This is a genomic window from Rickettsia peacockii str. Rustic, assembly GCF_000021525.1.
GTDB classification, from domain to species: Bacteria; Pseudomonadota; Alphaproteobacteria; order Rickettsiales; family Rickettsiaceae; genus Rickettsia; species Rickettsia rickettsii.
The window spans coordinates 1,095,473-1,153,143 of sequence record NC_012730.1 but is presented as its reverse complement, the minus strand read 5'-3'; the positions used below and the strand labels follow the sequence as shown (position 1 = coordinate 1,153,143).

Genomic DNA, 57,671 nt, shown 5'->3' with positions numbered 1-57,671 from the left:
AACTGCTAACAGCTATTTATCAACTAGCTGGAACTTAGATGCATCGAGTGTATTACCGTCTTTGACCGTAGAAATTAAGGACGGTAATCTTACTACTGATTTATTATCACCGGCAGGAATGCTTAATTTAAGAAATAAATTAATAAATGATTATAGTTTAGATAAAGCTACCTTACAAGTTTCCGGTACATTGTCGACATTATTACAAAATGATTTAATATTGAAAAATGTTAAATTTTATGTAGCAAATAATAATAATTTATTACAATTTAATAATATTGAAGCAGAATTATTAGGTGGTAACCTTCAAGGTAACGGCAATATTTTATTAGAACCTTATGCTATAAATTTCGTATATGCTTTAAATACAATAGATTTAAACAAAGTTTCAGCTCTTATGCCTAAAATATTTACTGCAAGTGGCGGAAAAATAAGTATAAGCGGTAGTTTAGGAACTAACGGTAACACTCTTCAAAGCCAGCTATATAACCTTACTACAAAATCACAATTTGCTATAAACAATATAGATGTTAATAATTTTGCAATTGATGCTTTTATAGAAAAAATTGATACAGCTGATTATAAGGTACAAAATTTAGATAAAGATATAAATAGTGCTATAACCACAGGACAAGAAAATATTAGAGGTATAAGCGGTGATATTGAACTACAAAAAGGTATTGCCCTTTTAAAGAAAGTAAAATTTGCAACACAATATAGTAGCGGTGCGGCCTCTTTTGCAGTTAATATATATAATTTTGATATGGATGCATCTAGTATTTTATCATTTTACGTGCCGGCAAGGCTTGTTAAGTTAAATACCTCAAATACAAGTTCTGATAAAGATATCTTGGCACATCTTAATATAAAAATGCAAGGGAGTATTTTTGCTCCTAAGAAAACTTTTGATAGTAGTGAGCTAAAAAAATTACTTATACCCCAAACAACTGAAGACACAATTAATACAGATAACCATTAAAAATAAAAATAAATGACTAATACTAAAACTTTAGAAGCAAATATTAGCTTTGAAGAAGCTTTAAAAGAGCTTGAGGAAATTGTTAAAAAAATAGATAACGGACAAGAGAGTCTAGAGACGGCAGTTAATAGCTTTGAAAGAGGTATTTTACTTAAGAATCATTGTGAGAAAAAACTAAAAGAAGCTCGGTTAAAAATTGAAAAAATTACTAAACTTGCTGATTCTACAGTGGTCTTAGAAGAGATGGAAGTGTAGTGTTGACATAAAGCATACATTGTACTAATATCATAAGATGACAAAGAAATGTAATTATAGCTTTTCTGCTGAAAAAAATTATAAGTTAATAAGTGAGCGCAAGGTAAGGTTTGAAGAAATAATATCAGTTATAGAAAGTAATTGTTTATTGGATATAATAGAGCATCCAAATGCTAATAAATATTCAGAGCAAAAAATGTATATAGTTAAATTTAATGAATACGCCTATTTAGTGCCTTTTATTAGTGAAGTTGATGGAACAGTTTTTTTAAAGACTATTATTCCACGTCACAAAGCTACTCAGGAATATCTAAAAATAGGAAAAGTAATGAGAAATAAAGAGAATATATCAAATATTAATACTAGATGCTGAAGAAAACGCATTGCTGGAGTCTTTTGAAAATGATGAATGGCAAAGAATTAAAAATTTTGAACAAGAGAAACATATATCACAAGTGGCAGCAGCTAATTATTTAAAAAAAGATACTCGAATAAATATTCGTATTTCTAGTAGTGATTTAATGAGAATAAAACAAAAAGCTGCTTATGAGGGATTACCTTATCAAACTCTTATTTCTAGTATATTACATAAATATTCAGCAGGGCATGGTTAATAATACCTATGTAATCATATAATTGACTTTATCTATACCGTTCCTAATATTGTTTTATTCATCATAATAAATATTGTTTTGATGAGTTTTTGTGCGGGATGTTTATATTTAACAAAATACATTATTCCTAATAATTTTCAAAAAGAAGAGCTTGGAAGTCTTGGCGGGTTTTTATCGGGTGTAGTCGGTAGTATGTATGAGGTATCAACCGGTTTTGTATTAATTTATTTACTCGGTAATTTTAATAAAGCACAAGAAGGGGTGGCAGCAGAATCTATAGTGTTGATGAGGCTTGCAGATAGTGTAGGTTGGCTTCCTCATGAAATGAGGCCTACAATTTATCTAGATATTAAAAATTATACCAAAGGTGTAATGCGGCGTGAATGGCAATTAATGAAAGACGGCAAGCAAATCGGTCATGAAGCTCTTAGTTTCCTCCAAGATATTAATAAGAGACTACAAGCTTATAAAGCACGCGAGCAAATGCAGCTATTGACTAAGCAGGTAAATCATTGAGGAGATAAAAGAGCTTTATACAGTAAGGTATAACAGGATTAAAATGTCCTATTTTTCCTTAAATATTCAATATTGGATAGTTGTATGTATAATGACTGCTATTAATTTAATTTTTGTCTGTATGCTTGGCACCAAACTTTATTTACATAAGATTTCGGTTGGTTTAGTTTGTATCACTTCATCATCAGTGCTTTTGTTATTATTTATATTAGACAAACCTTTTCGAGGTCCTTTTGCCGTAAATCAATATGACCTTATTAAGGCTGTACATTATATTGAGAGATTAAATTAGTGATATCTGTAACAACATAACGCCATAATTTATCCGTGCCTTTAGTAATACCTATACGAGCAGTAGTAGAGTAGGGTAGCTTTAAGCCGATATCACCGACAAAAAATGCGTTGTTATTTATGAGATCGCATTTATTATGAGAAATATTAATTCCTAAATATTTGCATAATTTACCCGGACCGTTGAGGTATAGATTTTCAGGCGAAATAACATGTACGCCTCTTATTAAGGTCGCAGCAGGGAAGCCTTTAGCTTCGGTTACGAAATTTAAACAATAATACATTCCGTAAATTAAATAGACATAGCTAAAGCCTGCAGGACCAAACATTATATCCGTTCTTTTTGTCCGCCCTCTTGCTGCATGGCAAGCAGGATCATTCTGCCCTATATAGCTTTCAGTTTCAGTAATGATAGCTGTTTTACCTTGGAAATAAAGAGTTTTACCGATTAACTCAGTGCTTACTACATTAGTATCTCTTGCAAAAAATTCACGAGGTAAAGGGATTAATTTATTCATGTTTTTGAAAAAAAATATTTAAATTCTTATTCCATTTTGTAGGAGTGAAGTTAGTAATTTCATATTCAGCTATATTATTTATATAAAAAGGATCTTCTCTTAATATATCTTTAAGCTGACTTAGTTTTTCTATATTAGCTAAAATAATACCGCCAATTCTTGGATGTATAGGACCTAATAAAATGTCCTTTATCATAACATGTATCTAAACATTTTCTATGTTTCGTAATAAATTTTTCAACAGAAGAAAGATCTAAGCCTAAGGTATATTTAAGTTTTACAATAAACATAATTTATATTTTTTTATTAAGTGGTTTAGAATTTTTTATAGAGATTGGAACTGTATCATATCCGCCGTCGCAAAACGGTTGACATTTGATGATTCTTTTAAAGGTAAACCACAAGCCTTTTATGCTGCCGTGCATTGATATAGCTTCTTTGGCATATTCAGAACAAGTGAGGTGAAACCGGCAATTATTGCCAAGTAGTGGAGAAATGAAATATTGATAAAATCTAAGTAATAATAATAAGATTCTAGTCATTTTGAAACTTGTCTATTATTTTCCCCATTTTTTCTTGAGTTAGATCTTCATAATAATCGTCATTAATCTGTACGACCGGAGCGTTAACGCATGCTCCCAAACATTCTATCTCGCTTAAAGTAAATTTTTGATCTTCAGTAGTTTCTTTGAGTGTTACACCTAATTTCTTTTCGCAAATTTTCATTATATCATCACTACCACGCAGCCAGCAAGGAGTAGTAGTACATACTTGGATATGATATTTACCAACTCGCTTTAAGTTAAACATAGTATAAAATGTTGCAACCTCATAAGCCCGTATATAAGGCATTGCTAACATATTTGCGACATATTCGATAGCAGGAACAGGTAGCCAGCCGCCGTTTTGACGTTGTGCTAGATCAAGCAGCGGAAGTATTGCACTTCTTTTTCCATGCGGTGGATATTTTTTTATAATCTCTTCTGCTAGATTTAAATTTTTCTTATCAAATGTAAAATTTGTAATTTTTGTATTCATATATTTTTAGTACGGTATAGTTTTATGTCATTTCTGCGCAAGCAGGAATCCGTAGAACTATTTAATTAAATCTTTCCATTCAGGATTAGTTTTTTCTATCAGTTCTATTTTCCAACTACGTTGCCATTTTTTCAAGTTTTTTTCTTGTAAGTGCTTCTTGAATATCAGTAAATTCTTCTGTATAAACAAGCTTTATAATATTATATTTTGAGGTAAAACCTTTTATTATTTTTTGTTTATGTTCATAAGCACGACTTATTATATTATGAGTAATACCAATATATAAAGTACCATGCTTATTAGAGCATAATATATATACCCAATATATTTTTTGTTTTTTAGTTTTATTTTATGGATTCCTGTTTTCGCAGGAATGACAGAGCAACGCAAGTACAAGCCCACGGCATGACAAATATATTACCTATCTATCTCACCAAATACTATATCAAGCGTTGCAATAATAGTAATAACATCTGCCATTAAATGACCTTTAGACATAAAATCTAGTCCTTGCAAATGAGCAAAGCCGGGTGCTTTAATACGACATCTATAAGGTCTATTACCTCCTTGCGAGTATAAATATACACCAAATTCGCCTTTAGGGGCTTCTACGGCTTTATAGGTCTCGCCGGCTGGGACGTCATATCCTTCCGTATAGAGCTTAAAATGATGAATCATTGCTTCCATAGATTCTTTCATTTTGGCTCTTGTCGGTGGTGTTAATTTAGGATCATCGGTTTTAATTGCACCTTTCGGCATTTTTTCTATACATTGCTTGATTATCTTGATTGATTCGTACATTTCAAGCATACGAACGAAATATCTGTCGTAACAATCACCGTTTTTGCCGATTGGTACTTTAAAGTCCATTTCATCGTAAACGTCATAAGGGTTTGACTTGCGTAAATCCCAAGCTATACCCGAACCTCTAAGCATTGGTCCTGAAAACCCCCAGTCCATTGCCTCTTTTTGAGACACAACGCCGATATCTACTAAACGTTGTTTCCATAATCTATTTTCATTTAGTAGACTTTCAATATCGTGAAGTTTAGGAGGAAACTGTTCTATAAACTTATCTATATCCTCAAGTAAACCTTCGGGTAAATCTGCTGCAACCCCGCCCGGTCTAAAGTAGTTTGAATGCATACGAGAGCCGGAAACATGCTCGTAAAATTCCATGATCTTTTCTCGCTCTTCAAAGAGCCATAATAAAGGAGTAGTAGCACCGATATCTAAAGCTTGGCTGCCAATATTCAAAGTATGGTTCAAAATTCTTGTTAGCTCTGAGAATAGTACCCTGATAAACTGAGCTCTTCGTGGGACTTCGCATTCTAATAACGACTCAACAGCTAAAGCAAATGCATGTTCCTGACACATCGGTGAAACATAATCAAGACGATCAAAATATGGTATAGCCTGCAAATATGTTTTATGCTCAATAAGCTTTTCCGTACCACGATGAAGTAACCCAATATGAGGGTCGGCATTATTTACTACTTCCCCGTCCATCTCAAGGATTAACCTTAAAACTCCGTGAGTTGCCGGATGCTGTGGACCAAGGTTTAGAGTTATAGTTTTGGTGTTGTTAGTCATAGTATTTTTCCTACTGTCACCTAGTTCGCTTGACCACGGGGTCCAGTCTTTTGTATTTTTTCTGGATCCCGCGATCAAGTCACAGGATGACATTCATTTTATTTCTGGATTCCTGCTTTCGCAGGAATGACATTAGTTGCCTTCTCATCACCTGGCAATACATAACTCGGGCTATGCCAGTGCGAGCTAAAATCAAACTCACGATATTCTATGTCTAAATCGACCGGTTCATAAGCTACTTTCTTTAGCTTCTCATCATATTTAACTTGTGTATAGCCTGTTAACGGGAAATCTTTACGTAATGGATGCCCCTCAAATTCGTAATCGGTTAGTATGCGTCTTTTATCGTCATTACCCTCGAAATTTACCCCGTACATATCATAAACTTCACGCTCATACCAACAAGCGGCACTAAATATATTCATTGCTGAAGGTATAGTTTCTTTTTCAGATATATATACTTTTATTATAAGACGCTTATTTAATTTTAAGCTTAATAAATTATATACTACTTCAAACCTTTTATAGTCAATTGATTTGGACTCGCCTACATTGTCGCTCGTCGTTCTCCTATTAGTTATAGGCTTCGCGCCTTGCTCCTTGTGGCCAAGCCCAACTGAATTGACTACGTTATTCTGAGGAAAATCAGCCCCAAATAAATCAGTAAGTAGAGTGAAGCGTAATTCTTCCGATTCTTTTAAAGCTTTTAAAAACGGCAATAAAAAATTCGGCTCGATTTTATAAGCTAGGTAATCTTTAACCGTGATCGGAGTTATTAAAATGCTAGATTTAGCTGCAAGTCTTTCAATGAGTTTGTCTAGCGTCATACTTAAAACCTGTAGTGCGTTTAATTTTTTTCTGTAACTGCATCAGCCCGTAAATTAATGCTTCGGCGGTAGGAGGGCAGCCAGGGACATATACGTCAACCGGTACGATTCTATCACAGCCACGCACTACCGAATAGGAAAAGTGGTAATAGCCGCCGCCATTGGCACAACTACCCATTGAAAGCACCCATTTAGGTTCAGCCATCTGATCATATACTTTACGTAGAGCTGGTGCCATTTTGTTAGTAAGCGTTCCTGCAACTATCATAAGGTCGGACTGTCTTGGACTTGGTCTAAATAACATACCGAAGCGATCCATATCATATCTACTTGCTGCTGCCTGCATCATCTCAACAGCACAACAAGCAAGCCCAAAAGTCATAGGCCATAAGGAATTAGCTCTCGCCCAGCCTATAACATCATCAACTTTAGTGAGTAAGAATCCTCTATTAGAAAGCTCATTACTTAATAATTCGTCTTCTTGATAAAAATTATTTTTCATATTACTACCAGTCTAAAGCTCCTTTCTTCCATTCATATATGAACCCGATAATAAGTACGAATAAGAAAAACATCATTGAGAAAAAGCCTATTTTACCTATCGTATTAAGACTAATAGCCCAAGGCACTAAAAATGCAATTTCAAGATCAAAGATAATAAATAAAATAGCAACTAAGTAAAAACATATGTCAAATTTTGATCTTGCATCGCTAAAAGGCTCAAAACCGCACTCATAAGGTTCTAGCTTATCTTTATTATATTTTTTTGTCGATAATAGGTTAGGTAGAATCATTATTAAACCGGAAACCAATACCGCAATACCGAAAAATATGGCAATCGGTAGATATTCTTGTAAAAGTTCTGAGTTTTGTAGCATATGTTTTTTATTATATTGTTCCGTCATTGCGAGAAGAATTGCACAGTAATGCGACGAAGCAATCTCAGGATATTTGATGAGATTGCCACGCAGCCTACGGCTGTTTGCAATGACGTAGATTTAATGACACTTAACTCTATATTTACCTCAAATAGCATCAATTATCAATGACAATATCAGGTTTAACTAGTAGCTTCATTAAAACTAGTACCCAAATACCGCTTGATATCCACCATATTTGCCAAATATTATATGAAATCATGCCGATAATATAGTAATTTATAAAACATGCATAGGAAATTGCCTTGAAATTTTTATTTTCGAGATTACTAATTTGTTTGAGATATTTATAAACTAAGCATAAAAATAATATTAAACCTATTATACCGAGTTCAAGAGTAATTTGTAATATATTATTATGAGGATGAAGCGGCAAAGGATGCCATTTTTCTCCGTTGTAATCGATCATTTCACTATCACCAGCTTCGATATATTTAGAAGAAGCTAAGCCATAGCCTAAAATCGGCTTTTCAATGATTTTGTTTGCGACGAAATGCCAAATAAATAAACGATGAGCAGCGGAAGGTTGTGTAGCTAAATATTTTTCAGATAAATCTTGTGGTTCTATTTGTTTAGCTATCACAGGAAATAGTAACGAGCCGGTAATTAAACTTATTGCGATTAATTTGAAAAATATCGGCTTCATAAATCTTGTTAAAATAAATATTACTCCTCCTATACCGAAGCCTAAAAAACTTGCTAAACTATCGGAAATACTTAGTACATAAAGTACTAATATATATAGCATTAAGGTATGTCGTTTTTTACCGTTAGAAAGTAAAATTATAATCGCTACCCAAGCGGTAATTGAAAGTAAAGCACAACCACGATCTAGCATATATAAGCCAAAACTAGTTTTGAATATTCTTGTTAAAAATCCATTAGAAGAATATTCGATGAAGAATAATAATATTGCTGTGAGAATTCCGAATATTAAGGCTTTTTTAAGCTGTAAGCGATTTTGAAAAGGAGCAGAATTACTAACTGCAAAGCCAAGAAATAAGAGTATAAAAACTTGAGTAAAAGTAGCTAAGCTATTAATAAGATGAATTGCGAATAAACAAGATATAAAGCACCAAGCGGTGAATAACATTGTCATCCCGTGAGCTTGTAGTGGGATCCAGTCTTTTTTTATTTTTTGGATACCGTGGTCAAGCCACGGTATGACATTGTTACTGGATTGCCACGCTCCTTTCAGTCGCTCGCAATGACGATTAATACCTCGCAGGAATGATATAAGCAAAAAAATTGTAACAGTAGCTGCAGCGGATAAGCCCGCCAGCATCCCAAGGCTTGGAATTAAAAATATTAAACTTGAAATTAAATATTGCATCTAAAAACAATCTTTAGCAAAAATTTCGTAGATTGGGTGTTCAAACGTTGAAAGTGAAATGCTTGAAGAAATCATCCATCCTTGAAAGAGTAAATTAGGATCTTCGTCTATTTTATATTCCGTTATGGTCATCAACAAATAATTATCTTCATTATATGGATCAAGGTTTTTTATACATTTGTGCAATTTGATTTTTATATTACCGAAATATTTTTCTTCCCCGACTTTAAAATCTATCTCTTCAGAAGTAGCAGTAATGTTATTTAGAGCAATAATTTTGCCATTTGTATAATTTTTAAACTCAGAACTATCATTAATATTATCGTTTGGATTTAAAATAGGATGATTTTCATCAAGAAGGATAAATACGTCATTTTCAATATCTTCGGTTGTAGTAACCGACTCTAAATTTTCTGCGAATATAGGAAAATTAATGCATATAGTAATGATAAAAATAATTTTTAGTAATTTCATAGATAAATATATTATTTTTCAAAATTATATACTATAGGGGATTAATGGCAATGATAATTTATGATAAGGTTTTAAGGTCATTGCAAGCGATTTCAAGGAGCGTGGCAATCTTAGGAATCTTGCCTGAGATTGCTTAGTCAAAACTTACAATTTTTCCTCGCAATGACGATGTAGGTACAATATGCTCCACTCTAAAGAACTCTTAAATTCTATTTTACGACAGGATTTTCATAGTTTTATAATTAATTTAATACTATTAATCCTGGAGCGGAGTATTATCCAAGTAAGCATATAAGAATAATTACCGATTATTTAAATGCCGTGCAAAGCGGTGATATTAATCGTTTAATAATTAATATACCGCCAAGGAGCTTACTACAATCTATTGGTGTTAGCGTTGCTTGGCCTGCTTATTTATTGGGGGTTAATCCTACCAAAAGGATTATGGTTGCCAGCTATTCTCAAATACTTAGCATTAAACACTCACTAGATTGTCAGTGCATTTTAAATTCTGATTGGTATAAAGAACTTCAAGTACTATCCTTAGTAAACCCCATAATCAAAAAAGTAAGTTTTTAACGACAGCTAATGGCTTTAGATTTGCAACATCGGTTGGAGGATCGGCAACAGGTGAGGGCGGTGATATCTTAATTATCGATGATCCTCATAACCCCACGCAAATTCATTCTTATAAAATACGTAAGAAAGTTTATAGATTGGTTTGAGCAAACTTTTGTTAGCAGATTAAATAATCGTAATAAGGGAGCGATAGTTTTAGTTATGCAGCGTCTGCATACGGATGATTTATCCGGTTATCTACTTAATAATAGCAATTCATGGCATCATTTAAAAATTCCGGCGATTAGCATTCAAGATTACTCCTTTAAATTAATGAATAAAGAATATCAATATCTTAGTGGTAAAGTTATTAGACAGCTATTAAAGAACCTCCTGATTGTTTAATGAAATTAGAGCAGGAAATAGGTAGCTATAATGATAATGCTCAATATTTACAAGAACCGATAGCACAAAGGTCATCGTTACTGAATATGGAAGATATTAGATTTTATGAAAATCTACCTTCAAGATTTGATTATTTTGTGCACAGCTGGGATACGGCAATTAAGAGTTCCGAAGATTCCGATTATAGTGTTTGTAATATATGGGGGATGCAGAAATATCATCTAGTATCATTAGTACGGAAAAAAATTAATTATCCTGAGCTTAAGAATTTGATGGAAAAATTAGCTAGAGAATATCAGCCAAAATTTATATTAATCGAAGATAAAGCAAGTGGTCAACAATTGATTCAAGATATAGGATTTTTAGGTGGTAATATTAGAGTGATAGGGATTAAGCCAAGCTTTGATAAAGTTACAAGATTCGCCTCGGTAGTTCCTTTATTTCAATCAGCTAGTGTTCTAATACCTAAACAAAAGCATAATTTTAAAGGAATTACTGAATTTTCCCCATATTAAAAATGACGATATAGTAGATTCAGTTAGCCAGTTCTTGAATTGTATGAAGGATAAATCGTTTAAATATCCTGCAAGGATTAGGAGTTTAATATAAAAATAGTTGCTTTTTTGTATGGATGTTGGTAGTATTTATGTCATTCCCGCGAAAGCGGGAATCCAGTAAAAATACAATTATCCGTTTATGGATTCCTGCTTTCGCAGGAATGACATAGGATTGTGGTATGACACTTATTAGGCTGGGTAGCAAAGTGGTAATGCCGTGGACTGCAAATCCTCTATTCGTCGGTTCGATTCCGACCCTGGCCTCCATTATAGAAATTAAAACATCTTATGGAATTTATTGTGCAATTCCTAGAAATGCTTTTAGCCGAGAGAGCATTGTCAAAAAATTCTATACTTAGCTATAAGCGTGACTTATTCGATTTTCAAAATTATCTTGCTAAACACAAATTATCCGAATTAAATATTACTACTGAGAATATTAGAGACTGGATTGAGTATCTAGCAAGTGATGATTTGCAAGCACGCTCAATCAACAGAAAAATCTCAACTATAAAAAGTTATTATGAATTTTTAATTAGCGAAAACCATACCGCGTTTAATCCGGTTCTTAACGTAGATTTGCCCAAATATCAAAATAAACTTCCCGAAATATTATCTATAGCTCAAATTAAATCGTTACTTGAACATTGCTCTCAAGATAATTCTCCTGAAGGTATCAGGCTTAATGCTATGATTCATTTGCTTTATGCTAGCGGTCTTAGAGTCTCGGAGCTTGTTAGTCTTAAGCTTGCTGATATTCTGACTAATAAAACGTCTACAGGAGAAGTAAGAAAAATATTTTCGGTACTTGGTAAAGGTAATAAGGAAAGAGTCATAGTAATAAATGAACAGGCAGTTATCAGTATTGCTAAATATCTTGCAATTAGAGGTGTTTTTGTGAATAAAGCTAAACCAAGAAATCTAATTTATTTATTTCCTTCATCAGCTTTAGCGGGTTATATGACTAGGCAAAATTTTGCTATTCTGTTAAAATCTGCTGCCCTTTATGCAGGACTTAACCATGAGTATATTTCTCCGCATATATTACGTCACAGTTTTGCAAGTCATTTGCTTGAGGGCGGAGCAGACTTAAGAGTAATTCAAGAGCTGCTTGGTCACGCTGATATATCTACTACCCAAATATATACTCATCTTCAAACTAATCATCTCAAAAAAGCATTGTTGCATCATCCTCTCAATAAAAATTAATTTATCTTAATCTTCTATAAAGTACTTGTTAATATTTCTTAACTAAATATAATACTCCTTATTAAATGTAAGGAATAAATTATATGAAGCTAAAAGACATTATGAGCTCTTGTATTAGTAAACCTAGAGAAATTGAAAAAGAATATCCTGGATTAGCTCAAAAGCAAGAATCAGGATGCAATGTTTATGCCGGGTTAGGATGCAACAAAAATCAAGAAGTAAAATTTAGCAACTATTATGAGTTACTTAAAAAAAATTCAACAAGGTGAAATAACTGTAGAAGTTCTAGAAAATTTAAGGAAATTAAAAATAGATGATAAAAAATCTTTTCTAGCAGATGCAGCAGAGGTGATATCTAACAATATGTTACATGAGCTTAATGCAACAATAATGAAACATGCTTTAGATTTAGTTGATTCTAAAGATACAGCTTTTTTACTTCGTAGAACAAAAGAGGATAGTATATTGCGAGATCTAATATATTTAGAAGCAAAAGAAAACAGGTTTACTGTAGGAATTGATAAAAAAGGAACTTTGAAAATTAACTTTCCTAGTGGGATACTTGAGCTTTACAAGCTATTAATTGATAATTTCTATTTGAAAAAATTTGAGGAGGAGGCATTGCAGAAAAAATTATATCAAGAATTGTTCACTGATCTCAACATTCCTTTTGAAGAACTAATTGAAAAAAAGGAATTGCAGAAAAAATTATATCAAGAATTATTACCTGATTTCAACATTCCTTTTGAAGAACTAAATTTTTTTGAACATTTTATTGAATGCTTAAAAGACTTGTATATTCAAAATAGTTTAGCACGAAGCATAATGAGTTTATTTGTAAGTAGAGATATTAAAGAACATTGTATGTGAAGAATTACTTGAATTAGATACATTTAAAAAATTATTTGAGGCAAAAATGTCATTATATGGAACTTCTGCTGATTCTAAATTATTAGTGGTTGATTATGTATTAAATGATGTACAAGGTGTTTATATTAGCAATTTAGCATCTTCAAATATTTTAGATTTAGTAATGCATAGTCAATCGCATAATGAAACAATAGAATCAATAGAAATTTTGGGTAATAGCTCAGAACCAGTATGACTGGCTAGATACTGTTTTAAAGTTTTGATTATAAATATAGTAAAAACATCTAGAAATTAATTTAATCTATCATTATTATTTAAATAATTATAAGTGAGATTAATACTAAATATGGCTACAAAAAATAAAAAAGAAACAGTGAATACTGAAACAAAAAATTTAGCAAATTTAGTTATCCAAGAAATAGGTAACAAAAATTTTGATTTTGTTGTTTTGCAAAAGATGCAGCAGACTTTTAGTACTGCAAGTAAGCAAAAACAAAGAGAAGCTTTTATAAGTTTGTTAGATAAAAAACTTAATAAAGAGCAATTACATAAACTCAATCAAGCAATAATGGAAAATGCAAATGAATTAATGCCGGATAACGATCCTAATTTCGTTTGTCGTATTCCTAATAATAAAGTTTTTCAAGAAATATTATTATTGGAAGCCAAACGCTCAGGTATGAAAGCAAAATTTAATGATAAAGGAGAATTACAATCTCTTGATGTAAAAGATATAACACAGGAAATATTAGATCACTATCGTATTTTACAAGAAAAATTTTATCCCAAAAGAGATTCTAAAGATTTGATAGATAGTAGAATAGCTCAAAGTATTAATTTTTTATTATATGCTCCACTTTTCCGAGAATCAGATATATATACAAAATTAGGTTTAAAATCCGCTGAGATAGAGCGAGAAATACAAGATCCTAACGGTAAGTATGCTAAACAATTAGTAGATGCTAAAATAGGAACTAATATAAATTTTAATACCAAAGAAAATTTAGAAAATAAAGCACATGAAGGAAAAGAAACTAAGATATCTTCAATAATTGAAAAAGCAATAACAAAACTCAAGAAAGACAAAAAAGTAAATATTGAAGATAAGAGACAAGGAGAAATAAAAAGGCATTTATCTAAATCTTTAGAAGGAGCTTCTGATTATATATTAACATTCAAAAAAAATGATTTAGTAGATGTAATATATCAAGGATTAGATAAAGGACAAACTTGGTGGTCAAAGATTGTTAATTATATAGGTATAAAATCATATTCTATTTCTAAAGAAAATCTTGAGAAAATAGGCACAATAATAAATAGTGAAATGAAAAATTCTCATACTCCTTTAAAGATAGAAGTACAAGAACAGTTAAAACAAATCTCAAAAGAGTTAAATAGATTCAATAATCTGGCATTGCCGTTAGAGGCTAAAAAGGTTCAGGCAAAATCTAAAAAACCGCCTGTTCCTCCAAAACCTGAACACCTCAACAAAAGAAATCATGGATTGTGATGATTTTGTTGTGTGACTTGAAAATACAGTTGTCATCCCGTGATTTATTCACGGGATCTAGCTTAAAATACTAATATTATTAGTATTTTTATTGTTTTTATGGACCCTGTGGTCAAGCTACGGGGTGACACAGTGGATTTTATTGGTCTACACAAGCAAGCCTTTTGCGGGAATGACATTAATCCCTACAATAATTTATAATTTATTACTTCCCATAATATTATAACCGCAATCTACATAATGGATTTCACCGGTAACACCTTTAGATAATTCACTAAATAAATATACTGCTGCTCCTCCTACATCTTCTTGGGTAGTATTACGTTTTAACGGTGCGGTTGCAGCGTGAGATTTAAGCATAGTACTAAAATCACCTATTGCACTAGATGCTAAAGTTTTGATAGGTCCTGCCGAAATAGCATTTACCCTAATATTATTTTCTCCCATATCGTTTGCTAGATATTTTATACTAGCCTCAAGTGCAGCTTTGGCTACTCCCATAACGTTATAATTAGGTATAACTTTTTCAGCGCCGTAGTAAGTTAATGTCACAATGCTTCCGCCGTTATGCATTAAGGCTTCTGCGGACCTTGAGAGTTCTAAAAGAGAGTAACATGATATATGTAAAGAATTATGAAAATTTTCTAAGCTAGTATCAACATAACGTCCTTTTAATTCATTTTTATCGGCAAAAGCCATACCGTGAAGTAAGAAATCGAAGCTACCCCATTTCTCTTTTATATCATCAAATAAATTACTAATTGATTTTGGCTTCGTAACATCAAGTTCGCTAACAAAATTACAACCTATTTCCTCAGCGAGTGGTTTAACTCGTTTTTCTAGTACTCCCGATTGATAAGTAAACCATAGCTCTGCTCCGTGTTTTTTAGCAAGCTGTGCAATCGTCCACGATATTGACATATTATTTGCAATACCTGTAATTAAGCCTTTTTTTCCTTGTAGTAATCCTGTAGTCATTTATTTACTCATTATATTAAAACTTGCTGAAATGATAGCATGATGTATTATTTTGTAAACGAATAATCGATAAAAATGTATAAACCTAAAATCATATGTTTACTGCTAGGGATATTAAGCGGTTTAGTTTTTGCTCCGACTTTCTTTATACCGGCATTATTAACGTTATCTTACTTATGTTATATAGTTCAAAAATCCGAAAATTGGCAAGAAGCCACAAAATTTGGTTATTTATTCGGTTTTGGGCATTTTTTAAGTGGAATATATTGGATAAGTATCGGTGTTAGCGTTTATATTGCAGATTTTTGGTGGGCAATTCCTTTTGCGTTATTTGGACTACCTATAGTTTTAGCTTGCTTTATATCGGCAAGCTGTACGCTTAGTTTTTTTGCTAAAAATAATAAATATTACCAATTTATATTCTGTTTATGTTGGGTATTATTTGAGTGGGTACGTTCATGGATTTTTACCGGTCTTCCTTGGAATTTGATTGGTTATGCTTTTTCGTTTTCAGATATTTTAATACAGCCTTTAAGTATAATAGGGATATATGGGCTTAGTTTTATAGTTATATATATTTCTACATCAGCTTATCCTTTATTTAGCAAGCAATTTACTCAGTTAAAAATATTACTAGCTAGTTCAGTCCTAGTATTAACCATCATTGTCATTTATGGAGCAGTAAGGCTAAGTAATAACCATACAAATTTCACTGATATAAAAGTACGATTAGTGCAACCTTCAATACCTCAAACCGAAAAATGGAATGAAGAAGAATTTTGGCATAATTTAATGCTACATATTAATTTATCGGAAAATTTGGAACCTACCGATTTAATTATTTGGTCTGAGGCAGCATTAGTAGTACCTGATGATATACCGCAAGTTAAATCAAAATTATTAAAAATGCTAAATTCTACAAATGCTATTTTGATAACAGGAGGAATTTCGGATAATAAAAAACAAGGTGATGAGTTTGAACTTTACTCAGCTATGTATGCTCTTGATAAAAATAATCATAAATTATTTGAATACCATAAATCACATTTAGTACCTTTCGGTGAGTATATGCCCCTTAAAAAGATACTACCGTTTAAAAAATTAACTCATGGTTTAATTGATTATAAAGAAGGAAACGGAGGGCTTGTTTATCTTGAAAAATATAATCTTAAAATTAAACCTTTAATTTGTTATGAATCTATTTTTCCTGATTTTGTACGGACGAATAATGAAATAGCCGATGTAATAATTAATATTACAAATGATGCATGGTATGGGAAATCCAGCGGTCCATATCAGCATTTTCATATTAGTAGAAGTAGAGCCGTAGAGAACGGTTTACCTATGATTAGAGTAGCGAATAACGGTATTTCAGCTATAGTAGATCCTTTTGGCAGAACAATAAAAAAACTAAATCTAAATGAAATAAATGATACTCAAGGTTTAATTCCTAAAAAACTAATCTCTCCCACTATATTCTCGCAATTCGGTAATTTTACTATTTTATTACTCATCGTTTTTATACTTTTAATTAATTATTTATTAGCCTTGATTCTTGATAACAAAGGGTTTTAGTATTATTATATTAAATTTTTAATAAAGTTGCTTGATTAAATATAAAGTAATATATACTGCATTTAAAGTTGAATAGCCTTTATTAATAATTAATTTTTAATTAAAGCTTATTGTTAAAATGAATGATTCAATCAAACATCCAGACAAACTCGCAAGTGAACATTTAAAAGAACGACGTCTTGCTGTAGGTATTATCCAAAAAGAATTAGGGCAAGCTTTTTCGATATTAGTGCTCTCCAAGTTAAAAAATATGAAGAAGGTTTAAGTAATATACCTATAAGTAGGTTATATGTTTTTGCAAAGGTTTTAAATACGCCTTTAAAATATTTCTTTAATAGTTCTGAAGAAGAAAAGTTAAAAGCTGACAATGAAAATACTCCTAATAATAAAATTGAATATCTATTCAAAGAAATAGAAAGTGATTTCTTAAATAATATTGCTGAAGCAGAAGGGCAATATGAACATGACGTCTCTTTTGATTATAAAGAATTATCAAGGACTATGGAAAGAGCACTTTTATCGTTAACTAGAGCATTTACTACAAATATTAGAAAAATAATCATTGAACGTGTCAGATCAGTATCGATACCTTGTGAATAATATTTAAATTTTCATTGACTTAGCATTACCAAAGTATTAATTTTTGTTAAGGTTTAGTAAATTCTGAACCGTCAACAATTATTAAATATATTGGAGGAAGGTTATGAGTAAAAGTAAGGCTATTGAAAATAACGGTATTAGTAATACCAATAGTCCAAATTGTAAATATATGGCCCCAAGACCGGAAGGAGTAAAACCTACCTGTGTAGTAATTACTTATTCTGTAAGCAAGGATATTAAGGCTGTTCATGAAGTATTGGATGAGCGAGGTGCAAGTGTTCATTACATAATTGATAAGGATGGGATTCAAAAAGAATATCATAATGATTTAACAGATCAAGCTTTTTATGCAGGCAAGAGTAGTTGGAAAGGAGAAGTAGGTGTTAATAATTTACTGTAAGATCAAATCTTGACTTCTACAATTTTATCTAGTCTAATTAAGTCTAACGCTTGATAATGCTTAAGATTATTCATATCTAAAATATGCTCTAATTTCGTGTTTAATTTCTGCTCTAATGTAGAAATATTTATACCTTTGCTAAGGCGTAAACCCATCATTATCATTTCTTCAATAATCTCTTGATGTGTTAACTTAGTATTAGTTTGAATACCAACATTTTTTGTTTTAACTGCATCTAACCATTTTTCAGGTTTATGCCACATCATAATTGCCGATACCGAACTTGAGGATTCAATGATTCTACTATGAGCTCCGGGGCCTATACCTAAATAGCTATTATAATTCCAATAAGTTAAATTATGCAAACATTCATACCCTATCATAGCATAATTGGATATTTCATATTACCCTCCTTAAATAATTTATAACACGGCGTACCTTTTTCGATAGTCAATTGATAAAGAGAAATATGTGAGGTAGCGAGCTGCATAGCTTGTTTTAATTCTTCTTGCCAGTCTTTTAATGTCTGACCGCTACGTGCATATATTAAATCAAATGACACTCGTAGAAAAATCGTATTTGCCGCCTCAATTGTTTTAATGGCCTGCATACAATCATGAGTTCTACCTAATTTTTTTAAATCGTCCTCTTTTAAGGATTGCACTCCTATTGAAACACGATTAATTCCGGCAGCTTTGAATGCTTTAAATTTTTCAGTTTCAAATGATGTGGGATTAGTTTCTAGAGTTATCTCGGTTTGATTATCAATAATTGCTAGATTACTGATTTTATTTATTATTCCTTCAACTATTACAGGATTCATTAAAGAGGGAGTACCGCCCCAAACAAAAATAGATTTTATATATTTATTTTGAATAATATCCTTAAAATATTCAATTTCAGTTTCATAAGATTTAAGCCACTGATTATGATCTATAGTACTTGCTACATGAGAATTAAAATCACAATACGGACATTTGGACAAACAAAAAGGCCAATGAATATAAATACTTAAATCATTAGCCATAACTCTCATATTTTGTATTTTTGCTAGTGCTAACTTAGGTTTTGTGGACATTGCTAAAAAGATTTAATTTTGGTTATTTTTTGCTACAAATTATAAGATTTTTTTGAAATATGAATAACTATTTCTACAAAAATCTTATTAATTTTCGCTAAAAAAGACCTCAAAATAGCAAATCAATTAGCAATGTCCACAAAACCTAGCATCTTCTTTGATGTTATTCAAGGTGTATGATAAAACACAATTCTAATTCAAAGAAAACTTTAAATAAAGCTTTTAATTTAATAGATTTTATTAAAATAATGAAAAAAAATTACCCACTATTTTATAATTTTTTGTGTTCAAGCTATGGGAAGTAATAATGAACAAATATATAACCCAAAAGACACTAAATTTCTAGAAGAAACTGAAGCTCTAAAATGGGCAAAAGAGCGTACTGATAAAACAGCAAAGGCTTGCCAATCTATGCCTACTTATAAGGTAGTTAAGAAAGAAATAGAATCTGTTTGCTATGATCAAAGAAAAACTCCTTTTGGGGCTATACGTAAAGGTTACGTGTATAATTTTTGGATGGATTATAAAAACCCGCAAGGGTTATGGCGTAGGACATTGGTTGAGAATTACTCGAAAGATAAACCAAATTGGGAAGTTCTAATCGATTTTGATAAATTATCCAAAAAACTCGGTAAAAAAGTAATGTATCGAGGTGGGAGTGATTGTTTTCAAAATCCTAATCGTTTCTTAATTACCATGTCATTTGGCGGTAAGGATGAGATGTTTTTTAGAGCATGGGATTTAGAGAAAAAGATTTTGTAAAAAATGGTTTTGAGCCAAAAACAAGTAGCGGGAAATTACTAGAAGGTAAATTTACTGTCCCTACTTGGGTTGATCAAGATACTATTATATTTATCCAGTTTTGCATCAAGAGGAAGTGACTGACTCTTTATATCCTAGCTTGCTCTACATATGGAAGCGAGGAGAACCTATAGAGAAAGCCAAAAAACTATTTGAAATACCAAAGAATTATATACGTGTATCAGCCAGTAAGCTTTTACCGATAATATTTCTTCATCTTTAATATTTATATCTGCAAATAAGGCTTTTTATAATTACGATAATTATATTTTAGATACTAAAGATGAGAACTTAAAATTACAAAAAATAAATATGCCATCAGATGCAATACCTGAAGGTTCTTTTAAAGAATATGTATTTTGGCTACTGCGTTCCGATTGTCAATTTAAAGATAGTAATATAAAGCAGGTTCACTTATTGCCATACACTACGCTGATCTTCTAAAAGAAGATAGCGATAAAGCTAGCTTAAAAATATGATTTACCCCAACAGAGAGGGAAGTATTGTATTTTGTAGGAATGACTAAATATACGGTATTTTTAACTAGCTATGAGAATGTTATTTTCAAAAGTAGTAACATTTACATTAGAAAATCATGAATGGACAAAACCGGTAACTTTACTGTCTTATGAAAATACAATTTTTGGTATGTTGTCTGATGATTAGGAAGAAGATGCATTAATTACTATAGAAAATTCTATAGTTCCTCCCACTATCTATTTATGGGATAAAACTCATGAATTAAAAGTTATTAGAAAGCCTTTATATCCGTTTGATAGCAAAAATTATGTTGTAGATCAAAAGGAAGCTACAAGCTCGGATGGAGTTAAAATACCATATTTTATTGTCTATAAAAAAGGTACAAATATTGTAAGAATCCAACATTACTTGAAGCATACAGCGGTTTTCAAGTAATCAACTCTCCATATTTCTCTCGCATAGAAAATGAAGTATGGGTTAAACATGGCGGGGTTAGTGTTCTTGCTAATATTAGAGGTGGCGGAGAGTTTGGTCCTGAGTGGCATAAGGCGACTCAAGGAATAGAACGTCAAACCGGCTTGAATGATTTTATTGCAGTAGCAGAGGATTTAATAAAGCAAAATATTACTAGCCCTGAGTATTTAGGAATTAAAGGAGGAAGTAACGGCGGATTGCTAGTAAGTGTTGCAATGACACAGCGTCCTGATTTATTTGGAGCTATAGCATGTGAAGTGCCGATACTTGATACGATACGATATAAAGAATTCGGAGCAGGACATTCATGGGGTACAGAATATGGTGCTCCAAAGTAGAAGATTTAGTACATATCAAAAAATATGCACCGCTAGAGAATTTATCTTTAACGCAAAAATACCAAGCTGTGTTAATTACAGATTCAGTATTAGAGCAGCGTGTACACCCATGACATGGAAGAATTTTTGAGTATGTGCTTGAGAAAAACCCAAATACTAAAACTTACTTTCTAGGAAGTGTAGATAGTGGGCATGGTAGTGGTAGTGATTTAAAAGATAGTGCCAATTATTTGATCAATATTTATACATTTTTTGCAAATGCTTTGAAATTAAAAATTAATTAAATTTAATACTAGGTCAATATGTGTTACTTATTATACTACTGGATAGTTTAAAAAAAACCGTCGATGTCATTCCTGCGAAGACACATGGGTGTCCACTTAAGGAAAAGGTCACCCTGTGGCTTGACCACAGGATCCATATAATTTTAGTATTTTTAACTGGATCCCGCAATCAAGTCGGCATTGTTGCATGGATCGGAAAACCTACTCAATGTCATTCCCGCGTAGGCGGGAATCCAGAAAAATAACTTCAATATTGCTACAGAAGTTACATACTTGATAAAATAACCATACAAACACTTGTTTTTATATGCTTGACTGGATTTCCGCTTCGCAGGAATGACATAATGTAGATATAATATAAATTCAAGAAAACAATTTTCCAATTCCGCTACGTAATAGATTTTTAGGATTCATTTTACTGGCTTTTTTCATTATCTCGCTTATTTGTTTATATTGCTTTAGCAAAATATTTACCTTTTGTACCGTAGTTCCTGCTCCAACAGCTATACGTTTCCTACGAGAAGCATTAATTATATCGGGATTTTTACGTTCTTTTGGCGTCATAGATAAAATAATTGCTTCTTGATGTTCAATTATTTTACTATTTAATTTTGATTGATCTATTTGATCCATAATTTTACCGCTACCCGGTAACATACTAAGTATACTTCCAAAACCTCCCATTTTTTTTATACTTCTCATTTGCTGAAGATAATCATTTAAATCAAACTTACCCTTTTTTAATTTAGCTGCCGTTTTTTCGGCTTCTTCTCTATCAACAATACTAGCTGCTTTTTCAACAAAAGAGATAATATCACCCATATCCAGTATTCGAGAAGCTAAACGTTCAGCATCGAATTCTTCTAAATCAATTAGGTTTTCACCGCTACTTAAAAATTTAATCGGCTTTTTAGTAATATATTTTACACTGAGTGCTGCACCACCCTTGGAATCGCCATCAATTCTAGATAAAATTAATCCTGAAATTGCTAACTTTTCATTAAAACTACTTGCCGTAACTACTGCATCCTGCCCTGTCATACTGTCGATTACTAACAAAGTTTCTGTAGGCTCCACTATCTTTTTTATTGCAAGCGCTTCCTCCATCATCGCTTTATCAATTTGTGTACGACCTGCCGTATCATAAATTACGACATCATAAGCAGAAATTTTAGCCTCGGCAATAGCTCTTTTGACAATATCGAGGGGTTTCTCACCTTGCACAATAGGTAATGAATTAATTTGTACTGAGTTTGCAAGTATAGCGAGTTGCTCTTGTGCGGCCGGTCTGTAAGTATCCAAAGAAACAAGTAAAACTTTCTTATTTTGATTGCTAAGCCGTAAAGCAAGCTTACTACTCGCCGTAGTTTTACCACTCCCTTGCAGCCCTACCATTAGGAAATTTACGGGCGGCTTTGAATTTAAATTTAGCTTTGTCTCACTTTTACTTGAAGCTAAGAGATTGATCATCTCTTCATGGATAATTTTAATTATCATCTGTCCAGGTGAAACAGACTTAATAACCTCCTGCCCTAAAGCTTTCTGTTTAACTTCCGCTATAAAATCTTTTATCACCGGTAATGCAACATCTGACTCTAAAAGAGCCACTCTTATATCCCGCATAGCAGCATCTATTTGGGCTTCCGTCAAAATGCCTGAGCTAACTAGCTTATCAAAAATCTTCGTTAAATTTTGTGTTAAAGTTTTAAACATGCAAATAATTTAATTTATAAAGTTCCTAAAACCTAATATATACTACGAGTAAATTAACAATAGTCAAAATAAAACATAAATTAAATTTATATTCTAGAGGGAAGCCGCTTTCTATCTTGAATATCTATTAACTATTTTTAAAAAAAAGAGTATCTCAATATATTTTGTTGTTTTATGGATAACATAGAAAGGAACGTAGTGATATCGTGTTAATTACTAGAAAACTCATTCACCACTAATATATAACTTGTTTTTAAGTCCAAATCATAATCAATGGTATTATATATTAACTTTTTTATGTCGGTAAATTTTTGCAGTAAATATGAAGGGTGTCTATTTGATAGTTTATTAAAAATCTTATTTTCCAAATCTAGAAGTTCAATATTAACGTTGGCAGATTTTTTAAGGATTCTATTCATTAATAATAATAAATTATCAATAAAATCTAGCCATAATTCTCGGTCTTTAGTAGTAAAGCGATTAATAAAATCTAACGTTTTGTTATCTGCTATCGACTGAATAAACTCGGAATATAATTCGTTTTTAGTATGATGGATAGATGATCTAACATTAATTTTAAAACATCTTGATCTAATTGTAGAAATAATACTTGCAGCTCTTGAAGTAATTAAAAAAATGTAACTATTCTTTGGTGCATCTTCAAGAATTTTTAAGCATGAATTCGCTGCATTCAAATTCATAAGCTCTGCCGCATAAATTATTGCAACTTTATAACCTGAAATTGCAGAAGTTTTACTTAAGAAGTCTTGTAATTTTCTTATTTGTTCAATAGAAATATTTTTAGCATTAGATGTAGCTGAAGTTTCCCTAGCGATGAAATGATAATCAGGATTGTTGTCAAGAGGAATGCTATTCTTAAAAAGCTTAATATATATAAACTCTTCTAAATCTTTTAAAGCTTGCTCTATATTTTCGGCTTCGATAAGCCAACTATTGTATAGCGTATTATGTTTTAAGTTAAACTCTAGGCGTTCAATTATCAATGGTTGTAATATCATTATGAATTGTACTTAAGAAGTATTCTATATCATTCCGGCTTTTGCAGAGCATTATTGCATGAGCTGGTTTTTCTAGTGTCACCCCGCAAGCATGTAACGGGGTTCGGAAATTATTAGTACTGTAAATACGTTACTTCTTTTAATTACAAGCTTCTTTCATTTTTCTTCCGGCTCTAAAAGTAGGTTGATTGTAAGCATCTATTTTCATTTTTGCTCCGGTTTTTGGGTTACGACCCTCACGTGCTTTTCTATGATGTATTTCAAATGAACCGAAACCTGTTATATTAATATTATGGTGGCTCTTTATAGCACTAATTACACTATCAAGAACTAAATTAAGTGCTTTCTCGGCTTCAGCTTTTGTTAATGTTTTATGTGAAGCATGTTTATGATTATGACCATGGTCGGTCATAAATGCTATAAATTCGGTTTTATTCATTTTTTTTGGTTCTTTTGTGTTATGTGTACTCATAATAAAATCAATTCTCCTTTGATAGGTTAATATGTATTGATGTTTTTTTATAAAACAATATATACAACTGGCAATAATATACATCAATATATTTTTTATGTGAGTTAATTATAACAAACTACCCACATACTGCAAATGCCAGTTATTTACAAAATTTAAAATATATACGTTATTATATTAATTTATAGAAAAATGTAGCCATTTTACATCAGTTATACTGTTAAAACTATCTTAATCAAGTAATTAAAGTGAAAATTTATCGTTAAAACCATAACTTATTGTCAGTAGTAAATTACAAAAACTAATTTTCTACTCTATAAAAAATTATAAGTTTTTTAATAAAAAACAATATATACTTAATTTACATAAAAAGTGGAAACCGTCTTTCACCTTTTATATAGAATATTTCTAACCGAATAGCAGATTATGTAATAATTCACTATGCACATTAATTTAGAATAAAATTTTTAATCCAATGTTATTGTCTAAAATTTGTATTAAACGCCCTGTCTTTGCTACAGTTTTGAATTTGGTTATCGTAACTCTTGGAGCAATGTTTTTTACCAAACTACAAATTAGAGGTACTCCGGATATTTCAGTTCCTATTATAAATGTCGAAGCTCATTATGCAGGTGCCGATGCCTTATATATGGAGCAAGAAATAACGACACGTATAGAAAAAGCTTTAAAAACGGTTAAAAATTTAGATTATATAACTTCTCAAAGTTCTACCGGCGAAAAAGTAGTATTACTTTATCGTTTCTATTATCTACCGATATTGAAGTAGCACTAAACGATGTCCGCGCCAAAATATCGGATATCACTTATATGTTCCCGCAAGATATGAAAGCCCCGTCAGTTACAAAACTTGATGCCGATAGTTTCCCAAGCCTCTTCATAAGCATTGAAAGTGATCAATATAGCGATTTAGAATTAACAAAGATCGTCGAAGATAATCTACAAACACCGTTAGATAAACTTGAAAGCGTAGGACAGTCACAAATTTACAGCGGTCGGGAATATATAATGAGAATAGAACCCGATTCTAAAAAATTATATCAACATAAAATTTCTTTATTGGAGATTGAATCCGCAATAAAAGAGCAAAACAAAGATTATCCCGCAGGTACGATTAAAACAAAAAGCAATAATTTTATAGTAACTCTTGCAGGTTCTTTATCTACACCGGAAGAATTCGGTAATATTATTCTAAAAGTACAAAATGGAGGTATCATAAAATTACGAGATATAGCAAAAATATCTTTAACTTCTCCCGATGAGGACATAATTTTTAGATATAACGGCAAAAGCTCTATTGCCCTTGGTCTTATAAAAGAATCAAAAGCTAACGTCATAGATTTATCACATGAAGTAACTAAAGCACTAGAAAGAATTAAAGAATCCATGCCCAAAGGAATAAGCATGGGTATCGCATATGATGCAGCAACACCTGTAAAAGCATCAATTTATGCAGTATTTCAAACAATTTTTGAAGCTTTAATATTAGTAGTTTTAGTCACTTATTTATTTCTTGCTTCTGCTAAAATTACCTTAATTCCGTTTGTAACGATTCCGGTATCGTTGATCGGTACTTTTAGTGTAATGTATGCTTTTGGATTTTCTATTAATATATTTACGCTCCTTGCTATGATACTTGCTATAGGTTTAGTGGTCGATGATGCGATAGTTATGCTTGAAAACATTTTTAGATATAATGAAATGGGGCATAAACCCATGGAAGCGGCTATGCTTGCTTCTAAAGAAATCGGCTTTGCAATCATTGCTATGACTATTACGCTTGCTGCCGTATTTTTACCCGTGGGTTTTATAGAGGGTTTTATCGGGAAATTATTTATTGAATTTGCTTGGACTTTAGCATTTTGTGTTTTGTTCTCAGGATTTGTTGCTTTAACTTTAACTCCTATGATGTCAAGTCGTATGGTTAAAAAACATAATACGGACTTACCGAAATTCTTAGTAAAGTTTAACGACATTCTACAATTTATTCAAAATAAATATATTTACTATCTAAAGCTAACTTTTGACAATCAAAAGAAATTTGTCATCATTATTGCATCATCATTTATAGTGCTGATTATTAGTTTTAAATTTACTCAAAAAATTTTCGTACCCCAAGAAGATGATGGATTCTTACAAGTTTCTCTTAAAGGTCCTGAAGGTTCTAATTTAGAATCTTCTACTAAAGTAGTGAAAGAAGCCGAAAAAATCCTTGCTAATTATAAAGATATATTAGGTTATCTGATGGTAATAGGTGCAGGCGGTAGCGATAACGTTTTTGGATTCATTCCTCTAAAAAATTGGGGTGAGCGTTCTTGTTCCCAAGAAACTATTAAGAATATGTTAAATAAGCAGTTTTCTGAAATACCGGGCATGTCGATTTACGCTATGGATCCACGTTCAATGGTTAGCGGGAATGCAAGTAGCCCTATCGAATTTACTATTCAAACGAACCTTGAATATGATGATCTAGATAAAATATCACAACAATTTATTGATATAATGAAAACAAATCCTATTTTCTTAAACGTCAATAGAAATTTACAATCGGCAATGCCGACTATAAGTATAGAAGTCAACCGTGATAAGGCTTATTTATACGGAATGGATTTGGCAAATATAGGCAAAACGGTACAATATTTACTTGCAGGTCAACAAATCGGGCATTTTAGAATGAGTAATGATTTATATGACGTTATATTACAATTTAATCAAAAAGATCGAAAAGATATTAGCGATTTTAGTAAAATTTTAATCAGAGCAAAAAATAATAATATGTTACCGCTTGAATCGATAGCCAATATTACGGAAAAAATATCAGTAAAATCATATAGTCATTATAATAATTCAAAATTCGTTACTATTTCTTCCGATCTTGCTCCTGACAGGAAAATTGATGATGCAATTAATGAAATCAATAAAATAGCCGCTAAGTTACTTGATCCTAGTAATACTATAATTGAATATATAGGAGAAATTAAACAAATGAGAGAGGCAGACAGTAATATGCTTATAACATTTGTGTTTGCTCTTATATTTATCTATTTAGTGCTTGCAGCTCAATTTGAAAGCTTTACTGACCCTTTATTAATATTACTCGCCGTACCTTTCTCAATAACCGGTGGTGTACTTGCTCTCTGGCTTGCCGGTAATAGCCTTAATATGTATAGTAATATCGGACTTATTACTTTAATTGGATTAATTACTAAGAATTCTATTATGATGGTAGAATTTGCTAATCAGCTAAGAGCAAAAGGAGTAAAGGTTCAAGAAGCTATAATAGAATCCTCAAAACTTCGCTTGCGTCCAATTCTTATGACTACTCTTGCTGCCGTAGTCGGAGCTTTACCTCTAGTTTTTGCAGACGGGGCCAGTGCTGCTGCTCGTAATTCTATAGGCTTTGTAATAGTTGGAGGATTAAACATCGGTACTATATTTACAATTTTTGTTATACCTGTAATATATCACACTTTTAAGAAGGATTAATAAATTATAGAATTATAAAATTTAGTAGACATATAGCTCAAAATGAGGAATGATTATTTTACGTTAGTTTTGTTGCATGGCTCGGAAAACGCATATAGTGTCATCCCGAGGCCTCGCCACGGGATCCAAAAATGTAACCCATAATACTAGTGTAATTTTAGTATTTTAACTGGAGACCCCGCTATCAAGTTGTGGGATGACAGAGGTATGAGCCACACAACAAGGTCTTTTACGTTTAACTAAAAGGAGCTTAAATATGTTAATAAATACTTCTAATAATCCACTTATTACTACTGTACATTTATTATCTTCTATAGGTGCTATAAATTGGGGCTTAGTCGGATTATTTAATTTTAATTTAGTCACACTTTTATTTGGCTCATTTCCAATTATTGTTACAATACTTTATATAATTATAGGCTTTTGTGGTGTATATTCTTTCCTTTGTTTAGGTAAGCTATTTTGTAAACCCGGAATAGAAAAGGTGAAGTAACTCTACCTTTGCGTCATTGCGAACAGCCGTAGGCTGCGTGGCAATCTCATGAAATCATAACAAACTCCTGAGATTGCTTCGTCAATTGCTATGCAATTTCCTCGCAATGACTACCTAACAACCTCACTTGTGCTATAGCAGTTATTGCTGCTGTTTCAGCACGTAATATATTACTTCCTAAAATTATAGATTTTGTATTCTTATATGAGGCAAGAAGTTCCAGCTCATCATTAGTAAAGCCTCCCTCCGGTCCTACAATAATAGTTATATCACTATTACTAAGTGATGATGAAATTCGTAATATAGAATTTTCTTCTTTTTCATGTTCATTAGCATATAACATCAAATTCTTATTCTTTTTTAGGTAATCTTGTATTGTGATAGCTTTTTCAATTATCGGGGGAGTAAGACGTTCTGATTGCTCTGTTGCCTCAATAACACATTTCGTTAAACGTTCGATATTTACCGATCTAAATTGACACCACCTAGTAATTAACGGAATAATTTTAGTTATACCGAGTTGCGTAGCCATATTTATTGCAAGCATTAATTTATCTTGCTTTATTATAGCAACAGCAAGAGTTAACGTAGATTCTGTATAAGGCTTTTTTAACTGTTCTTTAAGTCTAACCGATAGGTTATTTTTACCTATATCGTTAATTTGTGCTAGAAATTCTCCATCCGTACTGTTAAAGAGACGTAAGCCATCATTTACTTTAAGACGTAGCACCGTTTTGACATAATGAACATGATGATCACTTGCTAATTCTATCTTGCTATTTTCAGCTAAACGACTATTAATATAAATACGGTTATATTTCATATTATTTAGTACTATGGACGATAAAAAAGATAATAGACATCTTTCCAAACCAGCTTATAGAGAGGAATGTACAGGAGACACGGAACGCAGCACTACAGCGTATATGGACATACGTGAGGATGTGATGAGTACCGGATCGACGTCTAAATTACCTCTAGAAGCGAAGTTTGTAAAGATATCTAATAATATATCAGAAAAAGAAAATTTACCAAAAGAAAAAGAAATTGGCGGTGTTAAAGGTCTAGAACCGACAAGATACGGGGACTGGCAGCATAAAGGTAAAGTCACAGATTTCTAATGCCTTGCCTTCAACACACTAAAATTTTACCCTATAAACCGCAAGAATTGTTTGATTTGGTCTGGGATGTAAAATCTTATCCTAAATTCTTGCCTTGGTGTTCTGCTTCTAGAATTATTTCAGAAAATAATCAAGAGGTTATTGCTGAATTAGTAATTCAGTTAAAAGGCTTTTCAGAAAAATATAACTCACGAGTTACAAGCGAAATAACAGATGATGGAATATATTTGATTAATACGGTAGCTATTTCAGGACCTTTTGAATATTTAAAAAGTACTTGGCAATTTGTTCCATGCACGGCAGGAACTGCATTAAAATTCTTTATTGATTTTAAAATGAAATCCGTAATACTGGATAAATTAATCGGCACTTATTTTACCAAAGCAACCGAAAAAATGATTATAGCTTTCGAAAGGAGAGCTAAAGAGGTTATTAAATAAAAAAGAGTAAGGTGTAGAAGTCAAGATTTGATCTTACAGACACTATAAATTTTGCACCTGATTGTCAGTTACATTTTGACTGTCAGAGACGTATTCAAGATACAAGATTTCATTATTCTTTTCAACAGCTAATTTTTTACTATCCTTAAAAGTTTGCATAGGAGTTTTTCCATAACAATATTTTCCTGAATGTGGTCGCTCATTATTGAAATGCTCTAACCAAATATCAAGATCTAATTGTAAATCATCAAGATCTGTATAAATCTTTTTCCGCATAGCTGTATCAAAGAATTCTTGTTTCATGGTTTTATTAAAACGCTCACACATACCATTTGTTTGGGGAGAATATGCCTTAGTTGTAGTATGCTCTATACCTTCGATACTTAGAAACAACTCAAAAGCATGATGCTCTATATTCCCCTTATATTCTGACCCACGATCTGTAAGAATACGAAGTATTGGTATCCCTTGGGTCTCGTACCATGGTAACACGCGGTCATTAAGCATATCAGCAGCAGTTAAAGCTGTTTTATCAGTATATAGTTTAGCATCAGCTACCCTAGTATAGCTATCAATAAATACCTGAGAATAAACCTTACCTATACCTTTGAAATTACCTACATAATACGTATCCTGACATCCTAGATAACCTGGATGCTGCGTCTCAGTTTCTCCATGAGCTTCTCTTTCATTACGACGCTCCTCTAGCACTTGTAATTGAGATTCAGTAAGAACAATACCATCCTGAGCCATCTTTGCTTCTAATGCTTTAAGCCTTTTACTGATATTGTTTAAATCATTACGTAACCAAATTGATCGCACTCCTCCAGGCGATACAAGTATACCGCTCTTCTTAAGCTCATTTGATACTCTTAGCTGACCATATGCTGGATATTCTATTGCCATATCCATTACTGCTTTCTCTATCGCTGGATCAACTCTATTCGCTATTATTGGCTTTCTTCGACTAATTTCATATAATGCCTCTTCGCCACCAGTTTCATACAGTGCTTTAAATCTGTAATAACTATCTCTACTATAGCCCATCGCTTTACATGCTGATGATATGCTACCAAGACTCTTAGCTAGTTCTAGTAACCCTATTTTTGGCTTTATTATTTTTTGATTTAAGTTCATTTTTCATCTCCATTTAATAATTAATTTATTTTACTAAATGTAAGATATAATCTCAACTATTACACTTAATCAAAATGAGGAGGCGGTAGATGCTTATGCTACTGCTGAAAATATATATTGGAATAATTATAAAGAAAATATGAAAAATGTGTATGAAATAAGTAATATGTATTTTGCAGCCGCTAAAGCTAGTTGTACTTTACCTAAGAAATTTTGGTATGAAAAATTCCGTAATAATCAGATAGAACAATTCGGTGCTGATCATCCGAATAGTATTAAAATTTTAAACCTTAAATGTGATGGTGCAAATTAGCTAGAATTTTTTCTGATTAGTGCAATAAAAAAACCGGACGCGGTAAGAATAATTCCAAGCCAAATAAAGCTTATCGTTGGCTTGTAATATATTTTAGCATGGATTATATCGCCGTCTATATTACTTAAAACTGCGTAAAGATCATATAATAAGTAAGAGTATATATCACTTTCTTGCGATAAACTCTTTTCAACTATATAAAGTCTATTTTCCGGCTTTAATATAGTTATATTACGGCTATTATCCTCAAGCCAAAATTCAGCGATTTGTCTATAATAATTTTTACCTTGAGCAAACTTAATATTTTGCAATGTTACTTTAAATTCGTTAAATGTTTTACTTGTTCCTACTCTGCCGGTAAAATCCATTTCACTTTGTAATAATGTATTCATAGTAATACTAAAACTAATTAGTGCAAAACCAAAATGCCCAAGGATCATACTAGCGTTACTTGCTTTAAGTCTATTTCTACAATAATTAGTTTTAACCAAAAGATAATGAATATTATGAAGCATAAGAAATATAGATGCGATTATAGTTAAAATCGATATAACACTAAATGTTACTTTTAATGATATTAAATAAGTAATTATTAGAGATAATATTAGAATTATAATATGTTTTTTAATAGAGCTTCTGGTAGTAAATAATCCTATGGTACCAAGAATAGGGATAACGAATATAATAAAATTATTAACAAAAAATGTTTCACTAATAATAATAGATTTATCGTCGAATAAAGAGTAAATTGGCGGATAAAGTGTGGCAGCTATTAGCACAATAAGGCTAAGAAGGAGGAATATATTACCGAGGAGTATGGAGTTTCCACAATTCGTCGCGAAGCCACGAAAGTGGCTGTGGCAATCTCGGTTAGTTTCCTGAGATTGCTTCGTCAATGCTAATGCATTTCCTCGCAATGATGTGGTAGTATACCACCCAATACTACCAATCCCCATAATCAAAAATATCCCAAGCAAGTATATTCCTCTCTCAGGTGAGAATGCAAAAGAGTGAATTGAGGTAATAAAACCGGAACGTACTAAAAAAGCACTAAATATTACTAATAAAAAAGTAATGATGGATAAAATTACTGTCCAGTTTTGCATACGTCTGGTTTTTGTTGTTACAATTATAGAATGATGGAGCATAATTCCGGATAACCAAGGAAATAGTGAAATATTTTCTACCGGATCAAAAAACCAAAATCCGCCCCAGCCGAGTTCTCTATATGCCCACCAAGAACCAAGGCTAATTCCTATGGTAGTAAATAAGATACCGATATTGGAAAATGTTTTGAGAAATCTTATGTCATTAATGGATTCCCGCTTTCGCGGGAATGACATAAGTGGGTATGAGAATGACATAGAGGCACAAACAATAGTAAACGGTACTACATAGCTAACATAGCCTAAATAAAGCAGAGGAGGATGGATGCTCAAAGCAATATCTTGTAGCATCGGGTTTAAGCCTAACCCTTCTTTAGGAACGAAAGAAAACACGTTAAAAGGATTGGAGGTAAAGTAAATAAAGCTGCTAAAAAATAATTGTATGGCTGATAGAATAATAATAGATAAAAATTTAAGACGGTTATCTTCAAGTAAAAATATATAACAGCAACTAACGATTTGTAATAAACAAAACCATAATAACATTGAGCCTTCGTGGCTCGACCAACTACCGGCTATTTTATATATTAAAGGTTTTAAAGTACTGGAATTTAAGAAAACATTTTGTAGTGAAAAGTCAGAGATAATAAAAGCATAGACTAGGGTAAAAAAGGCAAGTATAGTACATGAGGCAGCTATGTAGAAGGGGCAAGTAATGAGGTAGTTGTCATTCCCGCGAAAGCGGCAATCCAGTCTATAAAATAGAGATTTTTTATGGATTCCCGCTTTCGCAGGAATGACATAAAAGACAAAAGACAAACCGATAACCGACAAGTACATCGTTGTTAGTAGTAAAAAATTACCGATTTCACTCACTGCTTATTGTTGCCTCGGTAGTAGGTAATACGGTAATTTTTACGCTATCAATCTTATTGGCAATTTTCTTTAAAATAATTACCTTTAAATTAAATATTTCAATTACTTCCCCTTGATTTGGAATTCTAGCAATTTTATGGATTATTAATCCTGCTATAGTGTTTGCATCTTCATCCGATAAATTCCAATCAAGCTCTCGGTTAATATCTCTAATAGTCGTAGTTCCTTTTATAATGAACTCGGTATTAGACTTCTTAATAATTTCATTATTAAGTCTATCATGTTCATCAGTAATGGGTCCTACGATTTCTTCTATAACATCTTCAAGAGTAATAATACCTAGTAGAGTACCATACTCATCTACAACACAAGCAAAATGATTATTACGTTCTCTAAATGCATGTAGCTGGTCTACTACAAGTGCATTCTCAGGGATAAACCAAGGTGGGGTTAGAAGTTTATTAATATCAACTTTTTTTGCATCATTATTATTTTCGTATAATGTTTTAAGCAAATCTTTTAGATTGAGAATCCCTATTATATTATCTCTATTATCTTGCCACAAAGGTATACGTGTATGAGTACCCGATAATAAAGTTTTAATTATCACTTCATGAGGTAGGTCGATATTAAGGGCTATAATACTACTTCTGTGAGTCATAATTTCCGATACCGTCATATTACGTATATCTAATATCCCGCCGAGCATATTACGATCAGATTTATAAACTCCGCCTTCTTGATGGTAATGCTCAATCACGCCTCTTACTTCTTCCGTTCCTGATATTTGAGGATTTAAATTAATACGAAATATGAAGCAAAATATTTTTGTAATGTAATCAAGAGCAATATTAATAGGTTTGAAAAGCTTTAAAAATATTACGATAGTTGAAGCCATTTTTAATGCTAATTGTTCAGGTTTAGCAACGGCTATTGCTTTCGGTACTACTTCGGCAAAAACAATAATTATAAAAGCCATAACGCCGGAAGCAACAATGGGTCCATTATCTCCAAGAAAGCTAATAAAGAGAGTAGTAGCAATAGTGGTACAAACAGTATTGATTAAACTATTACCTATTAATAAAGTTCCTATGACCTTTTCTTTTTTCTTAAGAACCTCTAAAATTGTTTTAGCACGCTTATTACCGGCGATTTTAAGCTTATGAATCTTCCCTGGGGAAGAAGCGGTAATAGCAGTTTCGGTAGCGGCAAATAAAGCAGATAAGGCGATCATTATTATAATAACGATCACAAGTACGGTAGTCATTCTTTGTTAAAATATAAATTAACTATAAATAATTATATTAGTAATTATAGATTTTGCCTAATGTTTTTTTGTTATCAACGACTCCTTTCAGTATCTTTTGTTTTTCGGCTGTTAATAAGATTGTGAAATTTGTTATTTGTAGATGATGTCTTGCGTGATTCGTGTCCAATCGCTATTGCTTGTTGCTGTATTAATAATGTATTAGCTTGAGCTTTCCTTAAATTTATACCTTGGTCTTTAGATTCTTCAGTAGTTAGAATGTTTTGCCCTTTAGAGAGTTTGATCGCACTATCGCATACGAAAACTCCGCAATCATATACATTTTCTTGTTGCTTGGTATTTAGGTCTGTTATTTTTGCATCGGGATAAATTTCGGTAATATATTCTGTTACTTTTGGTCGAGATTCCAATGGCTCACCATAGGGATCATTATACATAAAGTTTATATTACCTTTATAATCTTTACTAGCCATTAAGAGTAACCAATGTTTATGTCCTGTATTTAGTGGTATAATTGTAGGCTTATTATCTAGTATTAAATCCTCTACTGTAACACGAAGAGTATCTTTTAGTATTTCCGGCTCTTCTAAAGAGGCATGATGAAATATAGAGAACATATTCTTATCTATATTTGCTTCCAATATATTTTTTATATCATCTTCAGTGTATAAATAAGTAGGTTGTTTTATATTTCCTGTATTATAAACACCAACTTGATCTTCAGTATTTATAACCAGTGATGATTTTTTTTCAGGTATCTGCTGTTTTGGCTCTATTACTGGTTTGGCTAATTGTTGTTCTGCTTTTAGAGATTCCTTATACATTTCCTGTGGAATTCCTAATTTTTCCCATGGTTTTTGATTATTAGCGGGAGCTTGCTGTTGCGGTGGATTTATAGAAGATGCAACAGTGGTTAGTGGTTCTTCTGTTATTGTCGGCTTTGCTTCCGTAGTTGGAGTTGTTGATTCGTGAGTTTTAGGTTCTTCTTTTTTGCCGAATATTGCTTCTTTAAAACTAGTTATTATATCTTTAAAATAGTTAAAAATTCTTTTAAAAAAACCTTGCGGTTGTGGTTGGTTTGCTTTTGGAGGTTCATATGATATTGTTTGTTCTACTTGTATATCCTTAGGTCTATCATTCATAACTTTCTTTGTATTAATAAAATTAAAGTTAATAGGATTTACCTCAGTTTTACCTAAATCTTTTTGAAATTGCCTAGATATTTGTGATATATATTTTTTTAAGTTTTCAGCAGCATTATTTGCATCTTTTAAGATTTCATTAATTTCGAGTTTCAATCCGTAAATTTGATCTTCAGAGGTAATACCGAATTTAGCAGTGATAAGATTTGTTGCTTCGTCTGCAGAAAGAGGCCAAGTTTCTATAATCACTCTACCGCCTTGATTTTTAGCGTTTTTTATTATTTTATCTAGCTTTTCTTTATCAGGTATTGTACCGGAAAGTAATTGATCAATTTTACGATCAGATACAAGATTGTTAAAAACAGATGTTACTAAACTTATATCCGTAATTGTAGTGGCTTTATCTTTTGGTACTATACCATCGGCTATAGATAAATTTTGATCTGCTTCATTTGTAAAAAAAACATGATCAACTTTTTTCATAATTTGCTTCCAATAAGCTTCTAGTTCAGAATTTTGGGGTAATGAATTATATTGATCAAAAGTAATAGTAGTTTTTATATTTAAATTTTGTAAATTAATTAAATCTTGTACCTTAAAAATGGGTTGTATATTATTGTTATTAAGTTGAATATTAAAAATCGGTGTTTTGCCCTTTTTGTGGGATTCTTGTAAGATCTCCGAAAAAATACGTTCTTTATCGGGTATATGTAATGCTTTATTAACTTCTAGCCGGATAATAGGCAGTTTATTTTGAGTTTCCTGCTTGTTTATTTTCTCTAATATCCGATCTGCATCTCCAAGTAACAGAGTAAATATAATAGGCTCAGCCATTACTAACCTTTATTAAAAGAATATTGGGTTCTGTGAAAATTTCTAATTGATTTGCTATTTTAAGATATTTTTTAGCAAAAATTATAAGGTTTTTGAAGGAATAGTTATTCATATTTCAAAAAAATCTTATAATTTGCAGCAAAAAAGAGCCAAAATTAAATCTTTTTAGAAATCTTCACAGAATCTACATATAATTATTAGAATTTTTGAGCTTTAAATCAAGCTATATTTAATAATCTGTGCTTTAGCTTATATAATTTATCCATTTTATGTGCTAATTCATGGTTATGTGTTACCATAATAATTGCGGTATTATGTTCTTTTGCTACTTTTAAAAATAAATTAAATACTTCATTTGTAGTTTTGGGATCTAAATTACCTGTCGGTTCATCTGCTAAAATAATTTTCGGCTTATTAATTAAGCTCCGAGCTATAGCGACCCGTTGTTGTTCTCCTCCCGATAATTCTCCAGGCATATTATAGAGTTTTTTCCCAAGCCCTAAATCATCTAATATCTTTGTTGCATCTTCTATTGCTTCTTTTTGGTCAAGACCACTAATAAGCCTTGGCATAATAACATTTTCAAGAGCGGTAAAATCTTTAAGTAAGTGATGTTGTTGATAGATAAAACCTAAATAATGAAGACGAATTAGATGATATTTTTGATACTTGCTATTTGGTATGATGACTTGACCTTTTGTAGGTTTATCAAGCAAGCCGGCAATATGTAGTAAAGTTGATTTGCCGCTACCTGAAGAACCTATTATAGCGATTAATTCACCTTCATTAACCGTTAGATTAAGATCATCTAGTACTCTAACAATAGTTTTGCCTTGGCTGTAATGTTTTGAGATATTTTTTAAAATGAGGACTGTATTATTCATATCTTAGGGCATCCACGGGATTTAATTTTGAGGCTCTATAAGAAGGATAAATTGTCGCAAGAAAACACAAGATTATAGATAAAGAGGTAATTAAAATAATATCCTCAGCTCTTACTTTTGAAGGTAAACTATAAAGAAAATAAATAGCTGCCTCGAAAATTTTAGTACCGGTTATACGCTCCAAATAATTCTTGATAGTTTGAATATTATAAGAAAAGGTAACACCAAGGATTACACCTAGTGTTGTGCCAAGTAATCCTATAAACATTCCGTTATAGATAAAAATAAGCATTATTTGCTTAGTGCTTGCTCCCATAGTTCTAAGAATTGCAATATCTGAAGTTTTATCTTTAACAAGCATAAATAAGCTTGAAATAATATTAAATGCGGCAACCGTAATAATTAAAGATAGAATAGTAAACATAGCCGTACGCTCAACAGCAAGAGCACTTAAAAATTGTGAATTTAAGGTTTGCCAATTAAATACATATAGGGTTGGACCTAAGAGTGATTGTATTTTATGTGAATATGTGAGAGCTTTATCGGGATCTAGACTATTAATTTCGATTAAATTAATATCGTTGCCGAGAGATAAGAAATTTTGTGCTGCGGTAAGCGGCATTAATATCGTTGTCAAATCATAATCATACATACCGCTATTGAAAATTGCTATAACTTTAAATTCTTTTGATCTTGGCATACTGCCAAAGGTGGTAGAAACTGAATTCGGTGAAATTAATCTAATCTTATCCCCAACGGTTACGCCTAAATTGCTTGCTAATTGTTCTCCGAGTGCTATTACGTTTTTGCCGTGAAAATTATCAAAACTACCAAAATTTACATTTTTAAAAATTTCATTTCTTACACTTAGATCCTTTAATTTCATACCTTTAACAAGCACACCGCTATTATTACTTTTACCAAGAGCCAAAGCTTGACCGTGAGCAATGAATGTTACATGTTTTACATAATCTTGTTTTAGGAGTTTGGCTTTAATCTCTTCATAGTGATCAATACTACCACCTTGCCGATTTATCACTATATCCCCATTTAAGCCGATAATATTTTTAGTAAGCTCTATATGAAAACCGTTCATAACGGACATGACTACTATCAATGTTGCAACGCCGATCATGACGCCCACTAAAGAAAAGGCAGAAATAATAGAAACAAACTTTTCGTTTTTCTTAGCTCTAAAATATCTGAAAGCTATCTTGAAGATAAAATTGTTATTGATCATTTGTTTATTTTTTCTTACATCCGTTTCTAGGTTATTTCTGTGTGAATCAGCTTTTTTGTCATTGTGAACAGCCGTAGGCTGCGTGGTAATCTTATGAAATAATAACAAATTCCTGAGATTGTTTCGTCAACACTTACAGTTTTTCCTCGCAATGACGACACAATTGATGACATAAAGACATCTACACGTTACTAGAAATCTCAAAGACTTTATCATACTTAAATAATTTAGGTAATGTTACTAACCCAAATAGTGTAACACTGGATATAGTAATGCCAAGAGGAGTAAAAGTACCGTTAAAAATCCTACTAATTGCAGCCCAAATGCCGTTAAAATCAATCTAGCCACAGTGAAAATAGCCGTCATACGAGCTTTACCGTCCGGAATAGCTTCTAAAAGCAATGGCCATAATATGTTAATCGGATATATCACGCCAAGAGATAATAATAAAGTAACTATTGTTATGGTTAAAGGATTATTAATATTATATACAACTAATATGCTATTGCCTAGTAGGAATAGTATTATAAATATAACTCCAAAATAGAAGCAATTTTTAATACCGAATTTTTTAAAGCAATAACCGCTTGAAAAGCTCATAATTGAGAATAGAGCTGCCATTGCTCCTTGATAAAGTCCGAAATATTCTAAAGTTACACCTAAATCTTGCATATATAAAATAGGAGCAATCCCAATAAATATCCAATATCCTTGTGCAAGAAATATCATTGTAAGTATATAATATATAGCTTTTGGCGATTTGAAGATAGGTATATATTCTTTTAAAGAAATACGTATTTTTGTATTAACTTCTCTTTTTGGAATAAATAATATACCAAGAATTAGGCTGATCAAACCTACTATAAGCAACAAAACAAAATTGCCACGCCAGCCCCAAAATAAATTGACGTAGCTACCTATAACCGGTGCTATTGCCATAGAAAGGGCAATAGTGCCGTTTAAAATGCCCATGAATCTTTGCTGTTCTTGTACCGAATAAATATCGGCAAGAACAATATATACTAGTACTGCAACCGATGATATCCCGCATCCTTGCAAAAATCTTCCAAATAATATCGCTGCATAATTATTTGCAAATACACAAAATAAACTACCAAGATTAAAAATCAGTAAACCGAGTATAATAATCGGTCTGCGTCCGTACCTATCTCCTAAATTACCGACTATAAGCGAAGTAATACAATAAGCAGTTAGATTAACACCAAGTAGTAACTCTGTCATAAAAGTTGAAAGGTTGAATGTATCTTGTATTTCAGGAAGACTTGGAATGAATAAATCTATTTCCGCTCCAGCGAGTATTTCAATGATGATTACGGTAATAATTAATTGTTAGTTTGAGGTTATTTTAGCAAAGTATTATTGAAGCCGAAAGCCTTGCGCGATGTCATCCCTGCGAGGCATTGTTGCATAGATACCAAGTCGTCTTACTATTGTAAATTTTCTCGCAATGATGGAAAAACCGATCCACGCAACAACATTTTTGCGGGAATGACATAAATAAGGACGCAGGAATGGCAGCAAAGCCACACAACAAATTAGCTTTCTATATTCTTATAGCTTACAATAATTAGTGTATTCTTTTACTAAAGAAAGAATAAATGAATACTTATGCTCGTCTAGCAATTTTTATTTATCAGGAGTATATACATGACACGATAACAGGAAGACTGAAAGGAAGTGCAAACAGAAACTTTTAGTAATATATGTTAATAATAATGATTTCTAAAATGTGGGACTATTAACAAAATAAATTTTAAAGCTAATTAAATTTATTTTTACTGCAAATTATAAGGCTTTTTTAAAATAGGATTAACTATTCCTTCAAAACTCTTATTAATTTTCGCTAAAAATTCTTTTTAATTATCAATTAAAATTATTTTGTTCCCAGTCCCCTATCAATTTTAAAAATTAATTAAAATATTACTGATTAATTCCTAAAGCTTGTTTTTGAGTATCGGTAGTATTCTCCATTACCCACTTTTGAACATCAGGACTTAACATATTATACTGATCTGCTGTTAAACTAGCAACCCAAGCTTGTTGATCGTCAGTACTCATGGCTTGTATTTGGGTTGTTGTAACTGAAGCTGGGGCAGGCATTTGCATTGATGAAGCAAATACTGAGCTCGTGAAAGTTAGAATTAATAAAATCTTTAATAAATTTTTCATTTTGTAAACCTTTTTTGTTTTGTAATTACGATTATAACAAAGCTACGGCAGCTTTCAAGCTAAATTATATTAAACATTTAAATTTTTTATACTAAGGAACTTTTATTGTAACAAATATATCAATTATATACTTTATTGTCATTCCCGCGAAAGCGGGAATCTAGTAAAAAGCGTTCAGTATCATACTGTGGCTTGACCACGGGATCTTGTGTCACAGATTATGCCCTAAGATACCACGCTCAAGTCGTGGTATGACATTAAGGTTGACTGGATTCCTGCTTTCGTAGGAATGACATACCCCTTTATATTGTTAACTGCTCTCTGCAAATATTTCGATAAATTTCTGAGTTTTTAGATAAATCATTATGTGATCCTTCAGCGACTACTCCTCCTTTATCTATGACTAAAATATAATCAGCTGATTCTATACTACTAATTCGATGGGCAATTGATATAATAATGTTCCCTCTCATTATTTTTTTTATAGACTCTAGTAATTTCTGTTCGCTCATCGTATCTAAAGCACTCATTGCCTCATCAAGAAGCAAAATTTGCGGCATGCGTAGTAATGCTCTAGCAATAGCTATTCTTTGTTTCTGTCCTCCTGATAATCTAACCCCTCTTTCACCGATTTTAGCATTTATACCGTCATGAAGTTTAGCAGCAAATTCTTCTATTCCTGTAATTTTTATTATCTCATTTATTTCGTCGTCGCTTGCTTCATTATTACCGAATATAATATTTGATTTTATAGTGCCGGAAAAAATGCTAGCCTCTTGAGGAACATAGGCAATTAATTTACGAATTTCAGCAGGATTTAAAAGATTTATATCTTGATTGTTAATAAGGATAGTGCCGTTTTCTTGCCGGTAAAAACGCAGCAGTAACTGTATCACAGTACTTTTTCCTGCACCTGATCTACCTACAATACCAAGAAACTTATTGGCATTTATCTTCAAAGACATATTATTAATAATCCTTAAATTAGGTCTTGAATGATAGGTAAAATCAACATTTTTGAATTCTATCGAGATTGGATCGGAATTATTTAATTCTAAATAATTATTATGTGCTATAGGTGTCTTATCTATAATTGTAATTATTCTCTCAAGGGCTGTAACAGGTAAATGCATTTCGCTTAGTAGCTCAAAAATACCGCCACAGCTAACTCCGGCGATAATCGCATAATAAATAAACGAGATAATTTGTCCCGCAGATAAATGACCTTTCACTATATCTGAAGCTCCGATCCAAACGACTAAAGTAATCGCAAGAAATATAACGGCTATTGAAATCGCAAAGAATAAAGCACGAATTTTTAAACGGGTTTTGCAGTATATTAAATAGTTTTGTAATTTAGTGTCAAAATCGGCAATTTTGTTTATTTGATGGTTAAAAGCATAAATAGCTCTAATATTATTAAAAGTTTCATCAATATCCGATGCTAAAAGTGACTTAGATTCTAGAGCTTTTTTAGATAAAACCTTAACATGCTTGCCGAATTTAATTAAAGGAATTAATAAGATAGGAATGGTAATAATTACTATAGAAGCGAGTTTAAAGCTTTCAAAAAACATTAATGTAATGCCGCCAATTAGCATCACCGAATTGCGAATAAAAAAAGATAAGAAATTAACGATGAGAGTAGATATTTGATCTATATCATTTGTTAGGCGTGAAATTATATCGCCGATTTTTAGTTCTTCAAACTCTTCAATTTCATAATTAATTAAATTACTATAAGCTTCTTTTCTTATTTGATTAACTGCCTTTTCAGCAACATTATTGATAAAATATGAACGAAAAAAACTAGCAATACTTAAGATGATAATTAATAAACAAATATATAATATAGATTTATCAACCGATAAAATATGGTCTTTGCTCAAGCCTTTATCAACTAAATTTCTAAAAACACTACCGATTAGTAATAATGAAGCTGATACGCTAAGTAAAGAGATCATAACGATGATCAAATCTTTTTTATAGAACCTTAGATATTTAGCTAGTCTATATAAAAGTTTGATATCCATAAGAAAAAAATGTCATTGCAAGCGACTGTAGGCGTTGTTGCATGGATGTCAAATCATCATTGCAAGGAGCGAAGCGACGTGGCAATCCAGAAAAATAACAAAAAAGTACTAATTTTAGCATTTTTTACTGGATTGCTTCGTCAATTACTTTGTAATTTTCTTCGCAATGATGATTTGGTAACCACACAACAATTCCAAAATATGGGGCGAGTGACGGGATTCGAACCCGCGACCCTCAGAACCACAACCTGATGCTCTAACCAACTGAGCTACACCCGCCATAAATTAACAACATAAATTTAGATTATCAGAAGGAGTTAGTCAAGAATATTTATTGTATTAACATATATTATTTGACTTATATATTATAACTATATATAGTTACAACATGAATCAGTATATAAAACTTATAAATAAAGAAAGCTAAACAAAATCCTAAAGGATTCAGTTTCTCTGATTCATACTTTAATGACTAAGTGCGGTTGGGTTAAAGATAGGCCAAAAGGTAGCCATCAGATTTGGTACTTGCCCAAAGGAAATAGGTTATCTATTCACACTTTTGGAAATATGGAAAAAGAATATCAAGTTCGACCATTTTTAAACTTTGCAAAAGGAAATGAAGATGAAAACAAATGATACATTTGATGGATTTACTATAGAACTTTTTAAAGATACGGATGGAGATTGGCTAGCAAGGTTTGAAGAGCTACCGAATGTATCAGCTTTTGGTAATTCGCCTGAAAAAGCACTGCAAGAATTACAACAAGCTTGGACTTTAATGAAAGAAAGTTATATAAGTCATAATCAATCTATCCCCTTAGCTCCGTCTAGGAAAGAGTATAGCGGACAGTTTAATGTTAGAGTAGATAAACGTGTGCATCGAGCTTTAGTACTTGAAGCACTTAGAGCAAAAATTAGTTTAAATGCTTTAGTATCTCAAAAATTAACTTTATCGGTAAAACAATGAAAAAAAAAGCAGTTATTTTATTAAGCGGTGGACCTGATTCTACTACGGTTCTTGAGATAGTTAGCAAAACGGATTATGAAATTTATGCTCTAAGTTTTAATTATCATAGACGCAATAGTCTGGAAGTCCAAAAAATCCAAGGATTAATTAAAGATTATAATGTAAAACAACATAGGGTTATTAATATTGATTTGCAGTCATTTATCGGTTCTGCATTGACTGATGATAATATAGATGTACCAAAATTTAAAAACACAGATCAATTACCAAGTGACATACCGGTTACTTATGTACCGGCACGTAATACAATATTTTTAAGCTACGCACTAGGAGTTGTTGAGGTTATAGGAGCTAGAGATATTTTTATTGGGGTACACACTAATGATTATACTAACTATCCTGATTGTCGTCCTGAATATATAAAATCTTTTGAAGCAATGGCAAATTTAGCAACTAGGGTAGGAGTAAATGGAGAAAAAATTACTATCCATGCTCCTTTAATAAATATGACTAAAGAGCAAATAATTAAAAAAGGGCTTGAGCTTGGAGTAGATTATAGTAAAACAATATCATGTTATGATCCAACAGAAGACGGTTTATCTTGTGGTCAATGCCTATCATGTATTGCACGACTTGATGCTTTTAAAAAGAATAATGTACAAGACCCGATTAAGTATGTATAATTATAGATATATACTCATAAATAAAATTAATAATAAAATAATATGAAGTAAATTTGTATACAAGGTGGAAACCGTTGTTCACCTTGTATACTCATTATTTAAAAATCTTCTGTATAATATGAATATGCAATATTTATATTATACAGAAAAATAGTTAGTATATATGATAAATAGAGGACATTTATATGCCCCTTTTCCTGTGCTTGATTTAAACGATATAGTTTTACGAGAGTTAGTCGCGGAGGATGCACAAGATTATTTTAATTATATGAGTAAGCCGGAAATGGCTATTTATATAACTGATAGCAATAGGCCTAAAGACGTAGAAGAAGCCGGAGAGGCAATACGTTATTGGTCTAGTTTATATAAAAATCATAGAAGTTTTTATTGGGGAATTGCCATTAAAGACGATAATAAATTAATAGGTACTGCCGGTTTTAATATAATAAATCTAGAGCATCATAGAGCAGAAATAAGTTATGATCTAGATCCTAATTTTTGGGGTCAAGGTATGATGTTAAAATCTATAAAGAATATTTTAAAATGTGCTGATTATATTGGTATTATAAGAGTACAAGCAACAGTAATTACTGATAATTTTCGTTCAATTAATCTTCTTGAGAGATGCGGTTTTGCTAGGGAAGGAATTCTTAAAAAATACGAAATAGTTGCAAATGAGCATAAAGATTATTATATATACGCAAGAGTACTATAGTAAGAATTGTTAAAATAAACATAAAAAAGAAAGTTAATGGTAGTAGAAGCTGATAAAAAAGCATTGATTTGTTCGTTTTGTAGTAAAAAACAACATGAGGTAAAAAAACTGATAGCAGGTCCTGCAGTATTTATTTGTGATGAATGTATAGATTTATGTACAGATATTATGAAAGAAGAAAATAAAGTTGCTTTAAAGCAAATTACTTCTTCAATTCCAACGCCGCAAAAAATATGTGGCATTCTAAATGATTATGTAGTTGGGCAAGATCAAGCGAAAAAGATTTTAGCAGTAGCGGTTTATAACCATTATAAGAGGCTTGAATATGTACAATCCGGCAATAATGACGTTGAGCTTAATAAGTCGAATATCTTACTGATCGGTCCTACCGGTTCAGGAAAAACTTTACTTGCTCAAACGCTTGCTAAAATTTTAGACGTACCTTTTACTATGGCGGATGCTACTTCTTTAACGGAAGCCGGGTATGTCGGTGAAGATGTTGAGAATATATTACTACGTTTATTGATAGCATCTGAGTTTAATATAGCAAAAGCACAAAAAGGTATAATTTATATTGACGAGGTTGATAAAATTGCCCGTAAATCGGAGAATCCTTCTATTACACGGGATGTATCGGGTGAAGGAGTACAGCAGGCATTACTTAAAATTATGGAAGGAACAGTTGCTTCCGTGCCTCCTCAAGGCGGTAGGAAACACCCACAACAAGATTTCGTACAGTTAGATACTTCAAATATCTTATTTATTTGTGGTGGTGCTTTTATGGGGATTGATAGCATTATAACCTCAAGAACTAATCATAGTTCTATAGGCTTTGCAGCTAACGTAAATATGGATAAAGAGAAAAATAATAGTGAGATTCTTAAATCCCTAGAGATTGAGGATTTAACTAAATTCGGTTTAATTCCTGAATTTATCGGTAGATTACCTATCGTTACTACTTTAGATGAGTTAGACAAAGAAGCTTTAATTACAATTTTAACTAAGCCTAAGAACGCCATAGTAAAGCAATATCAGAAACAATTTGAGCTTGATGATGCTGAGCTTGTAATTGATGATTCAGCCTTAGAAACTATTGCCGAAAAAGCTCTAGCTAAAAAGACGGGAGCAAGAGGACTTCGTTCAATACTTGAGCATCTTTTGCTTGATAGTATGTATAAAGTTGCCGAGCTAAAAAGACAGCGTGTTACTATTACAAAAGAGGTAGTTAACGGCTTAGTCGAACCGATAATGACCTCTCTCATTTCTACAAAATCAAACAAAAAACAACCGATTATTGCAGATATACCGGCGTAAATATTATTTCTTCTCTATGTCATTCCCGCGTAGGCGGGAATCCAGAAAAATAACTTCAATATTGATGTAAGAAGTTACACATGTGATAAAGTAAACATATACAACACAAGTTTTTTATATGTTTTACTGGATTCCCGCCTACGCGGGAATGACATAAACAAGCCTGCAACAAGACCTACGACTGCTCGCAATGATGGGTGGGTATCCACACAACAATGCCGGCTTGACCACAGGACAATACTAATTTAGTATAAAATTTATCCTAAACTAGTATTATAGCGGTTTAAATACCATTAAGAAAAACCATTAAGAAAAAAATAATACTCAAACTGATAAATACCGGCCAGCCTAGGTAGAATCATAATTTAAATAATTTATAATATTTTTCCGGTAGGGGAATTCGCGGTTTTAATGTTTCAAGTGCCATATTTCGTAGTGGAATTTGAATCCATACCACCAGAAGCCAACAACTACCGGCGATTATGTATCCGCTATAAGTTAAGGTAAGCCATAAATTAAAATAATTATAGCCAAGCATATTTACTAATATTATGCCGATAACCGGTTGAATTATCACAGTTGGAGTAGTAAAAAGAAGATCAGCTATTGTAGTGCGAGTTGCATATGCCGTTGCATTCAAATCACCGGTTTTATTTGCCCACCACATAAAAAAAGCAGTACCAATTCCAGTACCAAATAAAGTGGTAGAGCTAATAATATGCATAGTTTTTATAAAAAGATAATCCATTATTTATCTCGTTCTATTGTCATGAATACTAAAGTAAGTAATATTACTGGAATATTTTTAAATATCGGACCAAGCGGATCTAGCCACAATATTGGCTTAAGATATGTTAATAGTAGAGTATAAGCTAGTATTAATAAAATTTGTAAACTACATATCCTATTTATTTTATTTTTGATAATTAGTAGAATTCTAAGAATAATATCTGTAAAGCAGCTTCCATATGTAAGGTGCTATTTGTTTATCAAATCCTAGTGATATTATAATTTGCATACTAGCATCATAAACAAAAATGCTTGAAATAATTCCTGTCATTATCCACAATAGTCCTAAGACAATTTTTATTATAGGTTTTAAAAAATAAAGCCTAGCGTGCCATATGGATTGTACGGTTAAAGGTTCGGTTGCAAAACCTTGTTGCAAGTTTCTAGGGATTATAGAAGTAAAATCGATAAAATCTTTTTTATCAGCAATATTAGGTTGAAGTAACATATTATACGCAGTAGAATTAATGGGTCCTATTTTTAGACAATCCCCTAATTTAGCTGCTATTTTAATGAATATTAAAGGAATTTTTATTAGTCTTCCATGACTCCAAGCCATCTTCTGAATCCAAGCAAGATATCCTTCATGTTCACTATGTCTGGTCCAACTATTTTTAATAATGTGTGGATTTTTCCTTCCCTTTCTATGCAGTGAATAATTACTTTCGTTAAATCATCAATATGAATAGGTTGAAATTGTTGTAAACCATCACCTATTAAAGGAATAAAATACGGTAATGTTGCAAGAGCCCTAAATAGCGAGGTACCACCATAACAACCGCTTGCGTAAACAAGAGACGGTTGTAAAATTATCCAGTCTATATTTCTAATTTTTGTACATATTCTTCAGCTGCTTTTTTAGTTAAAGCATAAGCAGTGTTTTTTTCATCATCTATTCCAAGAGCTGAAATATGAATAATTCTTTGTACGTTAGTAAGGGTGCAAGCCTTAAATAGAGCCTTTGGATCATTGACATGAACATTGCCAATATTATTGCATGACTAGACGTTAACACACCTGATACATTAATAACTATATCTATGTTATTTAATCTATTTATCCAGCTTTGTGGTGTTAGGTCTATATTAAAATCACAGTATATCACTTCTGCAGTAGGGAATTTTTCCTGGTCGATTCAACATCTCTAACACAGCATATTACTTTATAATTATTCTTTAATAATTCAGTTGTAATATATGATCCAATAAAGCCGTTAGCTCCTGTTACTAGTATTCTCATTATAATATAAACGATTCAGGTACTGACATTTTTTATATCATTAATCAGATCCTGTTGCCAATAGAAGATAAAAAAGGATATGTTATGTCCACAACTATTGTTTTTTTGGTTAAAAACTTTTATAACCCAATCCTCTTCTCTCTTATCATAAACTAGGGTTGCTCGTGTGTGACTTTAATGTTAAAATAATTAAAGATTATAAATGATTATATATAAAAGATTTGAATAAATATTAAGAGATGTTTATATTTTTAATATTTATTTAATTGAAATTATGAGTAATAAACTAGAAGTAATAATACAATATTATAATGATATATCAAATTTAGGCGTAAGATTATGGAAAACTACTACAGCACTTGCTAGTTTTAATTTAGGTGAGGTATGGAAAATATGGTTCTGTGATAAAAATTTTAAAGATCTACTGACACTAGATCAAAGTTTAATTTATACTCAATCTTTAGAAACAATGTTAAGTAAAGTAGCTGCTACCGGAAAGTATCAAGATAATAATATTGATCATTCTCAATAGAGCCATTGTTTTGAAGAGCTAAATAATCGAGATCATTTTTTATGTATAAAGTTACAGAAGTTAATAGGAGTAGAAAACAAGAATATCATTGATGCTATGCTAGATGATATAGGGGATATAAATTCATTAGATTTTAGTACCCTAGTTACTAAAGTCCAAGTGTTTTTAAAAAATAATTTAGATCAATCTGAACACTTGATTAAAGCAGCCAAAGAAATCGATGCTATGGCATATCCTCTGACGAGAGAATATTTTTCGCTATATAGCTAAAGCAATATTACTTACAAATACTTTAAATGCGCCTTCCTCGTATGAAAACGAGTTTAATATAGTAAAAAAAGCTCATTTAAATTTTGCAAATTATCTTAATTCATTAGAGCAAAGTCTTACTAGAATAGAAAAAGCTAGTGATAAGTATAATGAAGATCACAAAATTGCTTCTTGGTTAACCGAAAAATCAGCTTTAGTTAGTAATCATTCAGGTAAAATAGCAATTACTTATGTTTCTCTTATAGTGGGTGTAATTGCTTTACGTTCATATGTAGTTGACGAAAAGGATCCTTGGTATGAATTATGTGCTTTACCGACCACTAACCTTGCGATGCTACAAATTTTATTATCTTTCCCGGTACGGTCTTATCAAATAGACAAACTAAAGAGATGAATAATAATATGTTTCAAGCATTAGAAAATAACAATGACAATGCTGAAGATGTTAAATTTTTATTTGATCATACTCCAAGCTTTGCTAATGATGCCGTAAATACAACTGCGATTTGTTTTAGATATGCTGCTAATTTAGGGTTGTAGCCTATTGATTTATTAAATAGTGATACTCTATTAATCGTATAATTGTATATACGGGCTTTACGATGGTATACAGTTGCAGGAGTAGTAGAAGAACAGAGTAAAGTTACAAATTTTATGCAAAATAAATTAATTAAATTTTTGCATGATAAAATTGTACCGGCTTTAATTGAGCATAAGCAATTTACAGCTGAAGAAATTAAACCATATTTTCAGTTACTATATAAACATTCCAAAACAGATAAGAATACGCAAATAAAACTTCAGGCAATATATAATAAACTTACCAATCAAGATATAGATTTTAACAATATTGAATCAGACATTAGTATCTATCATGAATGGAAGAGTACTGCTATATGTTCGGCAATAGCCACACTGATTTTGGATTATATCTGTTTTTATTTTCGTAATCCAGCATTAGGATTTTATGAAGATCCAATGTTTTATGCATCAACTTCTGTTAAATTCATGCGTCTTGCTTCTTTATATTAGTATCAACATATTACGGCAATAAAGTTATAGAAAATATCACCAACAAAACATTAACTAATGATGTGTTTTTTCAAAAGTTTTACTATAATGATGCGGCAAGATTGACCGTAGCGATAGTACCTTTAGTAATGTTTGAGTCTATTAAAGATTTACAATTCTTAAGTCTTGCAACTTTAATAGATGTTTTAACAACTGTTATATCGGATTTCAATGTCGGCAAGGCAATTAGTAGTGCAGGCAAGAATATTGCCGAGAAAACCGCTACTACCCTTACTTGGCTTAATAAGGTTACCTCAGGCACAAACGGATGATACAGTTATTGATATTGATCCTACAGAAGAAGTACCATGCTTAGAGGTTTTGTGGACACTGCTAATTGATTTGCTATTTTGCAGCAAAAAATAGCCAAAATTAAATCTTTTTAGAAATGTCCACAAAACCTCGATTAAGGTTGTAAAATTTACGTTATTTAATGTGCTCTTCCCATTTCAAATATAATTGAATCTTCAGAATTAAGTGTTGCATATATTAAAAAAGGCGAGGTGACATAGGACTGCACTTCGCTATGCATAAAAGCTTGGTACATTATCAATCTCTAAAGTAAAGTTTTTGCTATATTCAAGAAGTTTTTGAGCAGCTTTTAAGTGTATCAAATAACCTGTAGTTGTATTAAAGTAACCACCATGACCTATCTTCTTTAAATACGGATTATTGTAAATATTATAAAATATTTTGTTTTTAGAATGTGACAAGGACAAATAAATTAAATCCCAGTCGGTAGGTAAATGTTTAAGCATTGTTAAAAATTTATTACGGAAATCGTCATTTAGTATAGCATCATCTTCTATTATTAGGGCATAAGGTATATTGTCTTTAACCATTTTAAGCCAAATTTCTCTATGGTTACAATAACAACCGAGTTCACCTGCCGTTAAAGTATGATTTAATATTGCTATCGGAATAATAATTTATATTTTCCGAAGGACAAAGTACAGTATAACCGTTATTAAGGGATAAAAGAGCAGGGTTATTTTTTACATCTAATCCGGTAAATCTTTTTCCCCCTGAATCTGTTATAGATAAATTATAACCGTCTACTGCACTAAACCTTTCATAGAATAAATTATTATTGTCGAATTGTTTACTAATATTGTTATATCTATCAGTGCTGCGTAGGTTTACTATAAAAATTTTAATATCTTTTTCTTCAAGTGGAGCAAGAACCTATTTGATAAGTTTTTAAAAATATAAAAAGCAATGATAAACAAATAATTATAATTGATATTATAAAAATAGTTTTTAATTTGTATTTAATAAAGGTAATTTTTTACTTAATTTTTCTTTTACTGCGATGTAATTATTTTCTGAAGCCGGTATATATATCTTATAATATTTTTCATCATCTTTATCAACAGAAATAATATAATTATATAAATCTTCTTCTGAATAATCTTTAGCAAATATTACTGAATTAGGGTTTACATCTTTTATATAACTTTTATCTGCATAATATATAATAGGTACTGCTCCTGCTAAATAAGCTTGAAAAGGTTTTGCAGTAACATACCACTCATATGTTTTATTTTCAAAAGCAATAACAAATTTACATTTAGATAACCATTCACGAGTTTTTTCTTTTGGTATAATTGTAGATTCAGTATTTAAATATTTACTGCCGCTTACTACTTTTTTATACAGCGACAATTTATGAAAAAATCGATTTTTCTTGCTATGCAGCCGTCGTTCTCAGGATCTTCTATACCGTTAGAGACTAAGAAACAAGCAAAATACGTGTTGTTCGGATTGTATTTTGAGCGTTTATATTCAAGTACTGATGTCATTAGTACAATACATATAATATAAAGGTATTCTTATATAATTTGGATGATCTATATAATCAAAACCTATAGATATATCATAATTTTCTAGCTTTGGTCTAACCGATTCACCGGTAAAAAATATCTTTATACTATCTTTATTACTAATAGTTCTTTGACCAAAAACACTATCAATAATAAGGTTATAATTGTTATAATCTATAACAATTGTTCGTCCGTTTTCTTCAATGATTTCTTTTATCATCGGTAGCTCGTCTATTGTAAAGCCCGGCCACATATTAATAAAACTCACTCTTATAGCATGTTTGTTTTCTTTTTTAGGAGCTTTAATCTTATATGCTTACACATAGTAACAATATGGCTATACACATTATGGAAAGTTTTTTTAACGTTTAAATTACCTATTACGAGAAAAATTTATTTATAATTTTTCTGCTATTTGTGGTGGATTTTCTGCTTCCACTTCAATAATCTCAGATTTAGAGGAAACGATTTGATAACGCTCTAAGGTAGCCGGTATGGCTTTATTCCCTGAATCAATACCGAGTTTTTGAATATTCTTTACTCTTGACATAAAATTACGATTAAACGAGGCAGCAAATTTATCGTAATTAGTAACCATATTATGCAGGTTATTACCGATCTTTTGAGAATAATCTGCCATAGTACCGATGGAGCTTAATAGCTTTCTCACTTCTTCAATGATTACCTTATAATTTTCTGAGCGGCGATGATCGGTAATTTGAAATTTTGCAAATGATAGCATATTCATAAGTCCGCTAGGTCCTACCGGAAAGATATTACAGCCCCAAGCTTTTTGTAAAAATTCAGGGTCGGCTGCAATAACTTTCTCAACCGCTTGTTCAGTCGGCAAAAACATTAAAGTAATAACATTGTTAAAGCTCTGATCCTTTTTGTTTAGATTAGTTAAAATATTTGCGGCATATTCTTTATTCGCCAAAGATTTTAAATGGTAATTCATAGTTTTATTAAGACTCATGTTATTATCTTGCTCGTCTACAAGAAACTTTGAAGCTTTAGAATCAATAACCATTAAATTACCGGAAGGAAGAAAAATGAGCGCATCAGGTCTTAGCTTTCCGCTATCTAATGTAGTTAGACCGTATTGCATAATGAAATCTAAATTAGGACGTAAGCCCGAAGATTTTAAGATATTCTCAAGGGTAATCTCAGCAAGTAGCCCCGCCCCGATCGGAGAAAGTAGAGACTGTTTTATCAAATCAACCGTACCTTTTGATTGCTCTATATCTTTATTTAATGCTCCCACCATCGTAATTAACCGTTCAAACTCACTATTAAATTTTCCTGAAGCAGTAGCGATATTTTTCTCGGCTAGCTCTCTTGCCGCCGTGTTTTCCATTTTATGTATCGCTATTAATTGTTTAGACAAATCTTGACCTAAATCAAATAACGCAGCTTTAGCCGATGAAAATGACTCTTCTCTTATTTTTTCTGAATCCTTAATAGTCTGTGCTTGATATTCTATTTTACACTGCAATTGCTCAATTTTCTGTAAATATCCTATCTTTTCTTGATTTAATAATTGGTTGTTATTGCTAATTTCTAGATTCTGCTCTGATAAAAATTGTAGCTGTGTCCTTAAGGTTTGAGTTTTTACATAAAACCAAATTATTAGCGCTAATAAAATAAGTAGCGTAGTTATAATAGTGGGTAATAAATAAGGCATAGAATGAAGCAAAGTTTAATGTTAAATAATACTAAAGTACCGCATAATTTGCACTAATTATTTTGGCATTGCCTAGAAAAGGTTGATATAGTCATTGTGAGTTACTGCAGGTGTTGTTGCATGGCTCGTTTTATGTCATGCCTGCGCAGGTCTTGTTGTGTGGACCGAAAAACCCGTTCGGTGTTATGCCGTGGCTTGACCACGAAAAAACACAACTTAAAATACTAAAATTTTAATGTTTTAAACTGGATCCCGTGATCAAGTCGCGGGATGACAATTAGGAAACTGGTCCACGCAACAAAGCATTCCCGCTTTCGTGGGAATGACATCGGAATGCTAAACTATAAAACAACTTTTTCTAGGCAATGCTCAATTTCAATACTACAAGTAAGACTATTTCGATATTAGCCTATAATATTTTTATAAACTTATAGAAATATTATAATGGATAGGTTATATAAAAAGCAAGTTGAAGAATATCTAACAAATTATGGTAAGCTTGTATTTATAAGCGGAGCAAGGCAAGTAGGAAAAACTACAATATCAAAACAAGTGATTAAGCATAATCCTAATTCAATTTACCTAAATTGGGATTATCTAGAAGATAGAAATAAAATCTTAAACAAACACACCGAACTTTTTAAAAATCTACTGTCTACTATATCCGATAAGAAATCGTGCTTAATATTAGATGAAATTCATAAATATAAAGATTGGAAAAATCTTGTAAAAGGATTTTATGATAAATTCGGAGAAAATATTGAATTTATTATAACAGGTAGTGCCAAATTAAATATATATAAAAAAGGCGGTGATAGCCTAATGGGACGTTATATAAGTTTAACCGTGCATCCGTTATCGGTATCTGAAATAGCTAAAAATTTTGATAATGACATTGATTATATAAAAAGCCCCAAAAATATCACTATAGATGAATTTGAAGCTTTAATAAATTTTGGAGGATTTGCAGAAAGTTATTTAAAAGCAACTGCTAAATTTCATAGAATATGGAGTAATCAAAGATTCGAGCAATTATTTAGAGAAGATGTAAGAAATACTGAAGATATCAACAATATTTGTGCGTTAGAATTACTGGCTAGCATTATAAATGAGCAAGTCGGCTCATTAATAAGCTATACAAACCTTGCTAACAAAGTTAGAGTTTCAGACCAAACAATAAGAAGATGGCTCTCTTTGCTAGAAAAGCATTATTATTGTTTTGCTATCAAACCTTGGTCTAAAAATGTTGTAAAAAGTTTGATAAAAGAGCCCCAAATTTACCTTTGGGATTGATCGCAAATAAAAGATATAGGAACGAGATTTGAAAATCTTGTAGCTTCTCACCTTTTAAAAGCCGTATATTTTTGGAACGAAACAGGGCTTGGTGATTTTGGTTTATACTATCTGTGTGATAAACAAAAACGTGCAGTCGATTTAGTAATAACAAAAGATAACCAACCGTGGATTTTAGTGGAAGCAAAAGTAAGTGACTCAACCGTTTCTTCAAGCTTAAAATATTTTCATGAATTACTTAACCCTGAGTTTAGTTTTCAAGTAATTCAAAATAAACAAGCTATTTCGGACTCTTGCTTTGATAAACCGGGTTTATGGATAGTACCGGCTATTACTTTCTTATCTCAACTTGTTTGATATGAATTTTTGCAAAAAAGGTAATCTAGGCAAATGTAAATCATATGACTATTTCGTTGCTTATATCGAAATAGTCATTACCAATTCGACATTTAATGATAAGCTGTATCCTCGCACATACCACTAAATGTAGCTGAATTGACTATATTCACTTTATCTTCTAGCGGTCCGAGTGGCTGAGCCGGTTTTAACAATTCCGGTGTTAATATAAATTTAGTTTTTTTCTCGATATTCGATAAAAAAGGTAAATGTAAGCTATGAGGGCTGTATATTATTGCATATTTATCCCATTCTAGATATTGTCTATTCAAATTCTCTTTATATTCAGATGGCCCATATACTTCTATACTACCAAATTTATATTTTTTTAAAGGATATAGCTCATAATCATAAAAAAAATCATTTGGATATTTATTACGCATACTTTGATTAAAATGAACAAATTTATCATTTTCTTTATGAAATACGAAAATATCTAAGCATCTTTCTCCGCAAATTACATAAATTTTATTATGTTTAACACGATATCCTAATTGTTCAAATTGTGGTAATATTTGTTGCAAACGTATTTCGTCTTCATGCATAATGCCGATATCTAAATCATCGTCAAAAGGAATTATGCCTTGATGTCTAACGGCTCCAAGCAGAGTGCCGCCGTCTATCCAATAATTAATATTATTCTTACCAAGTAGCTCATGAGTGTCTTTCATTAACTGATAAAGGGCAATAGCTTTTTTCTCGCTAATCCTGTATTTTTTTACTTGTTCATCACTTAAGGTTACATATTGCCAGTCATGTTCTAATATATAAGCATAAAAAAATATCCCGGCAAATATAATTAATATTAAACCTATAATATTTTTAAAGGATAATATTGACTTTAATTTTATCATCTTTCATCTCAAATTGTATTTCTTCTGCCGATGTGACGTTTTTTAAATCTTCTGCTAATTCTGCAGATAATACTATGCCGCTAACTTCAAGCAATTTTATTGGAGCTTTTATAGATAGATTCTTCTCAGCTTTGAATTTTCTGACGATATCTAGTATTTCAAGCAGCCCTTCTGCTCCTTTTGCATTGATTTCATAATTTAAGTCACTGTAATTAACCCAGCTACCTTTAACATGAATAGAATTTTTACTATATAATATTTGGTATAATTCTTCGGTAATATGCGGCATGAAAGGTGCAAATAGTTTCAGTAACGTTTGCATAACATGATATAAAGTTAATATGCTACTATATTGTCCTTGTGGATTTTTGTGTTCCTCATCATAGCTTCTTGTTTTGCTTATTTCTAAATAATTATCACAAAATACCACCCAAAAGAATTTTTCCGTCAGATGCATAGCATGTGCATATTCGTAGTTTTGTAACTCATTTGTAGCTAGCTTAACTAATTCCACTAGCTTATTAACCATCCATTTATCAAACTCGTTAGTGATTTTTTCTTTAATATCGAGTAAACTCGCTTTTTTATCTTCACCTTTCAGTTTATCAAAATGTATAAAAACAAATTTAGCGGCATTCCATAGCTTGTTAACAAGCCTTTTGCCGTTTTTCATAACGTCTTCAGAATAGGCGGTATCAGCACCTAGCTTTGAATTTGCCGACCAATAACGTATCACGTCGGAACCATATTGTTCTAACAGTTTT

Annotated in this window: 58 protein-coding genes, 2 tRNA genes and 9 pseudogenes (2 of these 69 running past the window's edge); 32 read left to right on the top strand and 37 right to left on the bottom strand. The window is 31.6% G+C overall.

The window, feature by feature from the left end; all coding sequences use genetic code 11:
• The 5 genes and pseudogenes from RPR_RS06900 to RPR_RS09815 form a co-directional block, all read left to right on the top strand.
• Positions 1-979: the end of an AsmA-like C-terminal region-containing protein gene (locus tag RPR_RS06900; RefSeq protein WP_012737010.1), read on the top strand. Its footprint begins 1,652 nt before the window's first position; only the last 979 of its 2,631 coding nucleotides appear in the window; its start codon lies beyond the left edge, outside the window; the stop codon is at positions 977-979.
• A gap of 12 nt (positions 980-991) precedes the next feature.
• Positions 992-1,234 carry an exodeoxyribonuclease VII small subunit gene (locus tag RPR_RS06895; protein WP_004996011.1) on the top strand — a complete coding sequence of 81 codons (243 nt, stop codon included), beginning with the start codon at positions 992-994 and terminating at the stop codon, positions 1,232-1,234.
• Positions 1,235-1,271: 37 nt separating this feature from the next.
• Positions 1,272-1,607 carry a toxin gene (locus tag RPR_RS06890; RefSeq protein WP_085065762.1) on the top strand — a complete coding sequence of 112 codons (336 nt, stop codon included), beginning with the start codon at positions 1,272-1,274 and terminating at the stop codon, positions 1,605-1,607.
• Positions 1,608-1,617: 10 nt separating this feature from the next.
• A complete protein-coding gene (locus RPR_RS06885; RefSeq protein ID WP_085065761.1) occupies positions 1,618-1,848 on the top strand; it encodes a CopG family antitoxin in 231 nt (76 codons plus the stop codon).
• 81 nt (positions 1,849-1,929) lie between these two features.
• A pseudogene (locus RPR_RS09815) lies at positions 1,930-2,656 on the top strand (hypothetical protein).
• Here RPR_RS09815 and RPR_RS06875 read toward each other — a convergent pair.
• The 11 genes and pseudogenes from RPR_RS06875 to RPR_RS06825 form a co-directional block, all read right to left on the bottom strand.
• Positions 2,622-3,173: a DNA-3-methyladenine glycosylase gene (locus tag RPR_RS06875; RefSeq protein WP_012737008.1), complete on the bottom strand. Its 552-nt coding sequence runs from the start codon at positions 3,171-3,173 to the stop codon at positions 2,622-2,624. The pseudogene RPR_RS09815 and the gene RPR_RS06875 overlap by 35 nt on opposite strands.
• Positions 3,166-3,369 (bottom strand): hypothetical protein, encoded by a 204-nt coding sequence (locus tag RPR_RS06870; RefSeq protein WP_012737007.1) that lies wholly within the window; start codon positions 3,367-3,369, stop codon positions 3,166-3,168. The genes RPR_RS06875 and RPR_RS06870 overlap by 8 nt, the downstream gene beginning before the upstream one ends.
• Positions 3,370-3,466: 97 nt before the next feature.
• Complete coding sequence (gene yidD / locus RPR_RS06865; protein WP_012737006.1) at positions 3,467-3,715, bottom strand: membrane protein insertion efficiency factor YidD; 249 nt, start codon at positions 3,713-3,715, stop codon at positions 3,467-3,469.
• Entirely contained in the window at positions 3,708-4,211 is a 504-nt protein-coding gene (gene nuoE, locus RPR_RS06860) for an NADH-quinone oxidoreductase subunit NuoE (RefSeq protein ID WP_012737005.1), read from the bottom strand. Before nuoE ends, yidD begins: the two co-directional genes overlap by 8 nt.
• 57 nt (positions 4,212-4,268) lie before the next feature.
• Positions 4,269-4,539 (bottom strand): annotated as a pseudogene (locus RPR_RS06855) (GIY-YIG nuclease family protein).
• An 89-nt stretch (positions 4,540-4,628) separates the two neighbouring features.
• On the bottom strand, positions 4,629-5,804 hold the full coding sequence (gene nuoD / locus RPR_RS06850; protein ID WP_012737004.1) for an NADH dehydrogenase (quinone) subunit D: 1,176 nt from the start codon (positions 5,802-5,804) through the stop codon (positions 4,629-4,631).
• A gap of 98 nt (positions 5,805-5,902) precedes the next feature.
• Entirely contained in the window at positions 5,903-6,631 is a 729-nt protein-coding gene (locus RPR_RS06845; RefSeq protein WP_012737003.1) for an NADH-quinone oxidoreductase subunit C, read from the bottom strand.
• On the bottom strand, positions 6,609-7,133 hold the full coding sequence (locus RPR_RS06840) for a NuoB/complex I 20 kDa subunit family protein (RefSeq protein WP_004995988.1): 525 nt from the start codon (positions 7,131-7,133) through the stop codon (positions 6,609-6,611). The genes RPR_RS06845 and RPR_RS06840 overlap by 23 nt, the downstream gene beginning before the upstream one ends.
• Before the next feature lie 4 nt (positions 7,134-7,137).
• Positions 7,138-7,509: an NADH-quinone oxidoreductase subunit A gene (locus tag RPR_RS06835; RefSeq protein WP_012737002.1), complete on the bottom strand. Its 372-nt coding sequence runs from the start codon at positions 7,507-7,509 to the stop codon at positions 7,138-7,140.
• Between the two features lie 157 nt (positions 7,510-7,666).
• Positions 7,667-8,902 (bottom strand): O-antigen ligase family protein, encoded by a 1,236-nt coding sequence (locus RPR_RS06830; RefSeq protein ID WP_012737001.1) that lies wholly within the window; start codon positions 8,900-8,902, stop codon positions 7,667-7,669.
• Entirely contained in the window at positions 8,903-9,376 is a 474-nt protein-coding gene (locus RPR_RS06825; RefSeq protein ID WP_012737000.1) for a DUF2155 domain-containing protein, read from the bottom strand.
• Positions 9,377-10,033: 657 nt separating this feature from the next.
• Between RPR_RS06825 and RPR_RS09295 the strand changes: the two genes are divergently transcribed.
• The 6 genes and pseudogenes from RPR_RS09295 (at position 10,034) to RPR_RS06800 (ending at position 14,485) form a co-directional block, all read left to right on the top strand.
• Positions 10,034-10,339, top strand: a complete 306-nt coding sequence (locus RPR_RS09295) for a hypothetical protein (protein ID WP_026053075.1) — start codon at positions 10,034-10,036, stop codon at positions 10,337-10,339.
• Complete coding sequence (gene terL, locus RPR_RS09290) at positions 10,339-10,854, top strand: phage terminase large subunit (RefSeq protein WP_228368843.1); 516 nt, start codon at positions 10,339-10,341, stop codon at positions 10,852-10,854. Before RPR_RS09295 ends, terL begins: the two co-directional genes overlap by 1 nt.
• A gap of 234 nt (positions 10,855-11,088) precedes the next feature.
• Positions 11,089-11,163, top strand: a tRNA-Cys gene (locus tag RPR_RS06815).
• A gap of 21 nt (positions 11,164-11,184) precedes the next feature.
• Entirely contained in the window at positions 11,185-12,105 is a 921-nt protein-coding gene (locus tag RPR_RS06810) for a site-specific tyrosine recombinase XerD (RefSeq protein WP_012736999.1), read from the top strand.
• 83 nt (positions 12,106-12,188) lie between these two features.
• Positions 12,189-13,210: pseudogene (locus tag RPR_RS06805) on the top strand (DUF5410 family protein).
• 111 nt (positions 13,211-13,321) lie between these two features.
• Positions 13,322-14,485, top strand: a complete 1,164-nt coding sequence (locus RPR_RS06800) for a DUF5410 domain-containing protein (protein ID WP_012736998.1) — start codon at positions 13,322-13,324, stop codon at positions 14,483-14,485.
• Positions 14,486-14,680: 195 nt separating this feature from the next.
• Here the strand turns inward: RPR_RS06800 and fabI are convergent, their stop codons facing one another.
• Positions 14,681-15,463 carry an enoyl-ACP reductase FabI gene (gene fabI, locus RPR_RS06795; protein WP_012736997.1) on the bottom strand — a complete coding sequence of 261 codons (783 nt, stop codon included), beginning with the start codon at positions 15,461-15,463 and terminating at the stop codon, positions 14,681-14,683.
• A gap of 75 nt (positions 15,464-15,538) precedes the next feature.
• Between fabI and lnt the strand changes: the two genes are divergently transcribed.
• The 3 genes and pseudogenes from lnt to RPR_RS06780 all read left to right on the top strand — a co-directional run.
• Positions 15,539-17,038, top strand: a complete 1,500-nt coding sequence (gene lnt, locus RPR_RS06790) for an apolipoprotein N-acyltransferase (RefSeq protein WP_012736996.1) — start codon at positions 15,539-15,541, stop codon at positions 17,036-17,038.
• Positions 17,039-17,156: 118 nt separating this feature from the next.
• Positions 17,157-17,303 carry a hypothetical protein gene (locus tag RPR_RS08705; protein WP_187145787.1) on the top strand — a complete coding sequence of 49 codons (147 nt, stop codon included), beginning with the start codon at positions 17,157-17,159 and terminating at the stop codon, positions 17,301-17,303.
• Between the two features lie 438 nt (positions 17,304-17,741).
• A pseudogene (locus tag RPR_RS06780) lies at positions 17,742-18,026 on the top strand (N-acetylmuramoyl-L-alanine amidase); the annotation flags it as partial.
• A 14-nt stretch (positions 18,027-18,040) separates the two neighbouring features.
• On the opposite strand, the pseudogene RPR_RS06775 reads toward RPR_RS06780, so the two are convergent.
• A pseudogene (locus tag RPR_RS06775) lies at positions 18,041-19,116 on the bottom strand (radical SAM protein).
• A 294-nt stretch (positions 19,117-19,410) separates the two neighbouring features.
• Between RPR_RS06775 and RPR_RS09285 the strand changes: the two are divergent.
• Positions 19,411-21,493: pseudogene (locus RPR_RS09285) on the top strand (prolyl oligopeptidase family serine peptidase).
• A gap of 363 nt (positions 21,494-21,856) precedes the next feature.
• On the opposite strand, the gene ffh reads toward RPR_RS09285, so the two are convergent.
• The 3 genes from ffh to RPR_RS06720 all read right to left on the bottom strand — a co-directional run bounded on the left by ffh (position 21,857) and on the right by RPR_RS06720 (position 24,697).
• Entirely contained in the window at positions 21,857-23,206 is a 1,350-nt protein-coding gene (ffh, locus tag RPR_RS06730; protein ID WP_012736995.1) for a signal recognition particle protein, read from the bottom strand.
• Between the two features lie 209 nt (positions 23,207-23,415).
• Positions 23,416-24,225 carry a DNA polymerase III subunit delta' gene (locus RPR_RS06725; RefSeq protein ID WP_012736994.1) on the bottom strand — a complete coding sequence of 270 codons (810 nt, stop codon included), beginning with the start codon at positions 24,223-24,225 and terminating at the stop codon, positions 23,416-23,418.
• Positions 24,226-24,364: 139 nt separating this feature from the next.
• On the bottom strand, positions 24,365-24,697 hold the full coding sequence (locus RPR_RS06720) for an HU family DNA-binding protein (RefSeq protein WP_004996579.1): 333 nt from the start codon (positions 24,695-24,697) through the stop codon (positions 24,365-24,367).
• Between the two features lie 475 nt (positions 24,698-25,172).
• On the opposite strand from RPR_RS06720, the pseudogene RPR_RS06715 reads away from it, so the two are divergent.
• Together RPR_RS06715 and RPR_RS06710 are read left to right on the top strand one after the other, a co-directional pair.
• Positions 25,173-28,201, top strand: a pseudogene (locus RPR_RS06715) (efflux RND transporter permease subunit).
• A 256-nt stretch (positions 28,202-28,457) separates the two neighbouring features.
• A complete protein-coding gene (locus RPR_RS06710; protein WP_012736993.1) occupies positions 28,458-28,694 on the top strand; it encodes a DUF378 domain-containing protein in 237 nt (78 codons plus the stop codon).
• Between the two features lie 88 nt (positions 28,695-28,782).
• On the opposite strand, the gene RPR_RS06705 is transcribed toward RPR_RS06710, so the two are convergent.
• Positions 28,783-29,517 carry a 16S rRNA (uracil(1498)-N(3))-methyltransferase gene (locus tag RPR_RS06705; RefSeq protein ID WP_012736992.1) on the bottom strand — a complete coding sequence of 245 codons (735 nt, stop codon included), beginning with the start codon at positions 29,515-29,517 and terminating at the stop codon, positions 28,783-28,785.
• Positions 29,518-29,530: 13 nt separating this feature from the next.
• Between RPR_RS06705 and RPR_RS06700 the strand changes: the two genes are divergently transcribed.
• Both RPR_RS06700 and RPR_RS06695 read left to right on the top strand, forming a co-directional pair.
• Positions 29,531-29,815 carry a DUF1674 domain-containing protein gene (locus RPR_RS06700; protein ID WP_012736991.1) on the top strand — a complete coding sequence of 95 codons (285 nt, stop codon included), beginning with the start codon at positions 29,531-29,533 and terminating at the stop codon, positions 29,813-29,815.
• Positions 29,815-30,255: a type II toxin-antitoxin system RatA family toxin gene (locus RPR_RS06695; protein WP_004996594.1), complete on the top strand. Its 441-nt coding sequence runs from the start codon at positions 29,815-29,817 to the stop codon at positions 30,253-30,255. The genes RPR_RS06700 and RPR_RS06695 overlap by 1 nt, the downstream gene beginning before the upstream one ends.
• A gap of 42 nt (positions 30,256-30,297) precedes the next feature.
• Here RPR_RS06695 and RPR_RS06690 read toward each other — a convergent pair whose 3' ends face one another.
• Positions 30,298-31,392, bottom strand: coding sequence for an IS481-like element ISRpe1 family transposase (locus RPR_RS06690; protein WP_012736375.1), 1,095 nt, complete (start codon positions 31,390-31,392; stop codon positions 30,298-30,300).
• A gap of 139 nt (positions 31,393-31,531) precedes the next feature.
• On the opposite strand from RPR_RS06690, the gene RPR_RS08335 reads away from it, so the two are divergent.
• Positions 31,532-31,705, top strand: a complete 174-nt coding sequence (locus RPR_RS08335) for a hypothetical protein (RefSeq protein WP_228368842.1) — start codon at positions 31,532-31,534, stop codon at positions 31,703-31,705.
• On the opposite strand, the gene RPR_RS06685 is transcribed toward RPR_RS08335, so the two are convergent.
• From RPR_RS06685 to RPR_RS06640, 9 genes and pseudogenes are all read right to left on the bottom strand, one after another.
• Positions 31,702-33,687: a heme lyase CcmF/NrfE family subunit gene (locus tag RPR_RS06685; protein ID WP_012736990.1), complete on the bottom strand. Its 1,986-nt coding sequence runs from the start codon at positions 33,685-33,687 to the stop codon at positions 31,702-31,704. The two genes, RPR_RS08335 and RPR_RS06685, sit on opposite strands and share 4 nt — an antisense overlap.
• Complete coding sequence (locus RPR_RS06680) at positions 33,680-34,954, bottom strand: HlyC/CorC family transporter (protein WP_012736989.1); 1,275 nt, start codon at positions 34,952-34,954, stop codon at positions 33,680-33,682. The genes RPR_RS06685 and RPR_RS06680 overlap by 8 nt, the downstream gene beginning before the upstream one ends.
• 74 nt (positions 34,955-35,028) lie before the next feature.
• Complete coding sequence (locus tag RPR_RS06675; protein ID WP_012736988.1) at positions 35,029-36,930, bottom strand: Ulp1 family isopeptidase; 1,902 nt, start codon at positions 36,928-36,930, stop codon at positions 35,029-35,031.
• Positions 36,931-37,148: 218 nt separating this feature from the next.
• Complete coding sequence (locus RPR_RS06670; protein WP_012736987.1) at positions 37,149-37,814, bottom strand: ABC transporter ATP-binding protein; 666 nt, start codon at positions 37,812-37,814, stop codon at positions 37,149-37,151.
• The gene (locus RPR_RS06665; RefSeq protein WP_085065756.1) at positions 37,807-39,054 is read right to left on the bottom strand and encodes a lipoprotein-releasing ABC transporter permease subunit; all 1,248 of its coding nucleotides are present in this window, start codon (positions 39,052-39,054) and stop codon (positions 37,807-37,809) included. Before RPR_RS06665 ends, RPR_RS06670 begins: the two co-directional genes overlap by 8 nt.
• 181 nt (positions 39,055-39,235) lie before the next feature.
• Positions 39,236-40,356, bottom strand: a pseudogene (locus tag RPR_RS06655) (multidrug effflux MFS transporter).
• 639 nt (positions 40,357-40,995) lie between these two features.
• Positions 40,996-41,244 (bottom strand): DUF2673 domain-containing protein, encoded by a 249-nt coding sequence (locus RPR_RS06650; protein WP_012736984.1) that lies wholly within the window; start codon positions 41,242-41,244, stop codon positions 40,996-40,998.
• 302 nt (positions 41,245-41,546) lie between these two features.
• Positions 41,547-43,277 carry an ABC transporter ATP-binding protein gene (locus RPR_RS06645; protein ID WP_012736983.1) on the bottom strand — a complete coding sequence of 577 codons (1,731 nt, stop codon included), beginning with the start codon at positions 43,275-43,277 and terminating at the stop codon, positions 41,547-41,549.
• A 202-nt stretch (positions 43,278-43,479) separates the two neighbouring features.
• A tRNA-His gene (locus RPR_RS06640) sits at positions 43,480-43,556 on the bottom strand.
• 189 nt (positions 43,557-43,745) lie between these two features.
• On the opposite strand from RPR_RS06640, the gene RPR_RS09810 reads away from it, so the two are divergent.
• From RPR_RS09810 to clpX, 5 genes are all read left to right on the top strand, one after another.
• Entirely contained in the window at positions 43,746-43,913 is a 168-nt protein-coding gene (locus RPR_RS09810; RefSeq protein WP_085065754.1) for a type II toxin-antitoxin system HicA family toxin, read from the top strand.
• The gene (locus tag RPR_RS06630; protein ID WP_012151206.1) at positions 43,900-44,244 is read left to right on the top strand and encodes a type II toxin-antitoxin system HicB family antitoxin; all 345 of its coding nucleotides are present in this window, start codon (positions 43,900-43,902) and stop codon (positions 44,242-44,244) included. Before RPR_RS09810 ends, RPR_RS06630 begins: the two co-directional genes overlap by 14 nt.
• On the top strand, positions 44,241-44,927 hold the full coding sequence (queC, locus tag RPR_RS06625) for a 7-cyano-7-deazaguanine synthase QueC (RefSeq protein ID WP_012736982.1): 687 nt from the start codon (positions 44,241-44,243) through the stop codon (positions 44,925-44,927). The genes RPR_RS06630 and queC overlap by 4 nt, the downstream gene beginning before the upstream one ends.
• 163 nt (positions 44,928-45,090) lie before the next feature.
• Entirely contained in the window at positions 45,091-45,642 is a 552-nt protein-coding gene (locus tag RPR_RS06620) for a GNAT family N-acetyltransferase (RefSeq protein ID WP_012736981.1), read from the top strand.
• Between the two features lie 36 nt (positions 45,643-45,678).
• Positions 45,679-46,956: an ATP-dependent Clp protease ATP-binding subunit ClpX gene (gene clpX / locus RPR_RS06615; protein WP_012736980.1), complete on the top strand. Its 1,278-nt coding sequence runs from the start codon at positions 45,679-45,681 to the stop codon at positions 46,954-46,956.
• Between the two features lie 358 nt (positions 46,957-47,314).
• On the opposite strand, the gene RPR_RS06610 is transcribed toward clpX, so the two are convergent.
• The 4 genes from RPR_RS06610 to RPR_RS09270 form a co-directional block, all read right to left on the bottom strand.
• Entirely contained in the window at positions 47,315-47,704 is a 390-nt protein-coding gene (locus RPR_RS06610) for a DUF2269 family protein (RefSeq protein WP_012736979.1), read from the bottom strand.
• Positions 47,704-47,880, bottom strand: coding sequence for a DoxX-like family protein (locus tag RPR_RS09280; RefSeq protein ID WP_228368929.1), 177 nt, complete (start codon positions 47,878-47,880; stop codon positions 47,704-47,706). Before RPR_RS09280 ends, RPR_RS06610 begins: the two co-directional genes overlap by 1 nt.
• A 13-nt stretch (positions 47,881-47,893) precedes the next feature.
• Positions 47,894-48,304: a hypothetical protein gene (locus tag RPR_RS09275; RefSeq protein ID WP_228368841.1), complete on the bottom strand. Its 411-nt coding sequence runs from the start codon at positions 48,302-48,304 to the stop codon at positions 47,894-47,896.
• A gap of 542 nt (positions 48,305-48,846) precedes the next feature.
• Entirely contained in the window at positions 48,847-48,984 is a 138-nt protein-coding gene (locus RPR_RS09270; RefSeq protein WP_228368840.1) for an NAD-dependent epimerase/dehydratase family protein, read from the bottom strand.
• 274 nt (positions 48,985-49,258) lie between these two features.
• On the opposite strand from RPR_RS09270, the gene RPR_RS06600 reads away from it, so the two are divergent.
• The 5 genes and pseudogenes from RPR_RS06600 to RPR_RS06585 all read left to right on the top strand — a co-directional run bounded on the left by RPR_RS06600 (position 49,259) and on the right by RPR_RS06585 (position 51,223).
• Positions 49,259-49,516: a hypothetical protein gene (locus tag RPR_RS06600; RefSeq protein ID WP_085065753.1), complete on the top strand. Its 258-nt coding sequence runs from the start codon at positions 49,259-49,261 to the stop codon at positions 49,514-49,516.
• A gap of 96 nt (positions 49,517-49,612) precedes the next feature.
• On the top strand, positions 49,613-49,786 hold the full coding sequence (locus tag RPR_RS09265) for a hypothetical protein (protein ID WP_228368839.1): 174 nt from the start codon (positions 49,613-49,615) through the stop codon (positions 49,784-49,786).
• Positions 49,787-50,188: 402 nt separating this feature from the next.
• Complete coding sequence (locus RPR_RS08695) at positions 50,189-50,326, top strand: hypothetical protein (protein WP_187145819.1); 138 nt, start codon at positions 50,189-50,191, stop codon at positions 50,324-50,326.
• A 138-nt stretch (positions 50,327-50,464) separates the two neighbouring features.
• Entirely contained in the window at positions 50,465-50,818 is a 354-nt protein-coding gene (locus tag RPR_RS06590; protein WP_228368838.1) for a hypothetical protein, read from the top strand.
• 128 nt (positions 50,819-50,946) lie between these two features.
• A pseudogene (locus RPR_RS06585) lies at positions 50,947-51,223 on the top strand (hypothetical protein).
• Between the two features lie 158 nt (positions 51,224-51,381).
• Here RPR_RS06585 and RPR_RS09260 read toward each other — a convergent pair.
• From RPR_RS09260 to RPR_RS06570, 4 genes are all read right to left on the bottom strand, one after another.
• Positions 51,382-51,711 carry a glycosyltransferase family 25 protein gene (locus RPR_RS09260; protein ID WP_266105344.1) on the bottom strand — a complete coding sequence of 110 codons (330 nt, stop codon included), beginning with the start codon at positions 51,709-51,711 and terminating at the stop codon, positions 51,382-51,384.
• Between the two features lie 406 nt (positions 51,712-52,117).
• A complete protein-coding gene (locus RPR_RS06575) occupies positions 52,118-52,522 on the bottom strand; it encodes a glycosyltransferase family 10 domain-containing protein (RefSeq protein WP_266105311.1) in 405 nt (134 codons plus the stop codon).
• A 120-nt stretch (positions 52,523-52,642) separates the two neighbouring features.
• A complete protein-coding gene (locus RPR_RS08685; RefSeq protein WP_187145815.1) occupies positions 52,643-52,933 on the bottom strand; it encodes an alpha-1,3-fucosyltransferase in 291 nt (96 codons plus the stop codon).
• 144 nt (positions 52,934-53,077) lie between these two features.
• Positions 53,078-54,364: a DNA recombination protein RmuC gene (locus RPR_RS06570; protein ID WP_012736978.1), complete on the bottom strand. Its 1,287-nt coding sequence runs from the start codon at positions 54,362-54,364 to the stop codon at positions 53,078-53,080.
• A 444-nt stretch (positions 54,365-54,808) separates the two neighbouring features.
• Here RPR_RS06570 and RPR_RS06565 point away from each other — a divergent pair, with 444 nt between their 5' ends.
• Complete coding sequence (locus tag RPR_RS06565; protein ID WP_085065750.1) at positions 54,809-55,657, top strand: ATP-binding protein; 849 nt, start codon at positions 54,809-54,811, stop codon at positions 55,655-55,657.
• 177 nt (positions 55,658-55,834) lie between these two features.
• A complete protein-coding gene (locus tag RPR_RS09945) occupies positions 55,835-56,014 on the top strand; it encodes a hypothetical protein (RefSeq protein ID WP_041472106.1) in 180 nt (59 codons plus the stop codon).
• Between the two features lie 92 nt (positions 56,015-56,106).
• Here the strand turns inward: RPR_RS09945 and RPR_RS06555 are convergent, their stop codons facing one another.
• Together RPR_RS06555 and RPR_RS06550 are read right to left on the bottom strand one after the other, a co-directional pair.
• Positions 56,107-56,907 carry a LicD family protein gene (locus RPR_RS06555; RefSeq protein WP_012736977.1) on the bottom strand — a complete coding sequence of 267 codons (801 nt, stop codon included), beginning with the start codon at positions 56,905-56,907 and terminating at the stop codon, positions 56,107-56,109.
• A protein-coding gene (locus tag RPR_RS06550) for a valine--tRNA ligase (RefSeq protein ID WP_012736976.1) crosses the window boundary here: on the bottom strand, positions 56,876-57,671 show its final stretch. The gene runs 1,643 nt beyond the window's last position; only the last 796 of its 2,439 coding nucleotides appear in the window; its start codon lies off the right edge, out of view; its stop codon occupies positions 56,876-56,878. Before RPR_RS06550 ends, RPR_RS06555 begins: the two co-directional genes overlap by 32 nt.

What these genes read in the sequence shown, in the direction of transcription:
- RPR_RS06895 (WP_004996011.1), top strand. Translation starts at nt 992, where the DNA reads ATGACTAATACTAAAACTTTAGAAGCAAATATTAGCTTTGAAGAAGCT.
- RPR_RS06890 (WP_085065762.1), top strand. Translation starts at nt 1,272, where the DNA reads ATGACAAAGAAATGTAATTATAGCTTTTCTGCTGAAAAAAATTATAAG.
- RPR_RS06875 (WP_012737008.1), bottom strand. Translation starts at nt 3,173, where the DNA reads ATGAATAAATTAATCCCTTTACCTCGTGAATTTTTTGCAAGAGATACT.
- RPR_RS06870 (WP_012737007.1), bottom strand. Translation starts at nt 3,369, where the DNA reads ATGATAAAGGACATTTTATTAGGTCCTATACATCCAAGAATTGGCGGT.
- yidD (WP_012737006.1), bottom strand. Translation starts at nt 3,715, where the DNA reads ATGACTAGAATCTTATTATTATTACTTAGATTTTATCAATATTTCATT.
- nuoE (WP_012737005.1), bottom strand. Translation starts at nt 4,211, where the DNA reads ATGAATACAAAAATTACAAATTTTACATTTGATAAGAAAAATTTAAAT.
- nuoD (WP_012737004.1), bottom strand. Translation starts at nt 5,804, where the DNA reads ATGACTAACAACACCAAAACTATAACTCTAAACCTTGGTCCACAGCAT.
- RPR_RS06845 (WP_012737003.1), bottom strand. Translation starts at nt 6,631, where the DNA reads ATGACGCTAGACAAACTCATTGAAAGACTTGCAGCTAAATCTAGCATT.
- RPR_RS06840 (WP_004995988.1), bottom strand. Translation starts at nt 7,133, where the DNA reads ATGAAAAATAATTTTTATCAAGAAGACGAATTATTAAGTAATGAGCTT.
- RPR_RS06835 (WP_012737002.1), bottom strand. Translation starts at nt 7,509, where the DNA reads ATGCTACAAAACTCAGAACTTTTACAAGAATATCTACCGATTGCCATA.
- RPR_RS06830 (WP_012737001.1), bottom strand. Translation starts at nt 8,902, where the DNA reads ATGCAATATTTAATTTCAAGTTTAATATTTTTAATTCCAAGCCTTGGG.
- RPR_RS06825 (WP_012737000.1), bottom strand. Translation starts at nt 9,376, where the DNA reads ATGAAATTACTAAAAATTATTTTTATCATTACTATATGCATTAATTTT.
- RPR_RS09295 (WP_026053075.1), top strand. Translation starts at nt 10,034, where the DNA reads ATGATCCTCATAACCCCACGCAAATTCATTCTTATAAAATACGTAAGA.
- terL (WP_228368843.1), top strand. Translation starts at nt 10,339, where the DNA reads ATGAAATTAGAGCAGGAAATAGGTAGCTATAATGATAATGCTCAATAT.
- RPR_RS06810 (WP_012736999.1), top strand. Translation starts at nt 11,185, where the DNA reads ATGGAATTTATTGTGCAATTCCTAGAAATGCTTTTAGCCGAGAGAGCA.
- RPR_RS06800 (WP_012736998.1), top strand. Translation starts at nt 13,322, where the DNA reads ATGGCTACAAAAAATAAAAAAGAAACAGTGAATACTGAAACAAAAAAT.
- fabI (WP_012736997.1), bottom strand. Translation starts at nt 15,463, where the DNA reads ATGACTACAGGATTACTACAAGGAAAAAAAGGCTTAATTACAGGTATT.
- lnt (WP_012736996.1), top strand. Translation starts at nt 15,539, where the DNA reads ATGTATAAACCTAAAATCATATGTTTACTGCTAGGGATATTAAGCGGT.
- RPR_RS08705 (WP_187145787.1), top strand. Translation starts at nt 17,157, where the DNA reads ATGAATGATTCAATCAAACATCCAGACAAACTCGCAAGTGAACATTTA.
- ffh (WP_012736995.1), bottom strand. Translation starts at nt 23,206, where the DNA reads ATGTTTAAAACTTTAACACAAAATTTAACGAAGATTTTTGATAAGCTA.
- RPR_RS06725 (WP_012736994.1), bottom strand. Translation starts at nt 24,225, where the DNA reads ATGATATTACAACCATTGATAATTGAACGCCTAGAGTTTAACTTAAAA.
- RPR_RS06720 (WP_004996579.1), bottom strand. Translation starts at nt 24,697, where the DNA reads ATGAGTACACATAACACAAAAGAACCAAAAAAAATGAATAAAACCGAA.
- RPR_RS06710 (WP_012736993.1), top strand. Translation starts at nt 28,458, where the DNA reads ATGTTAATAAATACTTCTAATAATCCACTTATTACTACTGTACATTTA.
- RPR_RS06705 (WP_012736992.1), bottom strand. Translation starts at nt 29,517, where the DNA reads ATGAAATATAACCGTATTTATATTAATAGTCGTTTAGCTGAAAATAGC.
- RPR_RS06700 (WP_012736991.1), top strand. Translation starts at nt 29,531, where the DNA reads ATGGACGATAAAAAAGATAATAGACATCTTTCCAAACCAGCTTATAGA.
- RPR_RS06695 (WP_004996594.1), top strand. Translation starts at nt 29,815, where the DNA reads ATGCCTTGCCTTCAACACACTAAAATTTTACCCTATAAACCGCAAGAA.
- RPR_RS06690 (WP_012736375.1), bottom strand. Translation starts at nt 31,392, where the DNA reads ATGAACTTAAATCAAAAAATAATAAAGCCAAAAATAGGGTTACTAGAA.
- RPR_RS08335 (WP_228368842.1), top strand. Translation starts at nt 31,532, where the DNA reads ATGAAAAATGTGTATGAAATAAGTAATATGTATTTTGCAGCCGCTAAA.
- RPR_RS06680 (WP_012736989.1), bottom strand. Translation starts at nt 34,954, where the DNA reads ATGACTACCGTACTTGTGATCGTTATTATAATAATGATCGCCTTATCT.
- RPR_RS06675 (WP_012736988.1), bottom strand. Translation starts at nt 36,930, where the DNA reads ATGGCTGAGCCTATTATATTTACTCTGTTACTTGGAGATGCAGATCGG.
- RPR_RS06670 (WP_012736987.1), bottom strand. Translation starts at nt 37,814, where the DNA reads ATGAATAATACAGTCCTCATTTTAAAAAATATCTCAAAACATTACAGC.
- RPR_RS06665 (WP_085065756.1), bottom strand. Translation starts at nt 39,054, where the DNA reads ATGATCAATAACAATTTTATCTTCAAGATAGCTTTCAGATATTTTAGA.
- RPR_RS06650 (WP_012736984.1), bottom strand. Translation starts at nt 41,244, where the DNA reads ATGAAAAATTTATTAAAGATTTTATTAATTCTAACTTTCACGAGCTCA.
- RPR_RS06645 (WP_012736983.1), bottom strand. Translation starts at nt 43,277, where the DNA reads ATGGATATCAAACTTTTATATAGACTAGCTAAATATCTAAGGTTCTAT.
- RPR_RS09810 (WP_085065754.1), top strand. Translation starts at nt 43,746, where the DNA reads ATGACTAAGTGCGGTTGGGTTAAAGATAGGCCAAAAGGTAGCCATCAG.
- RPR_RS06630 (WP_012151206.1), top strand. Translation starts at nt 43,900, where the DNA reads ATGAAAACAAATGATACATTTGATGGATTTACTATAGAACTTTTTAAA.
- queC (WP_012736982.1), top strand. Translation starts at nt 44,241, where the DNA reads ATGAAAAAAAAAGCAGTTATTTTATTAAGCGGTGGACCTGATTCTACT.
- RPR_RS06620 (WP_012736981.1), top strand. Translation starts at nt 45,091, where the DNA reads ATGATAAATAGAGGACATTTATATGCCCCTTTTCCTGTGCTTGATTTA.
- clpX (WP_012736980.1), top strand. Translation starts at nt 45,679, where the DNA reads ATGGTAGTAGAAGCTGATAAAAAAGCATTGATTTGTTCGTTTTGTAGT.
- RPR_RS06610 (WP_012736979.1), bottom strand. Translation starts at nt 47,704, where the DNA reads ATGGATTATCTTTTTATAAAAACTATGCATATTATTAGCTCTACCACT.
- RPR_RS09275 (WP_228368841.1), bottom strand. Translation starts at nt 48,304, where the DNA reads ATGGCTTGGAGTCATGGAAGACTAATAAAAATTCCTTTAATATTCATT.
- RPR_RS09270 (WP_228368840.1), bottom strand. Translation starts at nt 48,984, where the DNA reads ATGAGAATACTAGTAACAGGAGCTAACGGCTTTATTGGATCATATATT.
- RPR_RS06600 (WP_085065753.1), top strand. Translation starts at nt 49,259, where the DNA reads ATGAGTAATAAACTAGAAGTAATAATACAATATTATAATGATATATCA.
- RPR_RS09265 (WP_228368839.1), top strand. Translation starts at nt 49,613, where the DNA reads ATGCTAGATGATATAGGGGATATAAATTCATTAGATTTTAGTACCCTA.
- RPR_RS08695 (WP_187145819.1), top strand. Translation starts at nt 50,189, where the DNA reads ATGTTTCAAGCATTAGAAAATAACAATGACAATGCTGAAGATGTTAAA.
- RPR_RS08685 (WP_187145815.1), bottom strand. Translation starts at nt 52,933, where the DNA reads ATGTGGCCGGGCTTTACAATAGACGAGCTACCGATGATAAAAGAAATC.
- RPR_RS06570 (WP_012736978.1), bottom strand. Translation starts at nt 54,364, where the DNA reads ATGCCTTATTTATTACCCACTATTATAACTACGCTACTTATTTTATTA.
- RPR_RS06565 (WP_085065750.1), top strand. Translation starts at nt 54,809, where the DNA reads ATGGATAGGTTATATAAAAAGCAAGTTGAAGAATATCTAACAAATTAT.
- RPR_RS06555 (WP_012736977.1), bottom strand. Translation starts at nt 56,907, where the DNA reads ATGATAAAATTAAAGTCAATATTATCCTTTAAAAATATTATAGGTTTA.